This is a genomic window from Actinopolyspora biskrensis (genome assembly GCF_013408175.1).
Lineage (GTDB): Bacteria > Actinomycetota > Actinomycetes > Mycobacteriales > Pseudonocardiaceae > Actinopolyspora > Actinopolyspora biskrensis.
In genome coordinates, this window is record NZ_JACBYW010000005.1 from 171,205 (window position 1) to 228,224 (window position 57,020).

The 57,020-nt window shown below is 69.8% G+C and carries 51 protein-coding genes, 1 tRNA gene and 1 riboswitch (2 of these 53 only partly in view); of the genes, 29 read left to right on the forward strand and 23 right to left on the reverse strand.

The window, feature by feature from the left end; genetic code table 11:
- Positions 1 to 1,359, reverse strand: the 5' portion of a protein-coding gene (locus tag FHR84_RS14230; protein WP_179536008.1) for a coiled-coil domain-containing protein. The gene continues 285 nt to the left of window position 1, outside the view; 1,359 of the gene's 1,644 nt are visible here — the first part of the coding sequence; its start codon is at positions 1,357 to 1,359; the stop codon falls past the left edge of the window.
- Positions 1,360 to 1,532: 173 nt separating this feature from the next.
- Between FHR84_RS14230 and FHR84_RS14235 the strand changes: the two genes are divergently transcribed.
- Both FHR84_RS14235 and FHR84_RS14240 read left to right on the forward strand, forming a co-directional pair.
- A complete protein-coding gene (locus tag FHR84_RS14235; RefSeq protein WP_179536009.1) occupies positions 1,533 to 1,919 on the forward strand; it encodes an SPW repeat domain-containing protein in 387 nt (128 codons plus the stop codon).
- Positions 1,920 to 2,139: 220 nt separating this feature from the next.
- A complete protein-coding gene (locus FHR84_RS14240) occupies positions 2,140 to 2,754 on the forward strand; it encodes a TetR/AcrR family transcriptional regulator (protein ID WP_179536010.1) in 615 nt (204 codons plus the stop codon).
- A gap of 212 nt (positions 2,755 to 2,966) precedes the next feature.
- Here FHR84_RS14240 and mce read toward each other — a convergent pair whose 3' ends face one another.
- On the reverse strand, positions 2,967 to 3,407 hold the full coding sequence (mce, locus tag FHR84_RS14245; RefSeq protein ID WP_179536011.1) for a methylmalonyl-CoA epimerase: 441 nt from the start codon (positions 3,405 to 3,407) through the stop codon (positions 2,967 to 2,969).
- A 178-nt stretch (positions 3,408 to 3,585) separates the two neighbouring features.
- On the opposite strand from mce, the gene FHR84_RS14250 reads away from it, so the two are divergent.
- Together FHR84_RS14250 and FHR84_RS14255 are read left to right on the forward strand one after the other, a co-directional pair.
- Positions 3,586 to 4,782: an acetyl-CoA C-acyltransferase gene (locus FHR84_RS14250; protein ID WP_179536012.1), complete on the forward strand. Its 1,197-nt coding sequence runs from the start codon at positions 3,586 to 3,588 to the stop codon at positions 4,780 to 4,782.
- A gap of 159 nt (positions 4,783 to 4,941) precedes the next feature.
- Positions 4,942 to 5,766, forward strand: coding sequence for a hypothetical protein (locus FHR84_RS14255; RefSeq protein WP_179536013.1), 825 nt, complete (start codon positions 4,942 to 4,944; stop codon positions 5,764 to 5,766).
- Positions 5,767 to 6,088: 322 nt separating this feature from the next.
- Here FHR84_RS14255 and FHR84_RS14260 read toward each other — a convergent pair whose 3' ends face one another.
- Entirely contained in the window at positions 6,089 to 7,522 is a 1,434-nt protein-coding gene (locus tag FHR84_RS14260; RefSeq protein WP_179536014.1) for a DNA polymerase IV, read from the reverse strand.
- Between the two features lie 114 nt (positions 7,523 to 7,636).
- On the opposite strand from FHR84_RS14260, the gene FHR84_RS14265 reads away from it, so the two are divergent.
- Entirely contained in the window at positions 7,637 to 7,996 is a 360-nt protein-coding gene (locus tag FHR84_RS14265) for a DUF3817 domain-containing protein (RefSeq protein WP_179536015.1), read from the forward strand.
- A 359-nt stretch (positions 7,997 to 8,355) separates the two neighbouring features.
- On the opposite strand, the gene FHR84_RS14270 is transcribed toward FHR84_RS14265, so the two are convergent.
- Complete coding sequence (locus FHR84_RS14270; protein WP_179536016.1) at positions 8,356 to 8,856, reverse strand: MarR family winged helix-turn-helix transcriptional regulator; 501 nt, start codon at positions 8,854 to 8,856, stop codon at positions 8,356 to 8,358.
- A 168-nt stretch (positions 8,857 to 9,024) separates the two neighbouring features.
- On the opposite strand from FHR84_RS14270, the gene FHR84_RS14275 reads away from it, so the two are divergent.
- Positions 9,025 to 9,327, forward strand: coding sequence for an MTH1187 family thiamine-binding protein (locus FHR84_RS14275; protein ID WP_179536017.1), 303 nt, complete (start codon positions 9,025 to 9,027; stop codon positions 9,325 to 9,327).
- A gap of 111 nt (positions 9,328 to 9,438) precedes the next feature.
- Here FHR84_RS14275 and FHR84_RS14280 read toward each other — a convergent pair whose 3' ends face one another.
- Complete coding sequence (locus FHR84_RS14280; protein ID WP_343075280.1) at positions 9,439 to 9,696, reverse strand: hypothetical protein; 258 nt, start codon at positions 9,694 to 9,696, stop codon at positions 9,439 to 9,441.
- A 312-nt stretch (positions 9,697 to 10,008) separates the two neighbouring features.
- On the opposite strand from FHR84_RS14280, the gene FHR84_RS14285 reads away from it, so the two are divergent.
- Positions 10,009 to 10,977, forward strand: a complete 969-nt coding sequence (locus FHR84_RS14285) for a tetratricopeptide repeat protein (protein WP_425489912.1) — start codon at positions 10,009 to 10,011, stop codon at positions 10,975 to 10,977.
- A 225-nt stretch (positions 10,978 to 11,202) separates the two neighbouring features.
- Here the strand turns inward: FHR84_RS14285 and FHR84_RS14290 are convergent, their stop codons facing one another.
- Entirely contained in the window at positions 11,203 to 12,663 is a 1,461-nt protein-coding gene (locus FHR84_RS14290; protein ID WP_179536018.1) for a neutral zinc metallopeptidase, read from the reverse strand.
- 284 nt (positions 12,664 to 12,947) lie between these two features.
- A complete protein-coding gene (locus FHR84_RS14295; RefSeq protein WP_179536019.1) occupies positions 12,948 to 14,270 on the reverse strand; it encodes a neutral zinc metallopeptidase in 1,323 nt (440 codons plus the stop codon).
- Between the two features lie 73 nt (positions 14,271 to 14,343).
- Here FHR84_RS14295 and glgP point away from each other — a divergent pair, with 73 nt between their 5' ends.
- Positions 14,344 to 16,896 carry an alpha-glucan family phosphorylase gene (glgP, locus tag FHR84_RS14300; protein WP_179536020.1) on the forward strand — a complete coding sequence of 851 codons (2,553 nt, stop codon included), beginning with the start codon at positions 14,344 to 14,346 and terminating at the stop codon, positions 16,894 to 16,896.
- Positions 16,897 to 17,091: 195 nt separating this feature from the next.
- Here glgP and FHR84_RS14305 read toward each other — a convergent pair whose 3' ends face one another.
- Positions 17,092 to 18,252, reverse strand: a complete 1,161-nt coding sequence (locus FHR84_RS14305; protein WP_343075281.1) for a hypothetical protein — start codon at positions 18,250 to 18,252, stop codon at positions 17,092 to 17,094.
- A gap of 233 nt (positions 18,253 to 18,485) precedes the next feature.
- Here FHR84_RS14305 and FHR84_RS14310 point away from each other — a divergent pair, with 233 nt between their 5' ends.
- The 4 genes from FHR84_RS14310 (at position 18,486) to hrpA (ending at position 25,570) form a co-directional block, all read left to right on the forward strand.
- Complete coding sequence (locus FHR84_RS14310; RefSeq protein WP_179536248.1) at positions 18,486 to 19,253, forward strand: ABC transporter ATP-binding protein; 768 nt, start codon at positions 18,486 to 18,488, stop codon at positions 19,251 to 19,253.
- A gap of 118 nt (positions 19,254 to 19,371) precedes the next feature.
- The gene (locus FHR84_RS14315) at positions 19,372 to 20,154 is read left to right on the forward strand and encodes an enoyl-CoA hydratase-related protein (protein WP_179536021.1); all 783 of its coding nucleotides are present in this window, start codon (positions 19,372 to 19,374) and stop codon (positions 20,152 to 20,154) included.
- 15 nt (positions 20,155 to 20,169) lie between these two features.
- Positions 20,170 to 21,351, forward strand: coding sequence for a THUMP-like domain-containing protein (locus tag FHR84_RS14320; RefSeq protein WP_179536022.1), 1,182 nt, complete (start codon positions 20,170 to 20,172; stop codon positions 21,349 to 21,351).
- Positions 21,352 to 21,625: 274 nt separating this feature from the next.
- On the forward strand, positions 21,626 to 25,570 hold the full coding sequence (hrpA, locus tag FHR84_RS14325; RefSeq protein WP_179536023.1) for an ATP-dependent RNA helicase HrpA: 3,945 nt from the start codon (positions 21,626 to 21,628) through the stop codon (positions 25,568 to 25,570).
- A gap of 204 nt (positions 25,571 to 25,774) precedes the next feature.
- On the opposite strand, the gene FHR84_RS14330 is transcribed toward hrpA, so the two are convergent.
- Positions 25,775 to 26,617, reverse strand: coding sequence for a DegV family protein (locus FHR84_RS14330; protein ID WP_179536024.1), 843 nt, complete (start codon positions 26,615 to 26,617; stop codon positions 25,775 to 25,777).
- 289 nt (positions 26,618 to 26,906) lie between these two features.
- On the opposite strand from FHR84_RS14330, the gene FHR84_RS14335 reads away from it, so the two are divergent.
- From FHR84_RS14335 to mnmA, 7 genes are all read left to right on the forward strand, one after another.
- Positions 26,907 to 27,689, forward strand: a complete 783-nt coding sequence (locus FHR84_RS14335) for an electron transfer flavoprotein subunit beta/FixA family protein (protein WP_179536025.1) — start codon at positions 26,907 to 26,909, stop codon at positions 27,687 to 27,689.
- 68 nt (positions 27,690 to 27,757) lie between these two features.
- Positions 27,758 to 28,717, forward strand: coding sequence for an electron transfer flavoprotein subunit alpha/FixB family protein (locus tag FHR84_RS14340; protein ID WP_179536026.1), 960 nt, complete (start codon positions 27,758 to 27,760; stop codon positions 28,715 to 28,717).
- 278 nt (positions 28,718 to 28,995) lie between these two features.
- Positions 28,996 to 29,784, forward strand: a complete 789-nt coding sequence (locus FHR84_RS14345; RefSeq protein WP_179536027.1) for a GNAT family N-acetyltransferase — start codon at positions 28,996 to 28,998, stop codon at positions 29,782 to 29,784.
- Complete coding sequence (locus tag FHR84_RS14350) at positions 29,781 to 30,803, forward strand: lysophospholipid acyltransferase family protein (RefSeq protein ID WP_179536028.1); 1,023 nt, start codon at positions 29,781 to 29,783, stop codon at positions 30,801 to 30,803. The genes FHR84_RS14345 and FHR84_RS14350 overlap by 4 nt, the downstream gene beginning before the upstream one ends.
- A complete protein-coding gene (locus FHR84_RS14355; RefSeq protein ID WP_343075282.1) occupies positions 30,718 to 32,121 on the forward strand; it encodes an MFS transporter in 1,404 nt (467 codons plus the stop codon). Before FHR84_RS14350 ends, FHR84_RS14355 begins: the two co-directional genes overlap by 86 nt.
- A complete protein-coding gene (locus FHR84_RS14360; protein WP_179536030.1) occupies positions 32,118 to 33,341 on the forward strand; it encodes a cysteine desulfurase family protein in 1,224 nt (407 codons plus the stop codon). The genes FHR84_RS14355 and FHR84_RS14360 overlap by 4 nt, the downstream gene beginning before the upstream one ends.
- 1 nt (position 33,342) lies before the next feature.
- Entirely contained in the window at positions 33,343 to 34,431 is a 1,089-nt protein-coding gene (gene mnmA / locus FHR84_RS14365) for a tRNA 2-thiouridine(34) synthase MnmA (protein WP_179536031.1), read from the forward strand.
- An 82-nt stretch (positions 34,432 to 34,513) separates the two neighbouring features.
- On the opposite strand, the gene FHR84_RS14370 is transcribed toward mnmA, so the two are convergent.
- Entirely contained in the window at positions 34,514 to 34,924 is a 411-nt protein-coding gene (locus FHR84_RS14370; RefSeq protein ID WP_179536032.1) for an NUDIX hydrolase, read from the reverse strand.
- 242 nt (positions 34,925 to 35,166) lie between these two features.
- Here FHR84_RS14370 and FHR84_RS14375 point away from each other — a divergent pair, with 242 nt between their 5' ends.
- Entirely contained in the window at positions 35,167 to 36,201 is a 1,035-nt protein-coding gene (locus FHR84_RS14375; RefSeq protein WP_179536033.1) for a uroporphyrinogen decarboxylase/cobalamine-independent methonine synthase family protein, read from the forward strand.
- Positions 36,202 to 36,460: 259 nt separating this feature from the next.
- Here the strand turns inward: FHR84_RS14375 and FHR84_RS14380 are convergent.
- The 3 genes from FHR84_RS14380 to FHR84_RS14390 all read right to left on the reverse strand — a co-directional run bounded on the left by FHR84_RS14380 (position 36,461) and on the right by FHR84_RS14390 (position 39,068).
- Positions 36,461 to 36,533, reverse strand: a tRNA-His gene (locus FHR84_RS14380).
- Between the two features lie 132 nt (positions 36,534 to 36,665).
- Complete coding sequence (gene orn, locus FHR84_RS14385) at positions 36,666 to 37,313, reverse strand: oligoribonuclease (RefSeq protein WP_179536034.1); 648 nt, start codon at positions 37,311 to 37,313, stop codon at positions 36,666 to 36,668.
- Between the two features lie 63 nt (positions 37,314 to 37,376).
- The gene (locus FHR84_RS14390; RefSeq protein ID WP_179536035.1) at positions 37,377 to 39,068 is read right to left on the reverse strand and encodes an AMP-binding protein; all 1,692 of its coding nucleotides are present in this window, start codon (positions 39,066 to 39,068) and stop codon (positions 37,377 to 37,379) included.
- Between the two features lie 218 nt (positions 39,069 to 39,286).
- On the opposite strand from FHR84_RS14390, the gene FHR84_RS14395 reads away from it, so the two are divergent.
- Entirely contained in the window at positions 39,287 to 39,691 is a 405-nt protein-coding gene (locus tag FHR84_RS14395) for a hypothetical protein (protein WP_179536036.1), read from the forward strand.
- Positions 39,692 to 39,830: 139 nt separating this feature from the next.
- Here FHR84_RS14395 and FHR84_RS14400 read toward each other — a convergent pair whose 3' ends face one another.
- Entirely contained in the window at positions 39,831 to 40,565 is a 735-nt protein-coding gene (locus FHR84_RS14400; protein ID WP_179536037.1) for a hypothetical protein, read from the reverse strand.
- Positions 40,566 to 40,871: 306 nt separating this feature from the next.
- Here FHR84_RS14400 and FHR84_RS14405 point away from each other — a divergent pair, with 306 nt between their 5' ends.
- The 3 genes from FHR84_RS14405 to tenA all read left to right on the forward strand — a co-directional run bounded on the left by FHR84_RS14405 (position 40,872) and on the right by tenA (position 43,276).
- A complete protein-coding gene (locus tag FHR84_RS14405; RefSeq protein ID WP_179536038.1) occupies positions 40,872 to 41,114 on the forward strand; it encodes a biotin/lipoyl-containing protein in 243 nt (80 codons plus the stop codon).
- Positions 41,115 to 41,386: 272 nt separating this feature from the next.
- A riboswitch (TPP riboswitch) is annotated at positions 41,387 to 41,485 on the forward strand.
- Between the two features lie 130 nt (positions 41,486 to 41,615).
- A complete protein-coding gene (gene thiD, locus FHR84_RS14410) occupies positions 41,616 to 42,416 on the forward strand; it encodes a bifunctional hydroxymethylpyrimidine kinase/phosphomethylpyrimidine kinase (RefSeq protein WP_179536039.1) in 801 nt (266 codons plus the stop codon).
- A 125-nt stretch (positions 42,417 to 42,541) separates the two neighbouring features.
- The gene (gene tenA, locus FHR84_RS14415) at positions 42,542 to 43,276 is read left to right on the forward strand and encodes a thiaminase II (RefSeq protein ID WP_179536040.1); all 735 of its coding nucleotides are present in this window, start codon (positions 42,542 to 42,544) and stop codon (positions 43,274 to 43,276) included.
- Positions 43,277 to 43,389: 113 nt separating this feature from the next.
- Here tenA and FHR84_RS14420 read toward each other — a convergent pair whose 3' ends face one another.
- The 5 genes from FHR84_RS14420 to FHR84_RS14440 all read right to left on the reverse strand — a co-directional run bounded on the left by FHR84_RS14420 (position 43,390) and on the right by FHR84_RS14440 (position 48,052).
- Complete coding sequence (locus FHR84_RS14420) at positions 43,390 to 44,517, reverse strand: polysaccharide pyruvyl transferase family protein (protein ID WP_179536041.1); 1,128 nt, start codon at positions 44,515 to 44,517, stop codon at positions 43,390 to 43,392.
- 73 nt (positions 44,518 to 44,590) lie between these two features.
- Entirely contained in the window at positions 44,591 to 45,064 is a 474-nt protein-coding gene (locus FHR84_RS14425; protein ID WP_179536042.1) for a hypothetical protein, read from the reverse strand.
- A 20-nt stretch (positions 45,065 to 45,084) separates the two neighbouring features.
- Entirely contained in the window at positions 45,085 to 46,188 is a 1,104-nt protein-coding gene (locus tag FHR84_RS14430) for a coiled-coil domain-containing protein (protein WP_179536043.1), read from the reverse strand.
- A 162-nt stretch (positions 46,189 to 46,350) separates the two neighbouring features.
- Positions 46,351 to 47,040, reverse strand: coding sequence for a hypothetical protein (locus FHR84_RS14435; RefSeq protein WP_179536044.1), 690 nt, complete (start codon positions 47,038 to 47,040; stop codon positions 46,351 to 46,353).
- A gap of 4 nt (positions 47,041 to 47,044) precedes the next feature.
- The gene (locus FHR84_RS14440; RefSeq protein ID WP_179536045.1) at positions 47,045 to 48,052 is read right to left on the reverse strand and encodes a hypothetical protein; all 1,008 of its coding nucleotides are present in this window, start codon (positions 48,050 to 48,052) and stop codon (positions 47,045 to 47,047) included.
- Between the two features lie 360 nt (positions 48,053 to 48,412).
- Here FHR84_RS14440 and FHR84_RS14445 point away from each other — a divergent pair, with 360 nt between their 5' ends.
- From FHR84_RS14445 to FHR84_RS14455, 3 genes are all read left to right on the forward strand, one after another.
- Positions 48,413 to 49,516 carry an LLM class flavin-dependent oxidoreductase gene (locus tag FHR84_RS14445; protein WP_179536046.1) on the forward strand — a complete coding sequence of 368 codons (1,104 nt, stop codon included), beginning with the start codon at positions 48,413 to 48,415 and terminating at the stop codon, positions 49,514 to 49,516.
- A gap of 253 nt (positions 49,517 to 49,769) precedes the next feature.
- Positions 49,770 to 50,153, forward strand: a complete 384-nt coding sequence (locus FHR84_RS14450) for a DUF3817 domain-containing protein (protein ID WP_179536047.1) — start codon at positions 49,770 to 49,772, stop codon at positions 50,151 to 50,153.
- Complete coding sequence (locus FHR84_RS14455) at positions 50,150 to 51,085, forward strand: heme o synthase (RefSeq protein ID WP_179536048.1); 936 nt, start codon at positions 50,150 to 50,152, stop codon at positions 51,083 to 51,085. Before FHR84_RS14450 ends, FHR84_RS14455 begins: the two co-directional genes overlap by 4 nt.
- A 139-nt stretch (positions 51,086 to 51,224) precedes the next feature.
- On the opposite strand, the gene FHR84_RS14460 is transcribed toward FHR84_RS14455, so the two are convergent.
- On the reverse strand, positions 51,225 to 52,553 hold the full coding sequence (locus tag FHR84_RS14460; RefSeq protein WP_179536049.1) for an MFS transporter: 1,329 nt from the start codon (positions 52,551 to 52,553) through the stop codon (positions 51,225 to 51,227).
- A 284-nt stretch (positions 52,554 to 52,837) separates the two neighbouring features.
- Between FHR84_RS14460 and FHR84_RS14465 the strand changes: the two genes are divergently transcribed.
- A complete protein-coding gene (locus tag FHR84_RS14465; RefSeq protein ID WP_179536050.1) occupies positions 52,838 to 53,413 on the forward strand; it encodes a snapalysin family zinc-dependent metalloprotease in 576 nt (191 codons plus the stop codon).
- Positions 53,414 to 53,671: 258 nt separating this feature from the next.
- The gene (locus tag FHR84_RS14470) at positions 53,672 to 54,667 is read left to right on the forward strand and encodes an Acg family FMN-binding oxidoreductase (RefSeq protein ID WP_218862899.1); all 996 of its coding nucleotides are present in this window, start codon (positions 53,672 to 53,674) and stop codon (positions 54,665 to 54,667) included.
- Positions 54,668 to 54,769: 102 nt separating this feature from the next.
- Here the strand turns inward: FHR84_RS14470 and FHR84_RS14475 are convergent, their stop codons facing one another.
- The 3 genes from FHR84_RS14475 to FHR84_RS14485 all read right to left on the reverse strand — a co-directional run.
- Positions 54,770 to 55,615 (reverse strand): SAM-dependent methyltransferase, encoded by an 846-nt coding sequence (locus FHR84_RS14475; RefSeq protein ID WP_179536051.1) that lies wholly within the window; start codon positions 55,613 to 55,615, stop codon positions 54,770 to 54,772.
- Between the two features lie 223 nt (positions 55,616 to 55,838).
- A complete protein-coding gene (locus FHR84_RS22485; RefSeq protein ID WP_179536052.1) occupies positions 55,839 to 56,468 on the reverse strand; it encodes a GmrSD restriction endonuclease domain-containing protein in 630 nt (209 codons plus the stop codon).
- A gap of 238 nt (positions 56,469 to 56,706) precedes the next feature.
- Positions 56,707 to 57,020 carry the end of an MBL fold metallo-hydrolase gene (locus tag FHR84_RS14485; protein ID WP_218862900.1) on the reverse strand. It continues 445 nt past the right edge of the window, so the window shows 314 of its 759 coding nt (coding positions 446-759); the start codon falls outside the window, past its right edge — the gene reads right to left on this strand; the stop codon is at positions 56,707 to 56,709.

The window sequence follows — 57,020 nt, forward strand, 5'->3', positions numbered from 1 at the left end:
GGGGTCGAACCGGAGCGTTTCCGTGCTGCCCGCGGCGTCGCCGGCCACGCCGCTCCCGGAGTCGTCCCCCGCGGAGTCCCGTCGTTCGGTGTCCTCTCGTCCGGCGTGGTCAGCTCCGGAGGCGTCCGTGCTCGCGGCGCCGGTCTCCGTTCCGGTCTCCGGGGAGTCCAGAGCCGTTTCCACCTGCCGCAGGGCTTGTTCGCGTGCCTCGGCAGCGGAATCGCGGAGTCCGCGCTCCTCCTCGTCGTCGTCGGTGAGCCGCTCCAGGATGGGGGTGGTCTGCCCCATCATCTCGGCGGCGTCCCGGAGCTTCGCCGCGACGTTGTCCCGCAGCTCGGTGAGCGTGTTGACCTGTTCGTCGACCTTGGCCAACCGCCGCTCGCATTCGGCGGTCGTCGCCGCGATGCGCCGTTCGGCGTCGGCACGGGCCTCACCGCGCAGCCGTTCGCTCTCGGAGGTGGCCTCCTCGAGCAACCGGGTGGCTTCCTCCGTGGCCTCGGAGACCGTCGTCCGTGCTTTCTCGCGGGCCTCGGTGACCAGCCGTTCGGCCTCCTGCTTGCTCTCCAGCTCGCGCTTCTCCGCGGCCTCGGTGCTCTCGCGGGTGAGCCGTTCGGCCTCGTCGGTGGCTTCCTGGACGCGCCGGTACGCCTCGTTGGTGCCCTCGCGCAGCCTGCGGTCGGCCTCCTCCGTGGCCTCCGAGACGCGTCGTTCGGCCTCGGCCTTGCTGTTGGCCTCCTGGTCGGCCAGGGTGCGCATGGACTCGCTGCGCCGGGCCGCCATGGCTATCTCGAAGTCCTCCTCGATCTGGGCCCGCCTGGCCTCGGACTCCTCGTCGGCGCGTTTGCGGTTCTCCTCCGCCTCGGTGGTGATCCGCTCGGCCTCCGCCCTGGCGCTCTCCAGCACCGAGCTGTGCTCGGCCTCCATCTCCTTGCGCCGCGAGTCCAGCTCGGCGATCAGCTTCTCGTAGTGGCTGCGCAGGTTGCTCGCTTCCTGCTCGGCCTGTCTGCGCGTTTCGGCGGCGTCGTCCTCCGCCTTGGTGCGGATCTCGCCCGCTTCGTCCTGGGCCAGCCGCAGCATGCGTTGCAGTCGCTCGCTGAGCCCCTCCATCGTGGTCGGCGGCTGACCCAGACGTTCGACCTGCGCGCGCAGGCTCTCGATCTCGGAACGAGCGGATTCGAGCTGCTTGGACAACTCTCCCGCCTGGGAGACGGCGGCATCGCGGTCCGATGTGACCAGGCGCAGATCCGCGTCGACGCGTTCCAGATGCTCGTCGACCTGAGCTCTGTCGTAACCGCCCTTCCGGACGATGTCGAAGCCCGATCCCAGCGGTAGCAGATCACGATCGTCGGCAAGACCCATGGCACAACGCTACCTCCGAAGCTCCGACGATGTTGTCCGGTGCGCGATCGAATCCCGAAACACGTGCGGAGATCACAGTGGGAGCGTGCCCGACCCAGGTATTGACCGGCTGGCCAACCAAGGAGCATTCTCGGTCGAGAGGGGACGAAAACGAAAAAACGGAGGTGATCGACATGGCCCGTGGTTCGGGTGAGTCGAGCGTGCGCCCGTGGACACGCTGGCAGGACTGGGGTGCCGTCGTACTCGGTGTCTACCTGATCCTCGCGACACTGTGGACGACCACGGGACCCGCGGCCCTGACGGCCATGATCGTGCTCGGTGCCCTGCTCGGGATCTCCGGCGTGTGGTCGCTGGCGATTCCGGGGTCGATCACCAGCGAGTACGCGCACGTGGTGCTCGGCATCCTGCTGGTGGTCTCCCCGTGGGTCCTCGGGTACACGGCTTCCGTCGGAGCCGCCTGGACCACCTGGGTGGTCGGCGTGCTCGCCGTGGTCGTCGGGATCGCCGCCCTGCCGGAGGCGAGCTCCGCGCATCGTTCCGGCATGGCGCGGCAGCATTGAACGGCTCTCCGGTAGTCCCGAGAAGCGTGGTCCGCGCCGTCCGGGACGCGGATGTCGTCATCGAGTGTGATTCCACTCACCGGTAGGCTTCACCGGGCGGGATCGAGTCTCCGGGGCGGCCCGATCCGGTCGCCCCGGACCTCCTCCGGTGCCCGTCGGCCTCGCCGACGGGAGCGGTGCGAGGATTCCGGCGACGTGGAGGCCACGGGAGGGCGTGATCATGACGACCGAAGCCGAAACCGAGCCCGCGCGGGACCGGGGGGACTCGAGCGCGGGGTTGGCCAGGGAACGCATCCTGGAGGCGGCGGGCGAGCTGTTCGCCGAATACGGTTACGACGCCACCCCGACCTCGCGGATAGCGGAGAACGCCCGGGTGCCCAAGGGGCTGATCCACTACTACTTCAAGCGCAAGGAGGACATCCTGGTCGCTCTGGTCGAGCGACTCCCGGAGCAGCGGGTCCGCTGCGAGGAGGTGGTGGTGCGCGGTGACCTGATCGGCAGTTTGCGTGCCCTGGTCGGTGAGCTTGACCGCAGGCTGCGTTCCTCGCTCCCGCTCAGCCACCTGCTCTGGCGCGAGGCGGACACGCACGAGGCGGTCCGCAGCGCGCTGACACAGCGTTTCCAGCTGATCGTGGAACAGACGCGACGCGTGATCGAGGGCGCCCTGCCCGGAGGTTCCCCCGGGGACATCGACACCGCCTCGGTGCTGCTCGCCAGGGCGATCAACCACGACCACTCGACGGCCCGACTGCGCGCCACCGGCGTGGAGCTGGACCGCGAGATCCGGCTGATCGCCCGTGCGCTGGGCGCGGGCAGGACTGCCGAGGAGCAGTAAGGGTCGACGGTTCAGGGTTCGGCGGCTCGGTTCGTGCGGCGGTGCGGATGGCGGAACCTCGATCGGAGCCCGGCTGCGGGAGCGCCCCCATCGAGTAGCCACCCACGCCACGGGCGCCGTTCCCCGGTGTCGGGGCGCCCGCGGTGAGAGCCCGCGAGAGGGTCCGCCAAGCGACCACCCGAAACCGGCGCCGCCGCCCCTCAAGAGCAGCTCTACTCCGCGGGTTGGACCAGTTCGACCAGGACTCCTCCCGCGTCCTTCGGGTGGACGAAGTTCACCCTGCTGTCGGCCGTCCCCCGGCGAGGCGTCTCGAACAGCAGCCGTGCTCCCCGTTCCCGGAGGCGGTCGCACGCGGCCTCGATGTCGGTCACCCGGAAGGCCAGCTGTTGCAGACCGGGACCGTTCCGGTCCAGGAACTTGGTTATGGTCGAGTCCTCGCGCGCGGGGGCGAGCAGTTGGACCCGTGTGGCCTCCGGGCCTTCGCCCGGGGCGGAGAGCATCGCCTCGCGCACCCCCTGGTCCTCGTTGACCTCCTGGTGCGTGGGCACCAGCCCGAAGGTTCTCCTGTGGAACTCCACCGCTTCGTCGAGGTCGGCAACGGCGATGCCCACGTGGTCGATGGCGCTTACCAGCCCGCCGAGTTCCTCCCGCATGAGGAGAAGCCTAACGCCGGGGCGCCGCACCGCGGAACTCGTGTTCCGCTGTGCGGCGGATCACAACTCGGCGGGGTGCTCCTCGCGGGTATGGTCCCGGCGATCGGGACGGGTCATCATGGTGGCCGTCCGGGGTGGCGCCCTCGTCACACCCAGCGCGTTCGCAAGGGAGGCAGTCGTGGAAAGTTCCGTGATCGTGGCCGGGGCCCGCACGCCCATGGGGCGGCTGCTCGGCTCTCTGAAGGATTTCTCCGGGGCACAGCTCGGTGGGGTGGCCATCAAGGCGGCCCTGCGCAGGGCGGGAGTGGAGCCGGGCCAGGTCGATTACACGATCATGGGGCAGGTGCTCACGGCGGGTGCGGGCCAGATCCCCGCGCGGCAGGCGGCCGTGGAGGCGGGCATCGGGATGGACGTCCCGGCTCTGACGGTGAACAAGGTCTGCCTTTCCGGGCTGGACGCCGTAGCGCTCGCCGATCAGCAGATCAGGGCCGGCGAGTTCGACGTCGTCGTGGCCGGTGGTCAGGAATCCATGACGCAGGCCCCGCATCTGCTCGGCAAGTCGCGCGAGGGCTTCAAGTACGGCGATGTGCGGATGCTCGACCACATGGCCAACGACGGGCTGTTCTGCGCTTTCGACCAGATGGCCATGGGGGCTTCCACCGAGAAGTACAACCACCACTACGGATTGACCCGCGAAGAGCAGGACGAGTTCGCCGCCCGCTCGCACCAGCGGGCCGGAGCCGCGGCGGACCGCGGAGCGTTCACCGAGGAGATCGAACCGGTCACCGTCCCCCGGCGCAAGGGGGAGGCGCTGCTGGTCGACGCGGACGAGGGGATCCGCGCGGACACCACGGCGGAAGGGCTGGGCAAGTTGCGCCCCGCCTTCGACGCGGAGGGAACGATCACGGCCGGAACCGCATCGCAGATCTCGGACGGGGCCGCCGCCGTCGTCGTGATGCGCAAGTCGCGGGCCGAGCAGTTGGGGCTGAGCTGGCTCGCCGAGATCGGCAAGCACGGTGTCGTGGCCGGTCCGGACGCGAGTCTGCACGAGCAACCGTCCAACGCGATCAGGAGGGCGTGCGCGCGTTCCGGACGGGAAGCCTCCGAACTGGACCTGGTGGAGATAAACGAGGCCTTCGCCGCCGTCGGCATCGCTTCGACCCGCGCGCTCGGTCTGGACGAGGGAAGGGTCAACGTCAACGGCGGGGCGATCGCGCTGGGACACCCGATCGGGATGTCCGGTGCCCGCTTGGCGCTGCATCTCGTTCTCGAGCTGAACCGCCGTGGTGGTGGGGACGGCGCCGCCGCGCTGTGCGGCGGTGGCGGCCAGGGGGACGCGCTGCTGCTGCACGTTCCCCGCGACGAGAAGAAGTGAGGATTCTTCGTGGAGTGACCGCTCGGGTGGTCGGGCGGGTCGTCCTCGCGAGGGCGGACCGGCCGACCCCTGGGGGTTTCCCCCATTTTCGTTCCGTACGCCCCGGAAATCGCTCTCACCGTACGGTTCGGTCACGCACAGCGGGGATATTCTGTCCCCATGAAGTGGCTACCCGGTGGATGGCAACGCGCCGATCGTGGGAACACGGAGGGAAGTACGGCCCCGTACCGTACTCTCGCGCAGCAGGAGACCGTGGTCGAGCGCCGCAACGTTCCTCCGGGAAACAACGCGGAACCGCCGCGGACGAGGAGGAACGACCGCGGGAAGGACCCGTCCGCGACGCGCGCGGAACCGATGAACGAGCAGCGTCCCGGCCCGCAGACGAGGGACGCTCCGCTGCTCGGGGCCAACGCCCGTGACATCGACGTCAGCGCGGCGGCCTTTCGCAACCTCCTCGTCGGCGGGGGCATCAGCGGGTTCCTGACCGTGTTGTGCGCGGCAGCCCTCGCGGGATCGGGGAGCGGTTTCTGGCTGTGGTTCTGGCAGATCGTGTTCGGGGTGTGCTTCGTCTGGTTCATCGCCGCTGCCAGGGGGTCGTTGAGCGGGCGGGGATTCCTGCTGGACAGCAGGGGGTTGTACCCCCGCACGAACGGAGAGGTCTTCGCGGTGCCGTGGGAGGAGATCACCGCTGCCGGTGTCGGTTCGTTGCGCCCCGTAGAGAACCGCAGGCTCGTGCACCCGGAGCGGCGGCGTGCGCTGGAACTGTTCCCGGCTGATCCGGCCTTTCCCGAGCGGCACCCCGAACTGGAGCGCTGGAGGGTGGAGGAGTCTCCTCCCATGCAGGGGCTGCCCGGGGTGCGCTACCGGTTCCACCTTCCCGCGCTGAGCAGGCTGCCCAAACAGCTGGAGAAAGGGGTGCAGGCCGCGGCGCCCCGGGCCTGGGTCGGTCAGTACCGGCGTCGGCTCCCGGTTCCGCAAACCTGACAGGGCCTTTCCGCGCTCCCCCCGTCGCAGGTGGTCACCGGGTCGAACCTCTCGCGGTCTCGTGAGCGAGTGCCCCGGCACCGGGTAAGCCACCTGCACGACGTCGGGGCTTCCTGGCGGGAGCACCACGGAAGAACCCGCGGCGGTGCCGACCGCTCGGTGGTGCGCTCCGGCGCTGCCTGCGCCGGAAGAAGGCACCGAGTCGACCAGCGACTCGACCGGAAAACACCGGTGAACCCCCCGGCGCCCACTCGGCGGCTCGTGCCGGTGGGCGAGTTCCCGGGCACGGCGCTCCGACGGCTCGTTCGGCGCGGGCGGCGAATCACTCCGTCGGCGTCCCCTGGTCGAGAGGTGTTCCGCGGGGGGAGCGACCCGGCGGCTCCGCGTTCTCCTCGAACTCGAGCAGCCTGGGGGTGTGCTCACCGAGACTGTCCAGCGGGTCCGCGGAGGTCAGCTCGGGGGTCCCGGAGGGAAAGGTCCACACCCGTCCCGGGCCGGTGCGGGCGGTCTCGAACCGCACCGTCACCCTGCCGTGACCGCAGCCCTGCACCCAGCCGTGCCCCCAGGCCGGGTGGTGAACATCGTCCCCCTGGGTCAAGGCCTCCCGAGGGGGCTCCCGCGGGGTGGGTGACGGTGCCGCCGGATTCGGCGCGGGCGCTGTCACAGCGCCGTCGCTCCGGCCGGTTGTCTCCTCGGGGGTGGGGAACAGCGCCGCCTGCTCCGCCGTGGCCAGTCCGGAGTAGGAGACCCCGACCAGCCGGACCGGGACACCGGGGCGCACCGCGACGGAGGTCAGTCTCCTGGCGGCCGCGGCCAGCTCCTCGCGGTCGGCCGTCGCCGAAGCGAAGGTCTCGGAACGGCTGATCGTGCTGAAATCGGCGTCCCGGACCTTCAGCGTGACCGTTCTGGCGGCTCGCTCGGAGGCGATCAACCTGCGGTGCGCCGCTTCCGCCATCTCGGCTATCTCCTCCGCCAGCTCACCGTGGTCGGTCCGATCGGTGTCGAAGGTCGTCTCGGCGCCGACCTGTTTGGCCTCGGCCCGCTCGGTCACCGGACGTTCGTCGATGCCGTGGGCCAACCGGTGCAGTTCGGTACCGTGGGCCTGACCGAGCAGCGCGGTCACGTCACCGAGTTTGAGCGCGGCCAGCTCCCCGATCGTGTGCACCCCTATGCGGTGCAGCTTCGATTCTCCGATCGGGCCTATGCCCCAGAGTTTCCGCACCGGGAGCCCGGCGAGCAGTCCCCCCTCCTCCTCGGCGGGAACGATCATCGAACCGTCCGGCTTGGCCATTCCCGAGGCGATCTTGGCGAGCTGCTTTCCCGAGCCCGCGCCTATGGAGGCGTTCACCCCGACCTCCTCGCGCACCCTGGTTCTGAGGTTCTCCGCGAACTCCGCCACCGTCCGCCGACTCGCTCCGGCGAGTTCGCAGGGCTCCAGGAAGGCCTCGTCGATCGAAACCTGCTCGAACCGCCCCGCGACTTCGCGGACGATGGTGAAGGCCCGGCCGCTCACCGTCCGGTAAAGCCGGAACCGGGGTGGAAGTACCACGGCCGTCCGGCACCGCCGCCGGGCTTCCCACATCGGCATGGCCGAGTGCACCCCGTGCTCCCGTGCCGGATAGCTCACCCCGGCCACGGTGCCGCGCGGCCCGGTCCCGCCGACGAGCAGGGGACGTCCGCGAAGCGTGGGACGGGTGAACTGTTCCACGGACGCGTAGAAGGCGTCCATGTCCAGGTGCAGCACCCAGCGGTTCATACCGCCATTGAACGAGAAATCCCCGACAGTGGCCAGCGGTCCGGCGGGACCGCGCGGCGCTTCCCGGGGCACGCCGCTCGGAGAGTGCCGCGCGTCACGAGATACGGTGATCCCGTGTTCAGGACTTGTGTCGGTTGGTTCCGGCTGACCGCGATCGCCGAAGCGATCTCGTGGGCGGGACTGCTCATCGCGATGGTCTTCAAGTACGGGTTCGGGTACCCCGAGGCCGTGACCGTCATGGGGTGGGTGCACGGTCTGGTCTTCACCGCCTACGTGCTGGTGAGCCTGATCGTGTACGGGCCGCTGCGGTGGAGTTTCCGTGTTCTGGTTCTCGCGCTGGTGGCCTCGATCCCGCCCTTCGCGTCGGTGGTGTTCGAGCGCTGGGCTCTGCGGCGCGGAGTTCTGAGGACGCCCGAGGAAATGGGGCCGACCTCGTGGTCCCGTCTGGTCGGGGCTCTGCGCGCTTTGAACTAGACCCCGCAGCGGTGCTTTGCGTGGGTGCTCGGTTAGCCGTCGCGTGAGTCGGAGCCTCGGGAGCGTCGGAGGGTACCTCGAGTAGCGGCCTACGCCACGTGCTCTGCCGCCCCGCGATGCATCCGACTCACGCACCGGGGACCCACGCTCCGCGTGGGCTGAAGCCCCCGAGCCGAACGAAGCCTTCTGCCGGAAGTTCTCGGTGGTGCTTTCCAGTCGAGTTTTGGTTGGTTCGAGGGCTTTCTTCGGCGCGGCAGCGCCGAAACGCGCAACCCCGGCAGTCGGCGCCGCCGCGAGAGGTTCCGCCAAGTGAGCACCTGGTCAACCTGAACGGAGGACTTCCACGCGCGGAGGCGCGTTCAGAAATCACCCGCGGATTGCCGTACCTTGCCCAGAAGTTCGGTGAGCTGCCGTGTCTGTCGTTCGGTTATCCCGGAGAGTCCGAAGTCCACGGCGGTCACCGATTCGGTGGCCTCGTCCGTCAGTTCGCGTCCGCTGTCGGTGACTTCCACGAGCGTGGTGCGCCGGTCGGTCGGATGCGGGATCCGACGGACGAGTTCGTCGGCCTCCAGCCGGTCGACGATGTTTGTGACACTGGTCGGGTGCAGTTGCAGCCGGTCGCCCATGACGCGCATCGGGAGGCTGCCCTGGCGGGAGAAGGTCAGCAGGACGAGGGCCTCGTAGCGGGCGAACGTCAGGTTGTGCGGTCGGAGCGCCGCGTCGACCTCCGACTGCAGAATCTGTTGGACTCGCATGATGCTGGTTACCGCGGCCATCGTCGAGGACGGGCCGACGCGTTGGGACCAGATCTCGGCCGCGCGGGCTATGGGATCGAAGGGCAGCGGTTGACGGGGGCTCATGGCATTCGACGCTAGCAGCGGGCACTTGCACGAACGGGCGACACGGGGAGTTCGAGGTTGTCGGGGCGGCGCGTACGGAATGCCTCCGTGCCGGAACGTCGATAGGTTCCCGTGGCGCAGGTTACGAAGTCACGACGGGTGAGCGACCCGTAGTCAGGAGATGTGGAGATGTTGGTCGCGTTCAGCGTGGCGCCCTCGGGAGCGGGGGACTCGGACAGCGTCAGCGCCGCTGTCGCCGAGGCCGTGCGGATCGTCCGTGAGTCCGGGCTGCCGCACGAGACGAACGCCATGTTCACCACGATCGAAGGAGAGTGGGAGGAAGTGATGGACGTGGTCCGGCGCGCGACCGACGCCGTGTCAGCGCGGGCACCGCGTACGAGTCTCGTCATCAAGGCGGATATCCGCCCGGGACACACGAACCAGCTCCGGGAGAAGGTGGAGCGGGTCGAGCAGCAGCTCGATGAGGAATGATCCCCCTTCTCCCGGAGAGGCCGTCCGAGTGCTGCCTCGGCGGTGACCGTCCCTCGGAGGCGGTGTCGAGAGGTCCCCGGCACCGCCTCACGGGAAGACTCGCCGGTTAGCTCACTTGGCCATCGGGTGGTCGACGACCGGCGCGTTGACGCACTTGGAGGACTCCGGCGACAGGAGCTCCACGATCACACCGATAGCGGCGCCGATGTCGTTTCCGCAGGCCTGGATCGGCACGGCGCTGATGTTGTTGTCGTCGACCGCGTTGATGCCGTCGTTGTCGGCGGTGTCGGCGAACGCGGCCGGCCCCAGGGTCATCATGCCCATGGCGGCGACACCGGCTGCACCGGCAACACGGGTTGCAATACGCACTATTGGTACCTCTCGTCGTACTTGCGGGTAGGGAGTTTTCCCGATCGAGTCCCTACTGAGTGGCGGTCAGAGCGCTGAACGCGTGCTCTCCGCACCGCGGACTCGCTGGAGGAATTCGGCGCCACACCCGCTGAAGATGAGGGGAATTCCGGCAAAGCCACCTGGACGGGTGATCAGTTTTCCCTTGATCGTGTGGGTATCCGGTTTCTGCTGCGCGTTGCGTGAACAGCTTTTCCGTTGACCGGGCAACGGTGGTGAAACCGAATCGGGGTGGAGTGGGACGACGGGTGCGCGACGTGTCACGATGGTGGTGTGACAAGGCCTGATCCACGGCAAAACCCTGATGCACAGCAGAGCGCGGCGGCTTCCTCCTCGATGGCGGGGGCGGTGGACCTCTCGGCGCTGAAGAACCGGGCCGAGTCGAGCGCGGAGACGCAGCGGTCGACAGGCTCCGGCGCGGGCTCGGAGGGCGGCGACTCCGCGATCGTCGAGGTCACCGAATCCAATTTCCAGGCCGAAGTGGTCGACCGTTCCATGCAGGTCCCCGTTGTCGTGGACCTGTGGGCGAGTTGGTGCCAGCCGTGCAAGCAGCTCTCCCCGGTGCTGGAGAAGTTGGCCCGCGAGGGCGGGGGAACCTGGGTGCTCGCCACGATCGACGTGGACGCCAACCAGCGCATCGCGCAGCTGTTCGGAGCTCAGTCCATCCCGACGGTGATCGCGATAGCGGGCGGCCAGCCCGTCGAGGCCTTCGCAGGCGCGCAACCCGAGGAGCAGATCAGGCAGTGGATCAACTCGATCCTCGACGCGCAACGTGATCAGCTTCCGGGAATCCGCGCCGCCGAGGAGGCGACCGGCGAGGAGGCCGAGCAGGAGGACTCCCGCTTCACCGCCGCGGAGGAGGCCTTGGAGCGGGGCGAGTACGCCGCCGCCGAACAGGCCTACCAGCGGATTCTGGATTCCGAGCCGGACAACGAGCAGGCCAAGGCGGCGCTGGCGCAGGTCCGGTTCACGGCCAGGGCGGAGAACGCCGATCCCGCGGCCGTCGAACGTGCCGAGGGGAGCCCGGACGACGTGGACGCCCAGCTCGCCGCCGCGGACGCCGAACTGGCGCAGCAACGGGTCGAGGACGCGTTCAACAGGCTGATCGAAGCGGTCAGGCGTACTTCGGGTGGCGATCGCGACCGTGTTCGCGAGGAGCTGCTGGAGATGTTCGGGCTCTTCCCCGAAGGGGACCAGCGGGTCGCCAACGCGCGCCGGTCCCTGGCGAACGCCCTGTTCTGACTGCCGTCTCCCCGCCGCGGTCGACGACCGGCGTGGTGCTTCGGCGCAAGCCGCGCCGAAGCGCCCACGTTGCCCACCGGTGCCGCCGCGGCTTCTCGGACGAGTGCCCGGCGAGGACGGCCCCGGCGTCGTGCAGGTGGCTACCCGGTGCCGGGGTCCGGCGCGGCCGGGCGCCGCCCGAGGTTCCGCCGAGCGACCACCCACGCGAACCGAGCCGATACGTCATCAGTCGTCGTATTCGGAGGCGCAGGGGGCCGTCCCCTGCCGGAAACCAACGCGGAACGCCTCCACCCGCGCGAATCCCGCCGGTACCTGCTCGCCCTCCGCGTCCGCGGCTATGAGTCCGTTGTCGCTGAGCAGGGAGGCGATTCCCTCGTCGAGGTCACCCGGTGCGATCCGCAGTTCGCCCACCGGGTTCCGCCTGCCGATCGGGTCCTCCACGATCAGCCCGCTCCACGCGCCGACCAGGCAGGCGGTGCGCAGCCCGGCGGTGTCGCCGGTGAGCGTCAGCCCGGCTGCCTCCTGCACGGCCAGCGCGTACCGCGAGGCGAGCTGCGCGTAGGCGGCGAAGTCCCCGTAACCCGACTCCCGGTCACCGTTGCCGGGAGGGGTCGCGGCGGTGCGCAGTTCGGACAGGTTCAGCGAGATCGTGTTGGTCTCCGCGCAGTAGGAGGCCGGTTCCGTGGTTTCCGTGCCCGGGCAGGGCCGCTGTTCGGTGGTGATCTCCGGAGGCGCCACACCCGTGTCGACGAAGACCTCACGCAGGCTTCGCTCGACCTGCTCGACGCTCTCCCCGTCGATCGGGAGGTCTGTTTCCTGGGCTTCCTTCCAGAACCGGAACTGGGTGGTCCGCTCGGTCACGGACTCCTCGGTCATCTCGGTGCAGCGCTTCGGACCGTCGCTGAAGCCGTACTGGAACGCCGAGACGCGGTCGAAAGCGCTCCCGTGGGCCCGCGCATCGGAGAAGCCGGTTCTGCCGGGCTCGTCCCTGATGTAGCCGAGCACCCCCAGGACCTTGTTCAGCCCGCTTCCGGTGGAGACGCGGACGTGTTCCGCGGAGCCCTCCGCGACGTGCCGGAAGAACGCTCCGGTGAAGCAGTCCGCCTGCTGCTCGGAAACCAGCGTCGGGGTCCGCTCGTCGACGAGACCGGCCCGGTACTGCACGGCGTGGCCGGTCTCGTGGGCCAGCACGGTGACCGGGGCCATCGCGCCGAACGTGTTCCGCAGGCCGGGGAGCAGCTCGCCCCTGTCCCAGGCGATCGTGTCCTCGGCGGGGCAGTAGAAGGCGTTCACGAGCCCGGAGGTGTCCTGCCCGCAGACACGCCTGCCCCCGCCGCCGGAGTCGTAGGAGACCAGTCGCTCGATCGGTCGGAAGTCGCCTCCTCCGAAGGTCTCCGGGTAGGCGCTCCGCCAGTACCGTTGGACGTCGGCGACCGCGTTGGTGGCCAGCGTGTCCACCTTCCCGTCCGTTCCGCCCTCCACGGGAAGCCCTGCGTCCTGGGCCCCGGGTTTGAGACCGCTGGGACCGTCGCTGGCCGGTAGCCCGGCCACGGTGTCCGCGGAGGTGCTTCCGCTCGTGGTGGGGGTTCCGTTGATCGTCCTGGAGCAGCCGGTCACTCCGAGACAGAGCGCCAGCGCCGCGGACGACGCGGCGATCAGCAGTCGTGTTGTCGAGCTTCGTGCCACTGACGCGCCCCGTCCTCGAAATCGTGCGGTCGTACTCACCCGCCCCGTCGTTCGGAGGGGAGCACTCGGATCCTTCCGGAAGCGGTCCGCACGGCCGGCCGGGCACCGAGCGCCGGGGCACACCGTTGCCGTGCGGGTCCCGGCGAAGCCTAACGAACGCGACCCGTTCGATCCGTTGTGGATCCGGACCGGGCGCTCGTCCGATGCGTCCCGCGACGCCGCCGGTGCGCCGCGTCACGTGCGGGCGGCCGACTCGACCGGGCGCGCAGTACCGCGAGCGCGTTTCAGCTCGAACACGCTCGCACGCCGTCGCGCACCCCCGTCCGGAAAGCGCGCAGTGCTTCGAAGCCGCTGATGGTCTCTCCCGCGAACAGGGAATTCCCCGCGAGCACGGAACGAACCGCCTCGTCGAGATCGGCGGCCGAGCCGTTGCCGGGCCCGCGCACCCGTTCCGCGGTGTGCGCCCCGCTGAGGCAGGTGGCGGCTCGCTCTAGCCCCCGGGCGTCGGAGTCCTCTCCGGACCGCCGGAGCGCGTCCGTGGCGAGAGCGGCCACCAGGGGGATCTCGGCAGCCTGGTCACCGAGCTCGTAGGTGAGCCGGTCCAGGGCGGCGCGGTCGACGACGACGTCACCGCGGCACTCGTACACCGCCGCCTCGGCGGCGCACCCGGAGGTGTTCGAGTCCCGCGCGGCGCGCACGGCGGGTGGTGTCCACGCCCACCCGCCGTGGACGGCCAGTTCGCGGAAGTAGTCCCTGATGGCCGGGATCCGTTCGTTCAGCAGTTCCGGGAACTCGCGATCGCCCGCGCGCCGCCCGTCTCCGGTCCAGTCGCCGCTGAGCCGTCGATCGGCCGCGGTCATTCCGGCGCACGCGGTGGGACCGCCGGTGTAACCGTCCTGGAAGGCGCTCGCCCTGTCGTAGGCCGTTCCGTGCTCGTCGGTGACCCCCTGCCCGACCGGGTCGGCGAAGTTGGTCAGCGCGTGCAGCGCGTCGTCGAGTTCCGCGGTGCTCATCCCGAGTCGTGCTGAGTCGCCAGTGACCACTCGGTGGACGTAGGCGCCCGCGAAGCAGTCCGCCGTGGCCTCGACGATCACCGGGCGCCTCTTCCGCGCGGGTGTTTCACCGGAGCGGAGGCGGTGTGCCACCGCGTGGCCCATCTCGTGCGCGAGCACGACGACCACGGCCGACTGGCCGTAGTTCGTACGCAGCACCGGCAGGAGCGCGGCCCGGTCCCAGGCGATCGCGTCCACGGTGGCGCAGTAGTACGCGTTCCCCGCGAGTTCGCTCACCTGGGCGGTGCAGGGAGGCGGCTCGGACGCGGTGTCGGTGGTGTCCACGGAGAAGAAACCACCGTCGAGATCGTGCCAGGGCTGCCCGAAAGCGCGCGGCAGCGTCCGCCTCCAGTAGTCCTGCGCGTCGGTCACGACCGTGGCGGCCAGTTCGTCGACCGGGGAGGAGTCCGTGCCGAAGACGAAGGACGGATCCACACCGTGCCGCACCACCGAATCCCCCACCACGGGGTGCCCCCGGACGGTCGAACATCCCGCAGCGGTCACGAGCAGCAGCAGTCCCAGTGCCAGGGCCGAGATCCTCCGCGGCGAGTCCACCGCACCAGGTTCGCACGTCGTCGTCCTCGTGGGCTGTGCGGAACTCGTTCGGGGCGAGATACCCTCACCCGTCGTGAGAGCCGTCCGCCGCTTCACCGTCAGCGCGCACCTGCCCGATTCGTTGCAAGCGCTCGGCCGCTTGGCCATAAACCTGCGCTGGAGCTGGCACCCGCCGACGCAGGACCTGTTCGCCTCCGTAGCACCGGACGTGTGGTCGGAGGTCGGAGGGGATCCGCTGCGCCTGCTGGCCGAGGTGCCCGCGGAGCGCTTGGACCGCCTCGCCGCGGACGAGGACTTCCTGGCGCGGACCAGGGCCGTCGACGACGATCTGCGCCGTTACCTCACGGTTCCGCGCTGGTACCAGCAGCGCCGGGACGAGGGAACCCCGCTGCCCTCCTCGATCGCCTACTTCTCCATGGAGTTCGGGTTGACCGAGGCGCTGCCCAACTACTCGGGCGGCCTGGGGGTGCTGGCCGGGGATCACCTCAAGTCGGCTTCCGACCTCGGGGTCCCGCTCGTGGGCGTGGGGCTGTTCTACCGCTCGGGCTACTTCCGCCAGTCGCTGTCCGGTGAGGGCTGGCAGGTGGAGCAGTACCCGGTGCTCGATCCGCGTGGACTGCCGCTGGAGCTGGTGACCCGTCCTTCGGGGGACCCGGTGCTGGTCCACGTCGCGATGCCCGAGGGGAGGACCCTGCGGGCGAGGATCTGGAAGGCCCAGGTCGGCCGGGTTCCGCTGTTGCTGATGGACAGCGACCTCGAGGACAACGACGAGGACCTGCGCGGGGTGACCGACCGGCTCTACGGAGGTGACTCGAGCCACCGGATCCGGCAGGAGATCCTCGCCGGCATCGGTGGGGTGCGGGCCGTCCGGGCCTACTGCGAGCTGACCGGGATGGCCTCCCCCGAGGTGTTCCACATGAACGAGGGGCACGCGGGTTTCCTGGGGCTGGAACGCATCCGCGAGCTGCTGGCCGGCCCCGGACTGCAGTTCGACGAGGCCGTGGCGGCCGTGCGGGCGGGGACCGTTTTCACCACCCACACCCCGGTTCCCGCCGGTCTGGACCGGTTCCCCACGCACCTGGTTCGGCACTACTTCGGCGACGGCTCCGCGCAGTCCCTGCTGCCGGGAGTTCCGACCGACGAGATCCTGGAGCTCGGCGTGGAGAACAAGCCGGGCACCTTCAACATGGCCAACATGGGGTTGCGGCTGGCGCAGCGGGCCAACGGTGTTTCCGAGCTGCACGGCGACGTCAGCCGCAAGATGTTCAGCGGGCTGTGGCCCGGCTTCGACACCGCGGAGATCCCCGTCTCCTCGGTCACCAACGGAGTGCACGGCCCCACCTGGTCGGCGCGGGAGCTCGGCAAACTGCTCGGCGAGTCCGAGATGGACCAGGGAGCGGGGCTGCGCGGCATCGAACCCGTCAGTGACTCGTTGCTGTGGGAGCTGCGCAGCTCGTTGCGGCAGCGGCTCGTCGAGGAGGTGCGTCGCAGGCTGCGGTACGCCTGGCTGCAGCGCGGGGCCTCGGACCTGGAGCTGGGCTGGTGCGACTCGGTATTCGACCCGGACGTGCTCACGATCGGTTTCGCGCGGAGGGTGCCGACCTACAAGCGCCTGACGCTGATGCTGCGCGACCCCGAGCGGTTGCGGGCCCTGCTGCTCGACCCGGACCACCCGGTGCAGGTGGTGGTGGCGGGCAAGTCGCACCCCGCCGACGAGGGCGGCAAGGCGATGATCCAGCACATCGCGCGTTTCGCCGACGACCCCGAGGTGCGCCACCGCATCGTCTTCCTGCCCGACTACGACATGTCGCTGGCCCGCTACCTCTACGCCGGTTGCGACGTCTGGTTGAACAACCCGGTGCGCCCGTTGGAGGCCTGCGGGACCTCGGGCATGAAGTCCGCGCTGAACGGCGGGCTGAACCTGTCGGTCCGGGACGGCTGGTGGGACGAGATGTACGACGGCCACAACGGGTGGGCGATCCCCAACGCGAACGGGGTGAGCGATCCGGAACGCAGGGACGACCTCGAAGCGGGCGCGCTCTACGAACTGATCGGCGAGCACGTGGCGCCGATGTTCTACGAGCGGAACAGCGAAGGGGTTCCCGGGCGGTGGATGTCGATGGTGCGGCACACCCTGGCGACCCTGGGGCCGCGGGTGCAGTCCTCCAGGATGGTCCGCGAGTACGTCGACAACTTCTACTCGCCCGCGATCCGTTCCGTGCAGGCCGCCTCGGCGGACCGCTATCGGGGCGCCAAGGAGATAGCGGCCTACAGGGAGCGGCTCGAACAGGCGTGGAGCGAGGTGCGGATAACCGACACGTACATGTCCGTCGAGGACGGTTCGACCCCGCTGCTGGGGGGCAAGGTCACCGTGCGCGCCCTGGTCGAGCTGGCCGGGCTGGACGACTCCGACGTGAAGGTGGAGGTCGTCGTCGGCAGAGTGGACGATTCGGACGAGTTGCGCGACTTCGTCACCACGTCGATGAGTTGCGTCGCCGACGGCGGGTACCAGGCCACGGTGACCCTGCCGCACACCGGCCCCGCCGGCTACACCGTTCGTGTGCTGCCGCAGCACCGGCTGCTGTCCAGCCCGGCCGAACTCGGCAAGGTCGTCCTCGCTGGGTAGTGGCTCGGCGGTTTTAGGGTTCGGCGGCTCGGTTTGCGTGGCGGTGCGGGTGGCGGAACCTCGGTCGGCGCCCGGCTGCGGGAGCGCGCCCATCGAGTAGCCACGGTCGCACCCGATGTCGGGGCACTCGCAGCGAGAGCCCGCGAGAGGTTCCGCCACGCAACCACCTACGGCAACCGAGCCGCCGAAAGTCACTCAGCGGATCGTCAGTCGCTCTCGGGTGGAGCGCACGCGCGGCCACCACGCCGCGAGACCTTCCGCTTCGGCGAGCGCGGCGCGGGCACTCGCGTTGTCGCCCCGCGCCATGTGCGCGCGGGCCAGTGTGGCCAGGTTGTCCGCCCGGGTGGTCCCGGAAGTGGCGTGCCGCGCGCCGAGCTCGGCGAGGTGCGTGGCACGGTCGGTCTCGCCGTTGGCCAGCGCGAGCAGTCCGAAGGTCCCGCTCAGCTCGAAGCCGGGGAAGCCGAGCTTGACCGAGTCGTGCAGCGCCTGCTCGGCCGTGGGGATGAGATCCTCGGAAGGCAGCTGCCCCGCCTCCGCGGCCGCGAGCGCCAGTCCGGCGAGTCCGGCCAGCAGGTAGGACATCTCCCGCGCTTCCGGGGAGTGCGTGGACAGCGTGTGCAGCAACAGCATCGTGGCCTCGTCGAACTCGCCACGGGCCTCGTGCACGGTCGCCCGGCAGGAGGCGGTGGTCCGCGCGTTCGGAGCGATCTCGGCGAGTTCGTCCACAACGGCCTCCGCCGCGTCGATCCTGCCGTCCTGCAGCAGCGCGTGCGCCTCGGCGGCGCGGGCCCCGGCGCGGAACTCCAGGCGGCGCGGTTCGCTCATGCGCGGGAGACCGAAGAGCAACCACCCGGTGGAGGTGCCCAGCGGTGCCCTGCGCGGTACCAGCGCGTGGATCATCGAGGCCGTTGTGGCCAGGAAGAGGCCGCGCCCGAAGGAGGAGTCCGCGGCGAGCAGGCAGGCGCCGACGACGAGGAGCCCGGCCAGCGCCGAGGTCACCGCCGCGAGGACGGAACGCGTCACGACCGGCTCCCTGCGGGGGCCGATGTCGGCGCTGAGCACTACGGGGAGGGCGCGCACGGTCACGAGCACCCCGCCCAGCCGGAAGGTCGCCACCCGCCGCATCGCCCCGATCACGATGTTGTGCACCCGCAGGCCGAACAGGAAGGACCCGAGCAGCAGCCCCGCCCGGACCCCGGCGGGCAGCACGATCGCCCCGAGCAGCGCTCCCGCGGCCGCGAGCGCGACCCCGCCGAACCCGTTGTCCAGGACGACCTCGAGCACGGTCAGCACCACCGGACCGGCCAGCGCCGTCGCGCACCACGGTTCACGGAGCGGTTTCCACAACGCACGCACGGGAAGTGGATGCTACCCGCGTGAGGCGGGTGGTGTGGTGCGGTCGTGGAATCGTCCTATGGTGGCCGCGGCGGCGTGGTCCCGGGCGCACGTCCGTTCCGGGGTACCGGGAGAATGAAGGAAGTGGATCGGAGTGATCCCACGATCCACGCGGATACGACCGCGTGCCGACCGGCACGCGAACTACGGCCGGTCGCGGCTGGGAGGTAGACGTGGACGACCTGGTCATCCGAATGGATGGCGTCAGTGTCCGGCGGGCGGAGAGCACGCTCGTGACCGACGTGAACTGGTCGGTGGAGCTCGACGAGCGCTGGGTGGTGCTCGGGCCGAACGGCGCGGGGAAGACCACCGTGCTCAAACTCGCCGGAGCCGAGCTGTACCCGACGACCGGCACGGTCGACGTGCTCGGTGAGCGGCTGGGCAGCACCAACGTTTTCGAGCTGCGTCCGCGCATCGGTTTCTGCTCGGCGGCCACGGCCGCCAGGATGCCGGAGGACGAGCTCGTGCGGGACGCCGTCGTCAGCGCCGGTTACGCCGTTGTCGGCCGGTGGCGCGAGGAATACGAAAGCATGGACACCGAACGGGCCGACGAGCTGCTCGAGGACATGGGAGTGGCCGAGCTGTCGGGACGCGCGTTCGGGACGCTGTCCGAGGGGGAGCGCAAGCGGGTACTGCTGGCGCGGGCGCTGATGACCGATCCCGAGATGCTGCTGCTGGACGAGCCCGCGGCAGGGCTGGATCTCGGTGGGCGCGAGGACCTGGTGGCCAGGTTGTCGAAGCTCGCCCTCGACCCCGACGCTCCCGCGATGACCCTGGTGACCCATCACGTCGAGGAGATACCTCCCGGCTTCACGCACGCTTTGCTGCTGCGCGAGGGAGGTGTGGTTGCCGAGGGGATGCTCGACGACGTGCTCACCGAGGACAACCTGTCCAAGACCTTCGATCAGGATCTCGAGCTGCGGCGCAACGGCGACCGCTACTTCGCGCAGCGCAGGCGATGATCCCGCTTGGTCCGGCCGTCGTCGTCCGGTGACGGTGGAGAGCAACGACACAGATTCCGGTGCCGTCCGCGCGCGGTAGTCTGCGGCACCGTTCACGATTCGACGAGGAGGTTGCGCCGTGGGTGAGTTCGTCAGGCTGGAGGTCGACGGCGGCATCGGGACGATCAGGTTGGATCGTCCCAAGATGAACGCGCTCAACAGTCAGGTCGAGCAGGAGATCCGTGCCGTCGCCGAGGAGGCGGCCGAGCGCTCCGACGTTCGGGCCGTGATCGTCTACGGCGGTGAGAAGGTCTTCGCGGCAGGGGCGGACATCAAGGAGATGTCCGAGAAGTCCGCGCCCGAGATGGCGGAGAAGGAGCGCCGTGGCCTCTCGGACGCGTTGAGCGCGGTGGCCGGGATCCCGAAACCCACGGTGGCGGCTCTCACCGGTTACGCGCTCGGCGGTGGCTTCGAGCTGGCCCTCACCTGTGATCGGCGTGTCGCCGCCGAGGGGCTGAAGGTCGGTCAGCCGGAGATCCTGCTCGGTGTCATCCCCGGTGCGGGCGGCACGCAGCGGCTGGCGCGGCTGGTCGGCCCGAGCAAGGCCAAGGACGTGGTCTTCAGCGGCCGCTTCGTGGATTCCGACGAGGCGCTCTCCTCGGGGATGGTGGACGAGGTCGTGCCCGCGGAAGAGGTGTACGCCACCGCGCGCCGGTGGGCGGAGCAGTTCGTCAACGGGCCCGCGCACGCCCTGGCCGCCGCCAAGCGGGCGATCGACGAGGGACTCGAGACGGACCTGAACACCGGACTGCGGATCGAGACCCATCTGTTCACCTCGCTGTTCGCGACCGAGGACCAGAAGATCGGCATGCGCTCGTTCATCGAGAACGGCCCGGGCAAGGCCGAGTTCACCGGCGAATGATCCGGCTGGTCGGGCGTGGCTTACACCTTTGACGTCGACGACGTCGCCTTCCTGCGATCCCCCGAGGGGGAGCGGGCGCTGACCGAGGTCGCCGGGCTGCCCCTGACGTCCTCCTCCCGGTTGGCCGACACGGCCACCGCACGTGAGGTCGCGGGCAGGCGGTTCGCCCCCGCCGTGCTGGAGACCGTGGCGCTGCGCCGACGTGCCGCGGCCAAGCTGAGCGGGGCGGACGAGTGGTTGTTCACGGATCCGGCGTTGCAGCAGGCCACGGCGACTCCGGTGGCCCGGCTCCGCGCCGCTCGGCTGGCCGGGAGGGACGTGCACGACGTCACCTGCTCGATCGGGGCCGATCTCGCGGAGATCGCCCCGGTCGCCCGGCGCTGCGTCGGCTCCGACCTCGACGAGGTCCGGTTGGCGATGGCGCGGGGCAACCTGGCCGCCCGTGGGGTGCGGGCGGGGCTGGTGCGGGCCGACGCGTTGCGGCCGGTCACCACGGGAACCACTGTGCTCGCCGATCCGGGCAGGCGGGACGGCACCGGGCGCAGGAGGTGGAAGCCGGACGACCTGGAACCCCCGCTCCGTGAACTGCTCGCCGCCCACCACGGGCGGGATCTGGTGGTCAAGTGCGCCCCCGGCCTGGACTTCGACCTGGTTCCGGGGGACGCCGAGGTCGAGTTGATCTCGTTGGGCGGTCAGGTGCGGGAGGCCTCGGTCTGGCTGGGCGATCCGGCCGAGCCGGGAGCGCACCGGACCGCGACCGTGCTGCGCGGCGACGGTGGTGTCGCCCTGCGGATCACCGATGCCGAGCCCGACGACTGCCCGGTGCGTGACACGGGGAGGTGGTTGGTCGAGCCCGACGGTGCGGTCATCCGCGCCGGGCTGGTCCGCCAGTACGCCGCGCGCCACGGCCTGGGGCAGCTCGACCACCGGATCGCCTATCTCACCGGGGACACCCCTCCTCCGGGGGTGCGTGCGTTCCGCGTGCTCGAACAGGGCAAATACAGTGAGAAGTCCTTGCGCGCGCTGCTGCGGCGCCACGGGGTCGGACGGCTGGAGATCCTGGTGCGCGGCTTGGACGTGGATCCGGACGCGCTGCGCCGGAGGATGAAGCTCTCCGGTGACGCGGCGGCCACCGTGGTGCTCACCCGCGTAGGTGACACTCCCACAGCCGTGCTCTGCGAAGCGGAGCTGACCTGAGCGCGTCCGCACCGCGGTGCGGGGACCCGAGCCGGATGCTCCCGGGGAGCCACTTCGGGCCGGGGCCCCGCCGCGGAGGCGCGTCCGGGCTGGAATCCCAGCCGACGTCGTGACGTTCCGGGGAACGGTTGGCTCGTCCCGCGGGTCTTTCGCGCCGACAGGTGTTCGGCTGCCGGGACCGCCGTCCCGCCCCGCGGATCGGTCGAGCACGTGATGTGAGTCCGCCGAAATGCGGCGGCACGACAGGAGACGGGATCTCTATCCTGGGGAGGCTATGGCCACTGCACCCGTTTCGCCCTCGCTGTCCGAACTGCGTGAGAGCCTGTCCGAGCTGATGACACAGGATCAGCGTCGGCTGCGTCGTCGTATCGACGGAGCCCGCAAGATCCGGGAGGAACAGGCGCTGCGCTCGGTGGTCGAGGAGATCTCCGCGGACCTCGCGACGGCACGGGAACGCGTCACGCGGCGCCGTGAGCGGGTTCCCGAGCTCAACTACCCACCGGAACTCCCCGTCACGCAGCGGCGCGAGGACCTGCTGGCAGCCATCAGGGACAACCAGGTGGTCGTCGTCGCGGGCGAGACCGGCTCGGGCAAGACCACGCAGCTTCCGAAGATGTGCCTGGAGCTCGGGCGCGGGGTGCTCGGGTCCATCGGCCACACCCAGCCGCGCAGGCTCGCGGCCAGGACCGTGGCGGAACGACTCGCCGCCGAGCTGGACACCGAGGTCGGCGCTCCGGTCGGGTACCAGGTCCGCTTCACCGAACGGGCGAACGAGGACACGTTGGTCAAGCAGATGACCGACGGCATCCTGCTCGCCGAGATCCAGCGCGACGCGCTGCTGCGGCGCTACGACACGCTGATCATCGACGAGGCGCACGAGCGCAGCCTCAACATCGACTTCATCCTCGGCTACCTCAAGCGGATCCTGCCCAAGCGCCCCGACCTGAAGGTGATCATCACCTCGGCCACCATCGATCCCGAACGGTTCTCCGAGCACTTCGGCGGAGCCCCGATCGTCGAGGTGTCGGGGCGCACCTACCCGGTGGAGGTGCGCTACCGGCCCCTGGTGGACGACTCCGACGAACTGGAGGACGTCGAGCGCGACCAGACCACGGCCATCGGGGACGCGGTGGACGAGCTGTGCGCGGAGGGCCCCGGCGACGTCCTCGTCTTCCTCAGCGGCGAACGGGAGATCAGGGACACCGCCGAGGCCCTGGAACAGCGCAAGCCCCCGCGCACCGAGGTGCTTCCGCTCTACGCGCGACTGTCCTCGGCCGAGCAGCAGCGCGTGTTCCAGAGGCACTCCCACCGGCGCGTGGTGCTGGCCACGAACGTGGCCGAGACCTCGTTGACCGTGCCGGGGATCAAGTACGTCGTCGACCCGGGCACGGCCCGCATCTCGCGGTACAGCTATCGCACCAGGGTGCAGCGGCTCCCCATCGAACCCGTCTCGCAGGCCTCGGCCAACCAGCGCAAGGGGCGGTGTGGCCGCGAGTCCGAGGGAATCTGCATCCGGCTGTACTCCGAGCAGGACTTCCTGGCGCGCCAGGAGTTCACCGACCCGGAGATCCTGCGCACGAACCTGGCCTCGGTGATCCTGCGGATGACCTCGTTGGGGCTCGGCGACGTCGCCTCGTTCCCCTTCGTGCAGCCGCCGGACAAGCGCCAGATCACCGACGGTGTCAACCTGCTGCACGAGCTCGGTGCCCTGGACCGGCCCAGCAAGCAGGGCGATCAACGGCTGACGAGGATCGGTGGCAAGCTCGCCCAGCTCCCCATCGATCCGCGGCTGGCGCGGATGATCGTCGAGGCCGAGAACAACGGTTGCGTGCACGAGACGATGGTCATCGCGGCTGCTCTGTCCATCCAGGACCCCCGGGAGCGCCCGGCCGAGCACCAGCAGGCCGCCGACCAGCAGCACGCGCGGTTCACCGCCAAGCACTCCGATTTCCTGGGTTACCTGAACCTGTGGCAGTACCTGCGGGAGCAGCGGGACGAGCTCTCCTCGAACCAGTTCCGCAAGACGTGCCGGAGCGAGTACCTGAACTACCTCCGCATCCGGGAGTGGCAGGACCTCTACGGCCAGCTGCGCCAGGTGGTCAACTCGCTGGACGTCTCCGTCAACGAGCAGGCCGCGGACGAGGACCGCGTCCACCAGTCGTTGCTGGCCGGTCTGCTCTCGCACATCGGCCTCAAGGACACCGAACGCAAGTCCGACTCCGGTAAGCGCGGGCAGAGCGAGTACCTCGGTGCGCGCGGCGCGAAGTTCGCGATCTTCCCCGGCTCGGCGCTGTTCAAGAAGCAGCCCCAGTGGGTGATGGCCGCCGAACTGGTGGAGACCTCGAAGCTGTTCGCGCGGACCGTCGCCCGCGTCGAGCCCGCCTGGATCGAGCGCCTCGCGGGCCACCTGGTCAAACGTCACTACAGCGAACCGCACTGGGAGAAGGACAAGGGCGCGGTCATGGCCTACGAGCGGGTGACGCTGTACGGCGTGCCGCTGGTGGCAGGCCGCAAGGTCAACTACGGGCGCATCGAGCCCGAGCTGTGTCGCGAGCTGTTCATCCGCCACGCCCTCGTGGAGGGCGAGTGGGACACCCGGCACGAGTTCTTCCACACCAACCGCAGGTTGCTCGCCGAAGTGGAGGAGCTGGAGCAACGGGCACGGCGCAGGGACATCGTCGTCGACGACGACACGCTCCACGAGTTCTACGACCAGCGGATCGGCTCCGAGGTGGTCTCGGCACGCCACTTCGACACCTGGTGGAAGAAGGTCCGCGGGGACCAACCGGACCTGCTGACCTTCCCGAGATCGCTGCTGTTCAACGAGACCTCCGCCGCGGTCACCGACAGCGACTACCCGGACTTCTGGCAGCAGGGCAGGCACAGCCTCGCGCTGAGCTACCAGTTCGAGCCGGGGGCCGATGCCGACGGAGTGACCGTGCACGTCCCCGTCTCCGTGCTCAACCAGCTCAGTCCGGCCGGGTTCGACTGGCAGATCCCCGGTCTGCGCGAGGAGCTGGTGATCGCGCTGCTGAAGACGCTGCCCAAACAGCTGCGGCGCGAGTTCGTGCCCGTTCCCGACCACGCCAAGGCGACGCTGGCCCGGGTGACCCCGCACGAGAAGCCGCTGCTGGAGGCGCTCTCGGAGGAACTGCGCCGGATGACCGGGGTGCGGGTTCCGCTCGACGCGTGGGATCCGCAGCGGGTGCCCGACCACCTGAGGATGACGTTCCGCGTGGTGGAGGGACAGTCCTCCGGAGGGGGCGAACGAGTCCTCGGCGAGAGCAAGGACCTCTCCGAACTGGCCGACCGGCTGCGTCCCCAGCTGCGGGCCGAGATCTCGGCCGCTGCCGAGACGATCGAGCGGCACGGCCTGCGGGACTGGAGCTTCGGAGAACTTCCGGCGACGTTCGAGCAGCAGCGCAACGGCCAGGTCGTCAAGGCCTATCCCGCGCTGGTGGACGAGGGCGACAGCGTGGGGATCCGCGCGTTCGACTCGGCCGAGGAACAGCGTCAGGCCCAGTGGCGCGGCATCAGGCGACTGGTGCTGCTCAAGGTGCCCTCGCCGGTCAAGTACCTGCAGCGGCAGTTGAGCAATTCGTCCAAGCTGGTCTTCGGCCGCAGCCCGCACGGCGACCAGGCGACCCTGTTCGAGGACTGCATCGCCTGCGCGGTGGACGCTCTGATCGAGCAGTTCGGCGGTCCTCCGAACGGGGAGGAAGGGTTCGCCCGGCTGGTGGAACGGGTGCGTGCCGGGTTGAACGAGACCGCCGCGCACGCGGTGTCGCGGGTGGAGCGGATCCTGGCCGAGCAGCAACGTGTGGAAGCCGAACTGGACGGGGCCCGGGGACTTTCCGCGGACGCGGCCGAGGACATCCGCACCCAGTTGACCAATCTGGTCCACCCCGGCTTCGTCACGGAGACCGGTTTGCGGAGGTTGGGCGATGTTCAGCGGTACTTGCAAGCGATCTCCTACCGGCTCCGCAAGGTCGCGCACCATCCGCGGCGCGACCGGGAACTGATGGACCGCGTGGGCGAGGTCGAACAGCGCTACCAGGAAATGCTGGATTCGCTCGGCCCCGGGAAGCCGGCGGGACAGCAGCTCCGATCCATCGGGTGGATGATCGAGGAGCTCCGCGTGAGCTACTTCGCCCAGGAACTGGGGACGCCGCACTCGATCTCGGAGAAGCGGATCCACCGGGCCATGGACAAGATCTGAGGGGCCTCGTGGAGTGGCTTGCTCGGGTGCCGCCAGGCGGCTGCGCCGCTTGGGCTGATTCCCGGGGGGCGACTACGCGGCGAGCGTCCCCGGATTTTGTACGGTTTCGCGCGAAACGCTCCCAGCGGGCGGGGAGGGGAGCCGCGAGGTGCGTTCCCCGCGAAGCGCTCCCCGAAGCACCCGCCGCGGTGCCGAACGGGCTGATCAGGCCGGCGTCACGGACAGCACCATCGAACCGGGACCGGTGTGCGCTCCGATGACCGCGCTGCTTTCCGCGAGGATGGGTTCGTTCGCGGGTTCCACGCGCCGCCGCAGCTCCTCGAGGGCGGCGCTGGCCCGCTGCTCGGCCATGAAGTGCTCGGCCGCGATGTTGACCCGCCGGGACCCCGCGGTTCTCGCCGCGTGGTCGACGGCTTTCCGCACGGCCCGCTCGGTGCCGACCGCCTGCCCCACCTGGGTGAGGACGCCTTCGCGCAGTCCCAGCACCGGTTTCAGGGACAGGGCCGTGCCCAGGCTCGCCCGGGCCGGTCCGATCCGCCCGCCGCGGCGCAGGTACTCGAGGGTGTCCACGTACACCGTTTCGCTGCTTCCGCTCAGCCGGTGGTTCAGCACGTCCAGCACGGTTCGCACGTCGGCTCCCGCGGCGGCCGTCTCCGCGGCGGCTATGACGGCGTAGCCGAGTCCGAGGCAACAGGTGCTCGAGTCCACCACGTGGATGGGGGTGTCGAACTCGGCGGCCGCCGTGCGTGCCGCGGCGCAGGTCTGGGACAGGCCGGCGGAGATGTGCACCGAGACCACCGCCTCGACACCCGTGCTGACCGCGTCCGAGTAGTTCCAGAAGAAGGCCGGGGGCGGGGGTGCTGCCGTGGTCACTTCCTGACCGGAGCGCAGTGCCTCGGCGAGCTGGGCGTGCGGGATGCGTCGCTCGTCGTTGCTCTCCTCGCCGACGGTCAGTTCCAGCTGCACGACCGAGATGCCGAGTCGTTCGACGAGGTGCGCGGGGACCGATGCGGTGGAATCGGTGACGATGGCGACGCGCTGGTTCATGCTTTCAGGTTAGCCATGACCAGCCTTTCGTGTGGTCACCCGTCGAGAGTGACCTGCGTCGCTGACAGGCGGAAATTCGGCAGGGGTGTCCCAACTTCGGGGGTGAAGTGAGTACCGTCACTCCTATACCCTGGTTACGCTGGGGCTACCGGTCGGTAACATCCTTGGTGGTTGGTGTCACTGTGCTTTCTACGGGCCACGTGGCAAGGTCAACCTTCCCGGGGACGTGCCGCGCCGGTAGGACCAGCCGGGAAGCCGTCAACAGTCCGCAGGAGGTCGGAGAGGACCCATGAATATTGCCGTCCTGGTGAAGCAGGTGCCCGACACGTGGTCCGAGCGCAAGCTGTCCGACTCGGACCACACGCTGGATCGGGCGTCCGCGGACGCGGTGCTGGATGAGATCAACGAGCGGGCCGTTGAGGAGGCGTTGCTGGCCAAGGAGGCCCACGGTGGCGAGGTGACCGTGGTCTGCATGGGCCCCGAGCGCGCGACCGAGGCGATCCGCAAGGCGCTGTCGATGGGTGCGGACAAGGCGGTGCACCTGGCCGACGAGGCGCTGCACGGAACGGATGCGGTGTCCACGGCCAAGGCCCTGTCCAAGGTGATCGGCACCCTGGAGTCGGTCGACATGGTGGTCGCGGGCAACGAGTCCACCGACGGTCGCAGCGGCGCGGTCCCCGCGATGCTGGCCGAGCTGCTCGGCTGGCCGCAGCTGACCTACGCGCGCTCGCTCTCCGTCGACGGGTCGAACGTGTCCATCGAGCGCGAGACCGACGCGGGAGTGACCAGCGTGCGGGCGGAACTGCCCGTGGTGGTTTCCGTGACGGAGAAGATCAACGAGCCGAGGTACCCCTCGTTCAAGGGGATCATGGCCGCCAAGAAGAAGCCCGTTTCCACGCTGACCCTGGCCGACGCCGGTATCGAACCGAACGAGGTCGGGCTGTCCGGTGCGGCGACCCAGGTGGTCTCGTCGGCTCCCGCGCCGCCGAAGGAAGCAGGCCAGCAGGTCACCGACGAGGGCGAGGGCGGTACGCAGATCGTCGATTTCCTGGCGGGCAAGAACCTCGTCTGAGTCGTTCCGGGTGCTGTGTCACCCCCACCCGGCTTCGTTCGGGTCGCGTTTGAGAAGGGGCTTAATCCATGTCTGAGGTGTTGGTCCTCGTCGACCACGCGGGTGGCGAGGTCAAGAAGGTCACGTACGAGATGCTCACCGCGGCGCGCAGGTTGGGCGAACCCGCCGCGGTGGTTACCGGTGGGCCCGGTTCCACCGACAAGGTGGCCGAGGAACTGGCTTCCTCGGGAGCCGCGAAGATCTACACGGCCGAATCGGCCGACATAGACAACTACCTGGTCACACCGCAGGTGGACGTGCTGGCGAGCCTGGTCGAGCGGGGCTCGCCCGCGGCCGTGCTGACCTCGGCCAGCGTGGACGGCAAGGAGATCGCGGGCAGGCTGGCCGTGCGCACCGGTGCCGGGCTGCTCTCCGAGGCGGTGGACGTGAACTCCGACGGGGTGGCGAGCCATTCGCTGTTCGGTGGTTCCTACCAGGCCGACGCGAAGTCGGTCTCCGGTATGCCCGTGATCTCGATGCTGCCGGGAAGCGTGGAGCCGGAAAGCGGTCAGGGCTCGGCCGCCACCGAGTCGGTCGAGGTGCCAGGAGTCGACGCGGCCAAGGCCGGCGCCGTCACCGGCAGGCAGCCGGCCGAGTCCGGGGACCGGCCGGAACTGACCGAGGCCAACGTCGTGGTTTCCGGCGGACGCGGTGTCGGCAGCTCCGAGAGCTTCGAGGTGATCGAGAAGCTGGCGGACTCGCTCGGCGCGGCGGTCGGTGCCTCGCGTGCCGCGGTCGACTCCGGCTACTACCCGGCCCAGTTCCAGGTGGGACAGACCGGTAAGACCGTGTCCCCGCAGCTGTACCTGGCGCTGGGGATCTCCGGCGCCATCCAGCACCGTGCCGGTATGCAGACCTCCAAGACCATCGTGGCGGTCAACAAGGACGCCGAGGCCCCGATCTTCGAGATCGCCGACTTCGGTGTCGTCGGTGACCTGTTCAAGGTCGCCCCGCAGCTGACCGAGGAGGTCGGCAAGCGCAAGGGCTGACCAAGGGAGTCGGCAGCTCGGTTTGGCTCGGGTGGTTGCGCGGCGGTGCCGTGGACGAGCGTGGATAAAAGCGGCTGGTGCCGCCTTGCCCGACGACCGGTCCAGCCGAGCGAGCACTCATCCGAACCGCGGACTCTCCTGAAAGGTGCAACGGGGCGGGTCCACTTCGGGCCCGCCCCGGACGCTGTCCGCGATGCACCGCGCATTCACCGAGATTTCCCGTCCCGGCTCCCCGGCGCGCCTACCGGCCGTAGCGCGCACGCGGCTACATCTCGGGTATGGCAGAAACAGGGCGATCCGGCTCGACGGTGCTGGCTTCGACCGGCGGATCGAACCGGGACGGGACCAACCGCTATTCACTGCACCTGACGGGGAAGGCCTCCGACGTCCGCGCCGCGCAGCGGTTGCGCCACCGGGTGTTCGCCGGGGAGATGGGGGCCACCGTCCAGGGGGACGCCCCCGGGCGGGAGAGCGACGACTTCGACGAGTTCTGCGACCACCTGGTCGTCCGGGACGACGGCTCCGGCGAGCTGGTCGGTACCTACCGGATGCTGCCACCGCACCGCGCGTCGGCCGCCGGACGGCTCTACTCCGACGCCGAGTTCGACCTGGCGCGACTGGATCCGATACGTCCCGACACGGTCGAGACGGGACGTTCCTGCGTGCATCCGCGCCACCGGAACGGAGCGGTGGTCGGCCTGATGTGGGCGGGCATCGCGCGCTACATGCTGCTGCACGGTCACCGCTGGTTGGCCGGCTGCGCCTCGGTGCCGCTGCGCGACGGCGGCGGTACGGCCGCAGGGGTCTGGAACGTGGTCAGCCGGCGCTACTACGCCCCGGAGACCCGGCGGGTCCGTCCCTACACGCCGTGGCGGGTTGACTCCCGGGAGCAACCGGAGCGGGGTGGAACCCCTCCGCTGCTGCGCGGGTACCTGCGACTGGGAGCGCGGGTCTGCGGTCCACCCGCGCACGACCGCGAGTTCGAGGTGGCCGACTTCTTCGTGCTGTTGGACACCGAGGCGATGGACCGCCGGTACCTCGAACGTTTCCTGGGGGCGGCGGGATGAGCCCGCCCCGGGGCTGGTTCCCCGAGTCCCCGTGCGGGCGGCACTGCCTCCCGCGCAGCGGATCCCTTCCCCGGGCCGGGCCGGTAGGCAGGATTCGGCGCCTGCTCGTCGTGGCGGTGCTGCTGTGCTGCGGGATCCCGCTCGGCTGCGTGTCCCCGCTGCTGCCGACAGGGCTCCGGCGCCGTGCGGCGCGCTTCTGGTTCGGGAGTGTGCTGGCAGGCTTCGGTGCGGAGCTGCGGGTGCACGGGGACACGTCGTTTCCCGGCGGAGGGGTGGGGACGCTGGTCGTGGCCAACCACGTCTCCTGGCTGGACGTCCTGGCGTTGCAGGCGGTATGCCCGATGAGGATGCTCGCCAAGTCGGAACTGCGGAGCTGGCCCCTGCTGGGAACGTTCGCGGTCCGCTCGGGCACCCTGTTCATCGAGCGGGGCAGGCTGCGCCGACTGCCCGCCGCGGTGGGCGGGATCGCGGAGGCGCTGAGAACGGGCTCCGTCGTCGGGGTGTTCCCGGAGGGGACCACGCGGTGCGGGCGGGTCTCCGGGGAGTACCGTCCCGCTGTTTTCCAGGCCGCCCTGGACGCGAACGCCCAGGTCCGTCCCGCCGTGCTGCGTTACCGCATCGGCGGGGAGGCGACGACCGCCGCCGCCTTCGTGGGGGACGACACGTTGCTGCGCTCCGTGGTGAACGTGGTGGGAGCGCGCGGTCTCGTGGTCGAGTTGGAGCTGTTGCCGCCGTTCCCCGCACGGGCGCACGCACCCGCCCCGCGGGAAACGCGGGGCGCGACCACGGGGCGGGGAATTTCCGGCGGCGCTGACCGGTGTGCGCGTCGTGAACTGGCGCTGCGCTGCGCGCGCGCCGCGGGGTCGGCCGCGCCGGACCGGTCCGTGCCGACGAGCTGGACTTCCAGCAGGGTCGAAGGTGCAGGATTTCCGGGTGAGCGCTTCGACCGACCCGAGAACCACCCGCAAGGCGACGCGTCAGTGCAAGAAGAGTTCACTGTGGACTCCGCCGTACCGTAGCTTCACGATCGGCCTGCTGCTCGTCGTCACGCTGGTCGCGTTCGAGGCGATGGGGGTGGCCACGGCCCTGCCGACCATAGCCTCCGAATTGGACGGACAGCGCTGGTATTCCTGGTCCTTCACACTGTTCATGGCCGCGAGCGCGGTCGGAACCGTCCTGGCGGGGCGGCTCGCCGACCACCGCGGCCCCGCGCTGCCCCTGCTGCTGGCACTGCCCCTGTTCGCGGCCGGGCTGGTGCTGGCCGGTGCGGCTCCGAACATGCCGGTACTGCTGGTGGCCAGAGCGCTGCAGGGAATGGGCGGGGGCAGCGTGGCCGTCCCGCTCTACGTGCTGATCGCCAGGGTCTACCCGGAGCGGGACCGTCCCGAGGCGTTCGGGGTGATGTCGGCCGCGTGGGTGGTTCCCTCGCTGCTCGGCCCGGCCGTCTCGGGGGTGGTCACCGAATACCTGCACTGGAGGTGGGTCTTCCTCGGACTGGCTCCGCTCGTGCTGCTCGGGGCGGTTTTCCTCGCCTCTACCGTGCTGCGCTCGGGAAGCGAGCGGGAAGGCGCCGCGAGGGAGCGGCGCGGACTCGTTCCCGCCGCGTTGGGCGCCGGGGCTGGCACGATCGGGATCAACTGGGCCGCCCAGCACCCCGGAGCGGTTTCGGCGGTGTTCGGTGCGCTGGCCGCCGTGCTGCTGTGGCGGTGCTTTCTCGTGCTGCTGCCCGCGGGAACACTGCGGGCGCGCCCCGGTGTGCCGATGCTGGTGCTGGCTCGTGGACTGCTGGCGGGGGTCTTCTTCACCGCCGAGGCGTTCGTCCCCCTGGTGCTGACCGTGGTGCACGGTTACTCACCGGCGTTGGCGGGGATTCCGCTCACGCTGGCCTCGCTCGGGTGGACCCTGGGGGCCTTCCTGCAGAGCCGGTGGGAACGGATCAGCAGAGAGGGCATGATCGCACGGGGTTTCCTGCTGGTCGTGGCGGCGGTGGCCGGAGTGGGCGCCATCGCCCCCTCGTGGGGGCCTGCCTGGGTGGTTCTGCTGTCCTGGTCGCTCGGCGGGGCGGGGATGGGAATCGCCATAACGAGCACAGCGGTGGGGGTGCTCGGCCGTTCGGAGGAGTCCGAACGCGGATTCAACTCAGCCGCGCTGCAGATCTCGGACATGCTCGGCCAGGCACTGCTGATAGGGCTGGGAGGCGTGCTGGTCAACCTGCTCTCCAGCACCGGTGAGCCCACGGTGGGGGTGCTCGTGCTGACCGCGACGTTGATCGTCATCGGTCTGACGGGTGCGCGCCTGGTCATCCGTTCCGGAAGGACTATCCTGGACGGGCGATGACGTACCTGGACCATGCGGCAACCACTCCCATGAGGGCCCGCGCGATCGCCGTGATGAGCGATGCGTTGAGCACGCTCGGCAACGCCTCCTCACTGCACACCTCCGGCCGACGAGCGCGTCGTGCCGTGGAGGAGTCGCGGGAGGACATCGCGGACGCCCTCGGTGCGCGCCCGTCCGAGGTGCTGTTCACGGCAGGCGGCACCGAGAGCGACAACCTGGCGGTCAAGGGCATCTTCTGGGCCCGCCGCGCGGTCGACGAGCGGCGGCGCCGGGTGCTGGCCTCCGCCGTGGAGCACCACGCCGTGCTCGACACGGTGGAGTGGTTGGCCGAGCACGAGGGTGCGGAGGTCACCTGGCTGGAGGCCGACTCCTGGGGGAGGGTGGCTCCCGAGACGTTCGAGCGGGCCGTGCGGGAGGCCCCGGACGAGGTGGCGCTGGCCACCGTGATGTGGGCCAACAACGAGGTCGGCACGATCAACCCGGTCCCGGAGATCGCCGAGATCGCCGAGCGCTACGGTGTTCCGCTGCACACGGACGCGGTCCAGGCCGTGGAGACGCTTCCGGTGGACTTCGGGAGCAGCGGTGTGTCCGCGTTGACCATGACCGGGCACAAGATCGGTGGCCCCTACGGGGTGGGGGTGCTGGTGCTGTCCAGGGAGGTCGCCTGCACGCCGCTGCTGCACGGCGGTGGCCAGGAGCGCGAGGTGCGCTCGGGGACTCTCGACACCCCGGCCGTGCTGGCTCTGGCCAGCGCGTTGCGGGAGGCGGTTGACGTTCGGGACCGGCACGCCGACGAGCTCACGCGCCTGCGGGACCGGCTGATCACGGGAGTTCGCGAGGCGGTGCCCGACGCGGTGCTCAACGGAGACCCGGGTACCGTCGAGGGTGGGCGCCTGCCCGGAAACGCGCACTTCACGTTCCCCGGATGCGAGGGTGACAGCCTCCTGATGCTGCTGGACGCGAAGGGGATCGAGTGCTCCACGGGATCCGCCTGCACCGCCGGCGTCGCCGAGCCCAGCCACGTGCTGCTGGCGATGGGGGCGGATGTGCGGGTCGCGCGTGGTTCGCTGCGGCTGACACTCGGGCACGATTCGACGGCCGAGGACGTGCGGACGTTTCTGGAGGCGCTCGAACCGGCCGTGCGGCGTGCCCGCAGCGCCGGCCTTTCCGGTTTGAGCAAGACTTCGGTGGGATCGGCCACCGCCCCTACGGAGGTGTGAGGTGCGAGTACTCGCGGCGATGAGCGGCGGGGTGGATTCAGCGGTGGCCGCAGCGCGAGCGGTCGACGCGGGCCACGACGTGACCGGGGTCCACCTGGCGCTGTCCGCCAAGCCCGGGACGTTGCGCGAGGGAGCGCGTGGCTGCTGCACGGTGGAGGACTCGCGGGACGCCCGGCGCGCCGCGGACATCCTCGGCATCCCGTTCTACGTCTGGGACTTCGCGGAAAGGTTCAGCGAGGAGGTCATCGAGACCTTCGTCGGGGAGTACGCGGCAGGGCGCACGCCGAACCCCTGCATGACCTGCAACGAGAAGATCAAGTTCGAGGCCCTGCTGGAAAAGGCCATGGCGTTGGGCTTCGACGCGGTTTCCACGGGTCACTACGCGCGGCTGTCCAACGAGTCCGGCGTTCCGGAGCTGCGGCGCAGCAGGGACGAGGGCAAGGACCAGTCCTACGTGCTGGCCTCGCTGACCCCGCAGCAGCTGCGGCACGCGATGTTCCCGCTGGGGCACTCGTTGAAGTCCGAGGTGCGCGCGGAGGCCGAGCAGCGGGACCTCGCCGTGGCGCAGAAGCCGGACAGCCACGACATCTGCTTCATCCCGGACGGGGACACCAAGAAGTTCCTGGAGTCCAAGCTGGGGGAGCGGCCCGGTGACATGGTCGACGCCGACTCCGGGGAGGTGCTCACCCAGCACTCCGGTGTGCACGGTTTCACCGTGGGACAGCGCAAGGGGCTGGGGGTCGACAAGCCCGCACCGGACGGGCGGCCGCGTTACGTGCTGTCCCTGGAGCCGGTTTCCGGGACGGTGAAGGTGGGCTCGGCGGACAAGCTGGGGGTCACCGAGATCGACGCGACCCGGCCGGTGTGGCCTTCGGAGAGCGCGTTGGACGGTCCGACCGAGTGCGTGGCTCAGATCCGGGCTCACGGGGAGACGGGTGAAGCCGTGGCCGAGATGACCGGTGAGGGCCTCCGGGTGCGGTTGAGCGAGCCGATGCGCGGTGTGGCTCCCGGGCAGTCGGTGGTGCTCTACCGCCCGGATCCGGCCGGGGACCTGGTGCTGGGCAGCGCGAAGATCTCCGAGACGCGGTGAGGCGGCTCCTCCGGGTGAGGTGCGCCAATTTTGCCTATGACTGTGAGCCCCGCGCGAGTGGTGTAGCTGCCCGCGCGTCCGGTCACCCGGGATAGGTACGCACCGCTGGGGTGTCCCGCAGTGCGTCGGTCACCCGCGCGGCGCGGGACTCGGTCATCAGCGCCAGCGCGTCGGCGAGCTCGAACCAGTCGGCGGCGGAGCTTTCCTCGGTCGCCCGGGGAGAGCCCCCGAGGGCGTGACAGCGGAAGACCAGGGTGACCACTCCGCGCGCGAGGTGCTTGTAGGCCCCGGTAAGCCGGTCCACGCCGACGGAGACCTCCGTCTCCTCCAGGATCTCGCGCCGCACCCCGTGCTCGAAGGACTCCTCCGGCTCGAGGACGCCTCCTGGCGGTTCCCAGCGGCCGTTGTCCCTGCGTCGGGCCAGCAGGATCCGCCCCCGGCTGTCGAGGACCACACCGGCCACGCTGACCGAGTGCTTCGGCAGGTCGGGCAAGGGGGCCTCCAAGCGTGCCGTGTGGGGCCGACCATCTCCGATTCTGCCCGTAACGGCGCTTCGTGTGCCCTTTTTGACCCGTTCGTGGACATGATGTCCCCAGCGGCGGTGGAGGGCTGCTCGTCACCTCGCGGCGGGACGGGCCTCCGGGGTCCCGCAGCGGCCCGCGCCCGGCCGGGAGCCACGGGACCACCGCGGCCCGTGCGGCGTGTGCCGTGCCTTCCGGCTGCGAGAATCGCCGTGTGACGCAACAGCCTTGGAAACCCGGTACTGCCACCGCGATCGGCTCCATGCCGGGAACCGATTCCTCGGAGGCCGCCCGGATCGTCGCGGGCGAGCTGCCCGAGCTGACCCCGGTGCCGGAACTGCCCGCCAGGGGGGTGGGCGGCGACCTGATCGGACACGCCGCGGGGATGCTGCGCGATCTGGCTGTGGAGGTGGTGCCCTCCGGGTACCGCGTGGCACGCGTCGAGGGACGCGACCACCGGCGCGCGTTGGACCTGCTGCGGTGGGACCTGGACGCCATGGAAGCGGCCACGGCCGGAGACACCGAACCACGGTTGATCAAGCTGCAGGTGGCCGGGCCGTGGAGTCTGGCCGCGGGGATCGAGCTGGAGCGCGGCCACCGCGTGATGACCGACCACGGTGCGCTGCGCGACTTCTCCGAAGCCCTGGTGGAAGGAGTCCGGGAGTACGTCGGGCAGCTGGTGGCGCGCACCGGAGGGCGAGTGCTCCTCCAACTCGACGAACCGACCCTGCCCGCCGTCCTCGCCGGAGAGCTGCCCACCCCCTCCGACTACGGAACGGTGCCCGCTGTTCCCGCGCCCGAGGCGGAGCGGGTGCTCGCCGATGTGATCAGCCGACTCGGCGAGGCAGCCGCGGGCCCCGTGATGGTGCACTGCTGCGCGCAGCGCCCACCGGTACGGCTGCTGCACCGGGCCGGGGCCGGAGTGATCGGTCTGGACACCGCCGTGCTCGGTTCCCCCGAGGGGGAGCTGGCCGAGGAGATCGGCGATGCCTGGGACAAGGGGATCACACTGATGCTCGGCATGGTGCCCGCATCACAACCGGCGCGGGAGCCGGGGCTGCGTGAGCTCGCGGAGCCGGCGCGGAGGTTCGTGAACGACCTCGGATTCCCCGAGAGGGTGTTGGCCGAGCAGGTGCTGCCCACCCCGGTTTGCGGCCTGGCCGGGGCTTCCCCGCGCTGGGCCCACCGCGCGTTGGGACTGAGCCGCGAGCTCGGAAAGATGCTGCGGGAGGACACCGCGCAGAACTGATCCGGGGGAACTCGACCGGCTCGGGTTCGTGCGGGTAGGTCGCTCGGCGGCCCCCCTCGCGGGCTCGTGAGCGGGCGCCCCGGCGTCGGGTGGTGGTTCTGCACGACGTCGGGGCGGACCTCGCGGGGCACCGCGGGAGCTCCCGCGGTCACTCGCCCCGGCGGGGTGGAGCACTTCGGTGCCGCCGCGCCGGAGGAGAGGACCGATGAAAACGGCGGCCCCGATCTCGACCAAGCGAGATCGGGGCCGCCGTCGGCCGGGTGAGTGACGGGATTCGAACCCGCGACTCCTGGGACCACAACCCAGTGCTCTACCGCCTGAGCTACACCCACCGTGCTTGCCCGGGATCACGCCCGAACAACGGACTCCATCCTAGCGTGGCCGATCCACGCTTTTGCAACGGGATCCCCTTTCGCGGTTCACCAGGAAGAAATCGCTGCGCAGGCCCGGACAGCTTCCGGGATTCAGCTTTCGTCCAGTTGTCGCCTCGCCTGTTCGGTGCCCCCCACCTCTTCCTCGGACAGCAGCTCCGTGGCGACCCGCTGGGCCTCCTCGCTCGACGGGCCCGGATCCGGGACGAAAGCGGTCCGTCGGTAGTAGGCGAGTTCGCGGATCGACTCCCGCACGTCGGCCAGGGCCCGGTGCGCCAGCCCCTTCTCCGGCTGCGCGTAGTAGATGCGCGGGTACCACCTGCGGCAGAGCTCCTTGACGGAGGAGACGTCCACCATTCGGTAGTGCAGGTACTGATCGAGTTCGGGCATGTCCCTGGCGATGAACCCGCGGTCCGTCGCGATCGAATTGCCGGCCAGCGGGGCGGAACGCCCGTCCGGGACGTGCTGGCGCAGGTAGTCCAGGACCTGCTGTTCGGCCTGGGCGAGCGTGACGGGGGAACGGCGAACCTCTTCGGTCAGTCCCGAGCGGTCGTGCATCTCCCGCACGACCTCGGGCATCCCCCCGAGGGTCTCCTCGTCGGCGTGGATGACCACATCCACGCCCTCCCCGAGAATGTTCAGGTCGGCATCGGTGACAAGAGCGGCTATCTCGATCAACGCGTCCTTGCCGAGCTCCAGCCCGGTCATTTCGCAGTCGATCCACACGAGACGGTCATTCACCGTGGTGAGCCTAACGTGCCACGGGGCGTGCACGCGAAACCGTCGGTGCGTCGTCGGGACCGGTCACCGGCTTTGTTCCGGGGTCACCGCGGGCAACCCGCCCGGTACCACCTTGCCGGTGGCGTTCCTGGGCAGCGCGTCCAGAAAGACCACGTCGCGTGGGCGTGCGAAGTTCGACAACCGCTCCCGGGTGCGTTCGCGCACGGTGTCCGCGTCCAGTGTCGCGCCCTCGTGCAGCACCACGAAAGCGGCCAGCCGCTGTCCGTACTTCGGATCCTCGACCCCGGTCACCACCGCTTCGCTCACCTCGGGGAATCCGGAGATGAGGTCCTCGGTTTCCTTGGGGTAGACGTTCTCCCCGCCCGAGACGATCATGTCGTCGGCGCGGCCGACCACGAACAGGCTTCCGCTCTCGTCGAGGTAGCCGAGGTCTCCGGTGGGCATGAGACCGTCGTGCTGCTCCGAACTCCTGCCGTTGGTGTAGCCCTCGAAGAGCATGTCGTTGCGGACGTGGATGTTGCCCGTCTCGCCCCGCCTCACGGAAGCGCCGGTGTCGTCCAGGATGCTCAGCGTGGTGCCACGGGGCGGCCGTCCTGCGGTGTCCGGGTTCGCGCGCAGGTCCCCCGGAGTCGCGATGCTCACCCAGGAGGCTTCCGTCGAGCCGTAGAAGTTGTACAGCACGGAGCCGAAGACGCGCTGGAAGTCCTTCGCGAGCTCTCCGGGCAGCGCGGACCCGCTGCAGGCCACGATGCGCAGTCCGCGGTGGTCGTAGGACCTTCGCTGTTCGGGAGGCAGTTCGAGCAGGCGTTGCAGCATCACGGGGACGGCGAACATCGAAGTGCAGCGGTGGCGTTGCAGGGCCGCCATGGTCTGCTGCGGGTCGAATCTGCGGTGCAGCACCAGCGTGGCACCGAGCACGGTTCCGAGCTGGAAACCGGCCAACCCCCAGGTGTGGAACAGGGGAGCGCACACCATCATGCGTTCACCGCTGCGCAGCGGAACCCTGGACATGATCGTGGTGGCCGGGCTCAGGCTCGCCGGGTCGGGACGGCGAGCTCCCTTCGGGGTGCCGGTGGTCCCCGAGGTGAGTACGATCATCCGGCCGTGTCGTGGCCGTTTCGGCAGGGCGTCCGTCCCGGAGCGGCCGATCAGCTGTTCCACCGTGGTGTGGCTCGTCGTGCCCTCGGTCCAGCTGACCACCAGTTCCACGCCTTCCGGCGGGGAGACGTGCCCCGTGAACTCGGAGTCGGCGATCACCAGCCGCACTCCCTGCTCGGCGAGCACGGCCGAGACCTGCTCTCCGCTCATACCGGTGTTGACCAGCACCGAGTCCGCGCCCAGCTTGCTGGCGGCCAGCACCGCCTCGACGAAGCCGTGGTGGTTGCGGCACAGGATCGCGACTCTGGAGCCGGACTCGACCCCGTGCTCCCGGAGAGCGTTGGCCAGGCGGGTGGTGCGCTGGTCCACCTCGGCGAAGCTCAGCGCCCCTCGCTCGTCGATCACGGCGGGTCGATCGGGGTGGCGTATCGCGCCCACCGCGTACCCGAGCGGGATCGCGATTCCCCAGCGGCGGTAGGCGAACGCCGTGCGCAGCAGTTTGTCCGGACGCATCGGACGGACGACTCCCTGCTTGACCAGGGTCAGCGCGTCGAGCGCTGCCGGGACGCGCCGTTCCGCCCAGCGCGTGATCCTCGCGGCGGTGTCCGCGGCCCACCTGGGTCGACGCCGTGCCTTCGCAATCCGCTCACTGGTCACGCAGCACCTCGCAAATCTACCTACTGGTGAGTAGATAATGCCTTGAGCGCCGCCGTGAGGAAAGAGGTACCGAGCGACGAATATCCACGGATGTGAACCGGCTGACAGACTGAAACGCGCGTGCTCTCCGCAGCGTGCGGTGCGCGCCCGGCCGCTGTCCCGGCACGTGCGGCGACGCCGAGATGTCCGAACCGGTACCGAGGGGAGAGCCCGGAGAAGTGAGCGACTACGACGTGCGACTGTGGCGGGCGGTGCACAGGGTGCTGCTCGTGCTGGCCCTCGGGACGGTGGTCCTGTTGATCGGCCTGGGGCGGGGGGCGCAGCGCGCCGACTCGCTGTTCGGCGTGCTGATCCTGGCCCTGGCGGTGGCGCCCGCCGCGTTGGCCGTGCGGGGGATGCCGCCGCACGCGCGGGCCAAACTCCCGGAACTGCCGAAGCGCCGCCTGCTGTTGACGATCACGGCAGCGCTGCTGGCCTGCTCGGCGGTGTTCCTCGCCCTCTGGGTACTGGTGAACCTGGTCGCCCCGGGGGTGCTGGCCCCGTTGTCCCTGGCGGTCCCCGTGCTCGCCGGGGCCGGGTTGACGGCTCTGGCCGGTCGTCTGACCCGGACCCGGCGGCGTTGAGGTCTTGCGGCCGGACCGTCGGTGGGGTATCGGGTTCTTCTCCGGCGCGGCAGCGCCTGAACACCACTTACGCGGTCGGCGCCGCCGCGAGGGGCTCCGCCGAGTGGCCACCTGCGGCAACCGGGACGGGAAAGCTCTGTCAGACCGAGTGGACGACCAGGCCGTCCTGCTCGCAGCTGAAATCCAGCGATCCCTCGAACTCGGCGACCGGCATCTCGTCCCTGATCAGCCGGTGCGCCCCTCCGTGCGTCTCCACGCTCAGCCGTTCGGCCTCGAAGCGCTGCTCGGCGTAGTCGGGGCCCTGCAGCCGGATGTCCATCCGCCCCTCGTGCAGGGTGATGGTCACCTGGCCACCGGGAATGGAGAGCGTTTCGCCGTCCCTGGTCAGGGTGATGCTGCTTTCGTCGGTGGTCTCCGGCAGCACCACGACCCGCGTCAGCGCGGCGTCCCTGCTGGAGTCCTGACGTGTCATTCCGATGACGTCCCGGCGCGCGCTCTCCCCCGGTTCGCTCTCCTCGGGGGAGGGGGCCAACAGCGCCGCCCGCTTCTTCGCGGCCAGGCGGTAGGGCTGCCAGGATCCGGTGCCGACGAGGTTGACCACCGAATTGACCTCGGTCCCGGTCAGCAGTTCCTCGCTGTCCGGGGCCGGGGTGATCTCCACGGCGTTCGCACCGCGTTCGTTGAGCAGCTGTCGCAGTGCCCGGGCGCGTTCGCGTGCCTTGCGGTCGAACCCGCGGTTGATGGCCACCGTCGTGGAGTCGCTCGCGGTTCGCGCTGCCGCATCGGCGAGGCTGGTCAGCGGACCCCATACTGCGGCGGGGTCCTGGTCGGCCTGCCGAGAGCGCGTGCTGAGTCCCTCGGTAGTGCTATTCATTACCCCAACTCTAGTCCGGGGGTGCGTACCGATTCACGGGTGCTGTTCGGCTGTGTGGTGTGATTTACCGCAGTTGTGACGTAATTCGCCGTGAGTGGCGATCACACGGCCGATGCGGCCGACGGGTGAATCGGCTAGTGCACGTCCGCGGTGGCTGCCTACCCGGGAGGGACCGGGTAGGCACGGTCTTGTCCCGGCGACGCCGTGTTGTACAGGCTCCGTTCGCGGGGAAGCCGGTACCGCTCGTCCACGTCGAAAGCGGTCGAGGCGGGCACGGTACGTGAATCGGATGGTCGGAGACGATCGATGACGGAGTTGCTGTACTGCGCCGAACGCCCCGACGCCGGGGGTTTCGGAACCGCTCGTGCCGTGCTGGTCCGGTGGCTGGTCGCCGAGGGGAGTCCCGTGCGCTCGGGGCAACCGCTGGCGGAGATACGCACCGGGCAGCACCACACCCGCATGCACGCGCTGGCGACCGGAACACTGCGCCAGCAGGTCAGGGCGGGAGAGCCGGTGCTTCCCGGATTTCCGGTGGGGTTGATCGAGTAGCCCCCGGTGTTGAGAGGGCCCGCGGAGCGGTTTGCTCGGCGGTGCGGGTGGTGGAACCTCCCGCGGCGGCGCGAGCTGCTCGGGTGGCCACAAGCCGACTGCCCGGGTGGCGGTAAGCGGCTGCGTCTCTTGCCCAGCGGCCGATCAGTCCGGGCGGGTGCTCGCCCGAGCCGCGCTGGCACCGAGCGGGCGGAAAGGCCGTGGCCCGGTGCGCTGTTGACCTCCGCTGCTATGTTTGTTCCACCGAATCGGGGAAGGCTCCCACGATTCCGGTGAGTGACGCGGGGTGCCCGGACTTCGGACCGGGCTGAGAAAGACCCGTCGAACCTGAACTAGTTCGTACTAGCGGAGGGACGTCGCAGTGCTGCCGGTACTCCTGTGCTGTCGTCACGCTCGCCGCTCGCGGCCCGAGTCGCCCGGTGTGGAGCCGGTGCACCGGGAACGGCCGCGTGCGGGCGGCGGTGTGACCCGCGTGCGCGTCCCCCTCGGAAAGGGGCGCCAGTGATTCGGAACGTCCTGACCATCGCGGGGACCGATCCCAGCGGGGGAGCGGGCGTCCAAGCCGACCTGAAGGCGTTCTCGGCTCACGAGACCTACGGGATGTCGGTGACCACGGCGCTGGTCGCCCAGACCACGACAGGGGTTTCCTCGGTGCACGAGGTGCCAGCCGGGTTCGTCACCGAGCAGTTACGCACCCTGCTGGACGACGTGCGGGTGGACGCGGTCAAGATCGGCATGCTTTCGGACGCCGCGATCATCGGTGCGGTCGCCGCGGAACTGGAGCGGTACTCCCCGCCGAACGTCGTGCTCGATCCCGTCATGGTCGCCAAGAGCGGGGACAGGCTGCTGGCGGGGGAAGCCGTGCTGGCCCTGCGCGATGAGCTGCTCCCCCGCGTGGACCTGATAACGCCGAACCTGCCGGAAGCCGCCGACCTGCTGGGCGCGGAGGAGATCACCGACGTCGGGGAGATGCCCGAACAGGCGGCCCGTCTGAGGGAGCTCGGTGCCGCACGGGTGCTGCTGAAGGGCGGACACCTCGGCGGGAGCTCCAGTGTCGACGTGCTGGACGCGGACGGTGCGGTCGAGTCCCTGCGCGGGGAGCGGGTGGACACGAGGAACGACCACGGAACCGGCTGTACCCTTTCCGCTTCGATAGCCGCCCTGCGCGCACGACGCCCCGACTGGTCGACGGCGGTCCGGGAGGCGAAGGAGTACCTGAGCGGAGCCCTGCGTGCCGCCGACCAGCTCGAAGTGGGAAACGGGCACGGGCCGGTGCACCACTTCTACGCCTGGTGGGGTTGATGCCCCCCGCGGGCCGCTCCGCGTAGCGGTCCGGTGCGGGAAACCCCGGACCTCTGCGGGAGCCGGGACGCGGAGAGCAACCAACCGGAACGCCCCGGCCCACACGTCGAGGCGGGAGGAGAACCATGACTCGTCGACTGCCCGAGCCCGATCCGGACGGTTTCTGCGCCGCCGCATGGGCGCACACCGCCGAGCTGCAGGACGCGATCGTGCGCCATCCGTTCAACCTGGCGCTCGCCGACGGAACGCTGCAGCGCGACCGCTTCGCGTTCTACATCGTTCAGGACGCGCGCTACCTGTTCGGATTCGCCCGGGCTCTGGCCGCGACGGCGGCACGAGCCGAGGACCCGGCGGACTCCGCTTTCCTCGCGGGCAGCGCGCACGGGGCCCTGGCCGAGGAACGCAGGCTGCACGCGGGCTACGTCGAGCAGCTCGGTCTCACCGGGGAGGAGATGTCCGGTATCGAGACCTCGCCGACCTGCTTGGCCTACACCTCGTACCTGCGGGCGAGCGCGCAGAGCGAGCCCTACCCGGTGGCGGTCGCCGCGCTGCTGCCGTGCTTCTGGGTGTACCAGCACGTGGGCAGCACGATTCTGGAGAAGACGGGGGACACGTCCGAACACCCCTACGGCAGGTGGATCGAGACCTACGCCGACGAGGAGTTCGCCGCAACGGTGCTCGGCGCCAGGGAGCTGGCCGACAGGTTGGCCGCCGCTGCCGACGAGCGAACCCGTGAGCGGATGCTCACTGCTTTCGTCCGGTGCAGCGAGTACGAGTGGCTCTTCTGGAACAGCGCGTGGGAGAAGCAGGAGTGGCCGACCGCGCGCTGGCTTCCCCGGCGGGGGGACCACGTGGAGTGACCGCTCGTGCGGTCCCGCTCCTGGCGCCGGGGGACCGTTCGAGCTCGGGCGCCCGGAGCGAGAACCGGCGGGGCCGACCGGCGAACCCCGCCGGGCCGAACGCGGGACCTCGCTCAGTAGATCCGGCGCGCGAGCGAGACCTTGGAGGCGCGCAGTTTGCGCAGCGTCCCCGAGTCGAAGCCACCCGTCGGTGGCTGGGACATGCTCAGGTCCGTGTTCAGCGACCACCCCGAGCCGCGTTCGACCAGCGAACGGTGCTTGTTGGTGTAGTAGTTCGTGTCGATCACGATCGCCGTACCGCAGGCGCCGGCCGCGGCCGCCATCAGATGCATGTGGAAGCGGGTGGACAACCAGCGTTGCCCCGCTGTGGCGGGCAGACCGTTGTCCATGATCTCGGAGAAGGGGTAGAAACGCGCCCCCGGCAGCTCGTGTTCGACCAGGGCGAATATCTCCCGGTCCACCCGGGGGATCCCCTCCACGAAGCCGACCTGCTCGGAAGGAACTCCCCACTGGCGCAGCGTGTCCAGCACGTGTCCTGCGAGCGCGGGAGCGCTCAGCGTGAGCAGATCCGACTGGATGCAGACCATGACCTCGGGAACCTGATCGTCCCGGTAGAGCCCGGCTCCGGTGTCGAAGAAGAGATCGTCCCCCGTGGAGGTGACTCCCGGAACGTCGGCCAGTACCTCGGACGACGGTTCGTCCCGGACGTCGACGACGTCGAAGTGCCGTGCCAGCTCCCGCACCAGCGGGCGAGCGTCGGCCGCCACGGGTGTGAGGCCCTGTCCGGTCATGGCCAGCCGCCCCCCGGAGTGCTCGCTGCTGGCCACAGCTGCGGCCAGCAGTCCGATGTGGTGCGGCCAGATGCCGTTGATGTAGCCGCCTCCGATGACGTGGAACACATCGGCGCGAGCGGCCACCCTGATTCCGGCCACCCAGCGGGGGGCCATTCCGGGGTTGTCGATCGCCTGCTTGACGAAGGAGGCCACTTGCCAGGGCTCGCTGGACGAGGCCTGCCAGCACAACCGCCAGAAGGTGTCGGTGAAGCGCACGTTCGGGTGCAGTTCCCCCAGCAGCACCTCGCTGGGCCCCGGATTCGGGCAGTCCAACCACACCGTGGATTCCGGTGCGTGATGGGCGAGGTACTTCAACCAGGTGGCGGCGATGAGTTCGTCACCGTAGTTGGGGTTGCCCGTGGTTCCCACGAGATAGAAGGTGCTGTGCCCCGGGGGCGAGTTGCTCACTACGTGCTCCTTGACCGGTCTCGGAGGGCGCTGCGTCTCGAGCGTCCCCTGAGAACGGTCGTCGCGGAGTGAGTCACTCGATACCGAGCTCCCTGGTGACGCTCAACAGGCGCGCTCTGGCCCGACCGAATCGTACCGCGCAGTCGGAAGTGCAGAGATCAACCCGCTTTTCCCACCTGCTCGTGGTGGTGCCGAACGAGCGTTCCGCGTCCTCCCAGGTGGGGGTTGCCTGTGGGGATTCCGTGTCGGGCAGGGTGTCCTCCCCGCCCTCTCCCCCCTCCTGCCGTGCCGTCGGGGATTCCCACCCGGGCCTCTCCGGGGAGGACGTCGACTCGGGGCTCCGCCGTTTCGTGGAGACCCGCTCCGCGGCGGGGGAGGCGCCGGGACGGGTCCGGCCGGACCGCCCCGAGCGCGCTGCCCTCTTGCCGCCCCTGCGGTGCTCGCGGCGCAACAGCGGCACGAACACCGCGGCGGCGAGTCCGAAACCGACGAGGAAGGTAAGCACCAGCATGTCGATGGCGGGGAAGGTGGACTGCGCCAATGGCATGATGTCTCTCCACACGTCGTTCAGTTACGAGCCGCCGGACCGGTGGTGTCCGTTCCGCGGAGCTCCCGCCCGGAATCGGACTCCTCGTCCTGACGAAGGGACTGCGCCGTGGCGTCCGCCGTGAACTCCCGGGAGTTCTCGTCGCCGGGGGGTCCGCTCGGATCGCGGTAGACGGATTCGGGGGACTCGAAGTAGGTGACTTCCGCGTTCGTCGGATCCCCCCACTGGACGGGCAGCCACATCTGCCCGTCCGGGACCTCGCCCTCCACCGGAGTTCCCGCCGGGGGCTCCTTCGAGGACTGCTCCGGAATCGACCGGCTCGCCGGCCGCTCGTCCGAGCCCACGTTCTCGACGGTGCTCCGCTGCAGCGAGGTCACCGAGGACCCGATCCTGTCGGTGGCCGTGTCCAGGGCGGTCAGCACTTGGGTGCGGAGCGTTTCCAGCTCCGAGCGGTTGTGCTCGATCTCCTCGAGAACACGTTGCCGGTAGTCCTCGGTCTCGGTCTCGCGGCGTGCGCACTCCTGCCGCGTCCGCTCGTCGAGTTCCTCGGCTTGCTGCTCGGCCGCGCTCATCAGGGACTTGTAGGCGTCCCGAATCGAACGGCGCATCCGCTGTTCCCGCTCACGGAGCTCTTTCAGCTGATGTGTCCGTTCCCGGTTCAGCTGATCGCGCCGTCTCTCTATCTCGGCCAGTACCTGCTCGCACTGCTCGTGCAGTTCTCCGGCAGTTCCTTCGGCCTGCTCGATCAGCCGGTCGGCCTCGGTCTCGGCGGCCCCACGAATGATCTCGGCTTCGTGTCTGGCCTGCTCGCGCAGTGTCTGCAGCTCCTCCTCGGCCATGTTCAGCATTTCCTGCACACGCTGGGAGGCCACGGGCAATCCGGTGTCGGAGGTCTCCAGGTGACGCAGCCGCTGCTGGGTCGCGTTGAGCTCCTCGCGGGTCCGGTCGTAGAGCGCCCGCAGATCCGAGTTGAGCCGGGCGGCCTCGTTGCGGTCGATGGTGACCAGCTCCAGCTGGTTCTCCAGCACTTCGAGGTGTTCGAGGACCTGGTCCCGATGAAAACCGCGGAACGTGACGTCGAACCCCGGCCGGAGTGGCACCACGGCGTCGGCGGCGTCTTCCATGTCGAATCCTCCTGTCCGCCACTGCCCCTGCGAAGTCGGTTCGATGTTCGAAAAGAGTGGATGTGTCGTCGGAGCGCCGCCCGGCGAACGGGGGAGGAACCGTGAAGCGGGAACGGTCTCCCCCGTTCGCGGGGCTGGTTTCGGTTCTTCGCACCGACTCGGTCAGTTCTCCGGCCGGTGTCCGTTGGTCGAGGGCTCCGCTTCGCCCGTGCGCAGTTCTCCGCTCAGCCTGCTGCGGAGCTGATCCAATCGGTTCTTGCTGTCGTCCAGCGCCTCCATGTATTCGCGGCGGAACCGTTCGGCGATTTCCTGACTGCCGAAGTCCAGGTTCTCCGTGGAGGTGTGCTGTGTCCTGTTCTGTTCCTGGTTCCTTTCCCGCGGGGGTTCGTTGTTCGGTTCCCGCGGGGGTTCGTTCGGATGACCGTTCCCGGTCGTTGTTTCCGTTCGCGTGGTGTCGTCCCGGTCGGGCATCTCGTTCCGTGCGGTCGGTCGGGGTTGGTCGGGCACCGTCTCGGGGTCGGGGAACACGCCGGGGGAGGGTGGCCGGGGCGTTTCGGAGGAGGAACTCGTGTGGGAGGTGGCCGGGGCGGTCTCGGTTCTCCCCGCGGGCCCCTCCTCCGGGTCCCCCGTGCCGACCCTGCGTGGTTGACCGTTTCGACCCGTGCCGGTGAGCAGGGCCGTGGAAGTGGTCAGCCTGGCCAGTTGGCTGCGCAAACGTGCTTGGCGGTGCCGTGCTCGGACCAGCAGTATCGTGGCCGGGATCGCGGTGACCAGCGCCCCGCACAGCACCGCCAGCCCCAGCTGGAGAGCTCGCTCTCCGGCCGGGCCCCATGACGTCAGTTCAGCAAGCATCGAATCAGTGTCCGTATTCGACTGAATAGGGTTGGTTTCCGCCGTCCGCTCCCCGCGTTCCCGTGCGGTTCAGTACGGGGACCTCCTCGTGCACCGGGTCGTCCTCGGTGACCGGATCGAGCGGAATCGGACGGTTGAGCGCGTCCGACGCCCCATGACCCGGTTGAGCGGGTATCCCGCCGTCCGCCGGTTCCGCGGCCGAACGCGCGACGTTGTGCTGCGGAGCGGAAGCGGGGCGGCCGTCGTCCACCGCGGAGTGGGCGTCCGCACCGGAGGATCCGGTGGTCGACTCGGACGCCTGGTCGACGACCAGCAGTGGTTTCAGCTGCTCGTCGAGCACCGTGCGCTGCTGGCCGATGAAGTTCGCGGCCGCGTCCACGTTCTGCAACAGCCTGCTCCGCATCTCCTCCAGCTGCTCCGCCCTGGAGCGCAGGTCGGACATGAGCTCGGAATGCTTGCGGAGGGTGCCCTCCTCGAGCTCCGCGCACTGCTCCCTGGTGTTCTGGAGCAGTTCGTCGGCCTCCTTGCGTGCAGCGTTCAACGCTTCCTCGTAGGTGTTGTTGTAAACGTGCTGCAGCTGGTCAGCCTTGGCGTCGAGGTCGGCCGAGCGCGCCGCGTGCTCCTCGTCCATGTGCTGGCGGCGCCGTTCGAGGTCGTCGACGAGCTCGGCGCACTCCTTGCGGAGCTCGGCAGCCCGGTTCTCCGCCTCACTCCTGATCTGCTCGGCGTCGTTCTCGGCGACCCCGCGGACCGTTTCGGCCTCCCGGTTGGCGTGCTCGCGGATGGCCGCGGCTTCCTCCTCGGCCATGTTGAGCATGTGATGCATCCGCGCCGTGGCGTACGGTTGTCCCGTCTCGGCGTTCTGGAGTCGTTTGAGTTCTCCGGTGGTCTCCTCCATCTGCCTGCGGGTCTCGTCGGTGATACGCCGCTGGTCCTCGTTCAGTCGAATGGCCTCGTCGCGGTCGGTGACGAGGATTCGGATCTGGTCCTCGAGCAGTTCGATATGTTCCAAAACCTGTTTTCGGTTGAATCCGCGGAACTCGTTATCGAACCCCGGCCTGAGGGGAACGATGGCCTCGTCTTCCATAGTCCACCGCATTTCCGATCGAAACTGTGCTGATCTGTATCCTAGGCGGGTTCGGGTCCCTGGTTGTTCAAGCTTGCTGTGCACGTCTGCGTTCTCACTCGAACGAGCGACGTGCGATAAACATGAATGTTTTGTCCCTATTTCGTGAAAAATTCCTCCGAAAGTCTCTTTCCGGTCAGAGTTCCGGCGCCGGGGTCCGCTCCCTCCCGGAGTCCGGCAGCGCGCCCGCTCGGCCACCAACCCCGGGCGGGAACAATCGTCGGGGGCGAAGGGTTGCACCGGGCGATGGATTCCGTCGCCAACCCGGACCGCACCTCGCTGGGCGGCACCCCGGACGGGGAGACCCCGGCGAGGATCGCGGGAGTCGCCCGCGGCCGGTCGCCCGTTCCGCTCTCGGTGCTCGACCTCGCCCCGGTGGCGGTGGACACCGACGCCTCCGAGGCGTTGCTCACCTCCACGGAACTGGCGAAGGCCACCGAGCGGTGGGGGTTCCACCGTTACTGGGTCGCCGAACACCACGGGATGCCCGGCATCGCCAGCTCCTCACCCGCCGTGCTGCTCGCCCACCTGGCGGCGGCGACCAGCTCGCTGCGACTCGGCTCCGGCGGCGTGATGCTGCCCAACCACGCGCCGCTGGTCGTGGCCGAGCAGTTCGGGATGCTCGAAGCGCTGCACCCGGGGAGGTTCGACCTCGGGCTCGGACGGGCCCCCGGGACCGACCAGGGAACCGCGCGGGCGCTGCGCCGGACCAGCGGTCCCCCCTCCGCGGACGAGTTCCCCCGGCAGCTGGGGGAACTGCTGGGGCTTCTCCAGGACGAGCTCCCCATCGATCACCCCCACGTGGATGTGCACGCGGTCCCGCGGGAGACCCAGCCCGTCGTCTGGCTGCTCGGCTCCAGCGACTACAGCGCCGGGCTCGCGGCCTCGCTCGGACTGCCGTTCTCGTTCGCGCACCACTTCGCGTCCTCGAACACGGTCCCGGCGCTGGGGCTCTACCGGGACTCCTTCCAGCCGTCGGGCGTGCTCGACCGTCCGTACGCGATGGTCGGCGCCCAGGTCATCGCGGCGGACACGCACGAACGGGCGCTGCACCTGGCTCGTCCGATCGCGTTGAGCATGCTGCGGCTCCGCTCCGGAAACCCCGGAAGGCTGCCGACCCCCGAGGAGGCGGCGTCCCACGAGTTCACCGAGCGCGAGCAGGCGTTCATCGACAACTGGCTGGCCGATGCCATCTACGGCACCCCCGGAACCGTGCGGGAGGAGCTGGACGCGCTCGGGGAGCGAACCGGGGCGGACGAAATCATGATCACGGCGAACATCGCCGACCGGGAGGCGAAGCTGCGTTCCTACGAGCTGATCGCCGAGGCCTACCGCCTGCCGGGGACGTAGCGACACGGCGAGGGCGTCCAGCGGCCGGGTGATCTCCGTCGGGCGCATGGTGTGACGTGGGCGGCGCCACTCTCGGCGTCAGGTAGTCGCGAGCGGCGCGAAGGCGTGGCGTACGGTTTCCAACGATGGGCAGCCACGGTGTCCCGCCTCATCCGTCGGGCTGCGGTCGGCGGCCGAGCCTTCGTCCTGGAGCGGGACGAACATCGCTGCCGCGGTCCTGGTGGAGGCACGAGGCGGGATTGAGGGAGTTGTCGTGAAGCCGAGTGTTCTGCTGGCCGGTTACCGGGTGATGGCGTACGTGACGGCCGTGCTGCTGATCGCGTTGTGCGTGGCCATGGTGGGTAAGTACGGCTGGCCGAGCGGTACCGACGTCCAGCACGCCGGTGAGGCAGCCACTACCACGATCGGTATCGCCCACGGGTGGTTGTACATGGTCTATCTGGTGCTGGCCCTGCTGATCACCCGGTTGCTGCGGGTTCCGGTCGGTCCGATGTTGTTGGTCCTGCTGGCCGGGACGATCCCCTTCGGCGCGTTCTTCGCCGAGCGCAGGGTGGTCCAGTGGTTCCGCACGTGGAACGCAGCGAAGTCCGGTCCCGGTGCAGGGGCCGCCGAGCAGACCGGGTCGGCACACTCATGACAACCACGAAGCGATCCGTCAGCGGCGAGGCGACGTCGGGCAGAGCGGGAGTCCGCGGACTGCTCGGTGCCTACCTCTCCTTGACCAAACCACGTGTCATCGAGCAGCTGCTGGTGACCACGATTCCGGCCATGTTCCTCGCCGAGCGAGGAATCCCCTCGCTCTGGCTGGTGCTGATCACCCTGATCGGCGGGACCATGGCGGCGGGCAGCGCCAACGCCCTGAACTGCGTGGTCGATTCCGACATCGACGCGGTCATGGATCGGACCAAGTCGCGCCCCCTGGTCAGCTACCGCATCTCGCGTGGGCACGCGCTCGTGTTCAGCATCGCTCTCAGCGTGCTGTCCTTCGCCGTGCTCTGGGCGGGAGCCAACGTGCTGGCGGCGGCTCTGGCGTTGTCGGCCACGCTGTTCTACGTCTTCGTGTACACCCTGCTGCTCAAGCGCCGCACCGCCCAGAACATCGTCTGGGGCGGTGCTGCCGGGTGCATGCCGGTGCTGGTCGGCTGGGCCGCCGTGGCCGACACGGTGGAGTGGCCCGCTCTGGTGATGTTCGCGGTGGTCTTCCTGTGGACCCCGCCGCACTTCTGGTCCCTGGCCATGAAGTACCGCGAGGACTACGAACGCGCCGCCGTGCCGATGCTGCCCGTCGTGGCCACCCCTCGTCAGGTGTCCGTGCGGATCCTCGCCTATTCGTGGGCGACGGTGGCCAGCACGCTGTTACTGATCCCGGTGACCAGCTGGATCTACGTCGCCTGGGCGGTGATCGTCGGAGTCACCTTCCTGGTCATGGCCCACCGGCTGCACAGCGGAATAAGCCGGGGCCACGAGGTCAATCCGATGAAGCTGTTCCACCTGTCGAACAGCTACCTCACCGGGCTGTTCCTGGCCATCGCTGTCGACGCCGCGGTGGGGCTGCCGGTGCTGGCCTGACCGGGCTTCTCCGGCGCCGCCGCAGGGTCCCGTCGCTCGGCGGGACCTCCCGCGGGCTCCCGCTCCGGGGAGGTCCGACGTCGAGCGGGCACCGCGGCCCACCCGGGGCCCGGGGGCGTGCCGGGTGGACGCCCGGGGGTCAGCCGGAGGCGGTGGGTTCGCTGTCGGCCTCCCGCGGCGGGCTCGGTTCGGCGAGATCACGCTTGTACGTCTCGGTCAGCAGATACGCGGATCCGCACGAGATCACGGCCAGTACCGCCATGTATCCGGCGATCGCCACGGGGGAACCGGTCGCCGTGTACAGCCCCGTGCAGATCATCGGGGCGATGCCCCCGCCGAGGATCGAGGCCAGCTGGTAGCTGATGGAGATACCGCTGTAGCGCAGTCGCGTGGAGAACAGTTCGGAGTAGTAGGCCGACTGCGGCCCGTACACCGATGTCCGGCACAGCTGCAGCACCATGCCGCCGAGCAGGTACAGCACGATGGATCCGCTGTCCACCAGCAGCATGTAGGGAAGGGCGAACAGCGCCATGACCGCCATGCCGCTGATCATCATGCGGCGCCTGCCCAGGTAGTCCGAGAGCAGCCCGAAGGCGAGCATGAACGGTATGTCGACGAAGCTCAGCAGCGAGTTGGCGTTGAGCACGGTGGTCCGTTCGAACAGCCCCTCCTCTGTGGTGTAGAAGACCAGCCAGGTGCTCGTTATGTAGAAGGTGGCGTGGGTTCCGAGGAAGGTCCCCGTGGCGAGCACGATCGTCCTCGGGTGCGAGCGCAGCGCTTCGAGGACGGGGACGCGGGACTTCTCCTTGGTGCGCATCACACGTTCGAACACCGGGCTTTCGCTGATCTTGAGCCGGATGAACAGCCCGAGCACGATGAGCGCCGCGCTCATCAGGAACGGAATCCGCCAGCCCCAGGTCATGAACTGCTCGTCGGTCACATTGGCCGACACCAGCGAGAACGTCGTGTTGCCCAGCAGCAGACCGGCGGGAACGCCGACCTGCGGCCAGGCCCCGTAGAAGCCCCGTCGCCTGTCGGGGGCGTGTTCGACGGCCATCAGCGCCGCCCCGCCCCACTCCCCTCCGACGCCGAGCCCCTGGGCGAATCGCAGCAGCACCAGCAGCACGGGAGCCCACACCCCGATGGAGTCGTAGGCGGGCAGCGTGCCGATCAGCAGCGTGGCCACGCCCATCAGCATCAGGGACCAGATCAGCATCGGTTTGCGCCCCAGCCGGTCCCCGAAGTGCGAGAAGACGACTCCGCCCAGGGGGCGGGCCAGGAACCCGATGGCGAACGAGGCGAAGGCGGCCAGGGCGCCGACCAGCGGGTCGAAGGCGGGGAAGAAGAGTTCGTTGAACACCAGCGAGGCGGCGGTGCCGTAGATGAAGAAGTCGTACCACTCGATCGTCGTACCGATCAGACTGGCCAGGGCCACTCTCCCGGACTGCGTGGTCGTCGAACCGGCCATCGCTACGCACCCTTCGTGTCGGTGTAACTCTCGGGTGTGTCCTGAATAACTAACGCTGTAAGTTTTTCGGTACCGTAGCGGCGGCCCCGGCTCAGGACAAGAGCGTCGGAAAAGTCGGTTCCGCTCCGTCGGGGCCGCCGGCGCTCGAGAGGCGCCGAAGGGGGTGCTCGCAGGCGCCGGGGGTCGTGGGTCGAACGACGGTGCCGCCCTGCGACTTCCGCCGGTGGTCCGGGCCCGGAACGCGCTCTAGGTTGCGACCGGTCACCCGAGATCGAGGAGTAGTCATGCAGCCACGCGCGATCAGATTCGTGCTCCCGGTGCTCGCCCTCGCGTTGTTCACGTTGGTCGGTTTCTCGCCGGGGAGCGGGACAGCTCTGGCCGCCGACGGCGGACCGGCGCGTTCGCAGGCGACGACCGTGGTCACCTACGACGCGGGAGGGGCGGCCGAGTTCGGCGATGTGGTGCGTCGAGCGACCGGCATCTGGAACGAACATTTGTCCAATGTGGAATTCGAAGCGGTCGACGGCTCCGCCGACGTCGTGATCCTCGCCGACGACGGATGGCCGCGGGCCCGCCCCACCGGGCTGGGAACCGGCACCGTGTGGATGGGCCGTCAGGCCGTGGAGGAGGGGCACGACCCGACGCGCATAGCCGCGCACGAGCTCGGTCACATCCTCGGCCTGCCCGACAGGCGCACCGGAGTCTGCGAGGAGCTGATGTCCGGACACAGCGCCGGGACCGACTGCACCAGTGCCACCCCGAACGCGGCCGAGGTCGCCGAGGTCGAGCGCAACTTCTCCGCGGACGTGTTCCTCCCGCTGGGAACCCACGTCTACGGTGAGCCGACCCCGGCTCCTTGAGCCGACCCCGGCGGCGGAGGCCACGTCCTCCGCCGCCGGACCACCTCGGGGACACTCCCCCGCGGCAGCACGCCTCCGCCGGGGAGCGCGCCCGCCCAACGGCTCCCGAAGTGCGACGCGCGGGTGACGGGGGGATAGTGATGCCCGGGCGCACGGACGGTGTCCAGCGATGTTGTCGTGCCACCCGGTGAAAGACCCCAGCCGGGACAAGCCGATCGGCACAGTCGGGTTCGTGAACCGCGCCGGAGGTGGTCGATCATGAGTCCGCGAAGATCGCACCGACGAGGAGCAGGTACGGCCTCCGAGAAGCAGGAGTGGCCTCCCGAGGACATCCGGAGCATGGAGCAGTCCGTGGGACGGGCACCATCGGTGCACAACACGCAACCGTGGTCACTCGTCATCAGGGACCGCACGGCGAGCCTGTACGAGCGGTCGGAGGTCTCCCTGGAGCAGCACGACCCCGCGGGAAGGGACCGCCGGGTCTCCTGCGGGGCAGCCCTGACGAACCTGTTCCTCGCCGTGCGCGGGACAGGGTGGGAGGCCGCGCTGCGCCGCGGACCGAGCGCGGAGGAACCGGAGCTCGTGGGGGCGGTCACCGGAGCAGGCCGTCGGGAGCCCTCCGTGCTGGAGGGGCAGCGGTTCAGGGCCATCGCACGGCGCAGCAGCCACCGGCGCCCCTTCCACGAACAGGGACTCGCGCACGTCGCCAGGGAGGCTCTGCTCGCGGCGGGCGGCTCCTCCGGCGTACGCGCCCGCTGGATCACGGGCTCGGCGGAGGCGCGGCACGTGGCGGAGCTGCTCGGGTACGCGGCACGGGTGCACAAGAAGGACCGCCACTACCAGCGCGAGCTGGCGATGTGGATGCTCGACAGGTCCGGTCGAGCGGGGGACCCCGGAAGTGGCTTCGACGGGGACGACCTGGCCGGGGAGGGGGTTCCCGGCGTCGGGCTGACCACATCGGGAACCCGACTGCCCGACGAGGGCAAGCTCGCCGAGTGGATAGCGGCCGAATCGGTCATGGTGCTCTGCACCGACTCCGACGAGCGGTCCGACCACTTCCGAACCGGGGAGGCACTGCAACTGGCCTGGTTGACGGCAACCAGCCTCGGACTGGTCTCCTCGGTCATCACCCAGCCGCTGCACCTGGCCGAGGTTCGGCGGGGGCTGCGCGAACGCCTCGGGCTCGCGGGGGAGCCGCACGTGCTGGCCAGGTTCGGCTACCCCGCCCCCGTGCCCGGCCAACGTCGAGGTTGACCGCCGCGGGCGCGGGGCGGCCCCGACGACTGCCCCGGGGAGTGCGGGAGGGACGGGACGCCTCGCCCGCGCGGTCCTTCCGCGAAGCGACGCGCTCGGGGATCACCCATCGAGACGGCCGACAGCCCCGTAGGCGTTGGCGATGTTCACCTCGTCCTCCGTCACCGTGGAGTCGGGCCGCCACAGCGGGAGGGGAACCAGGCCGGGGTCCACCGGAGAGAACCCCTCCAGGAGCTCCTCGATCTCGTGCGGAGCTCGCCATCTGACCGGGGTGGGGGTGCGGGCCATGACCTCTTCGGCCGCGGCCACCTGCTGAGGAGTCGCGGACAGGGCGGAAATGTGGGACAGCACGAGATGGCTTCCGGGCGCGCAGACCCCGCGGTACGTCGCCAGCACCTCGCGCGCCTCGTCCTGGTCGGGGACGAAGGGCAGCACCGCGACGGCCAGCAGGCCGACGGGGCGGCTGAAGTCCAGCAGCTCCGCCACGCCGGGTGCGGACAGCACCGCCTCCGGATCGCGGATGTCGGCGAGCGTCATCGTGACTCCGGACAGGTCGTTCAGCAGGCGCTGGGCGTGCGCCACGGCGACCGGTTCGTGGTCGACGTAGGCCACCCTGGCCCGCTGGTTGAACTGCCCGGCCACCTCGTGGACGTTGCCGACGGTCGGGATGCCCGATCCGAGATCGATGAACTGGTCGATGCCGTTCCCGGCGAGGAAGGTGACCGCCCGCTGCAGGAACGCGCGGTTCGCCCGCGCGTACTCGCGTGCGTGCGGCATCGCCGCGGAACCGGCTTCGGCCGCCTCCCGGTCCGCCGCGAAGTTGGTGGAACCCCCGAGGTAGTAGTCGTACATCCGCGCGGCGTTCGGCAGGTCGGTTCGGACCTCCTCGCGGGGCGGGGGAGCTGAACCGAAAAGCGTCTCTTCGTCGCGATTCTCGTGCTGGTTCATTCCGGGGCACCTCCGAGTCGCTCGCGGCCGGAACCGGTCGGCGCTGCGAACCACGATACCGCGCATCCGCTTCTTGCCCGGGACGAGAGCTGTGGGCCGCCGCCCCGGCCGCGCGGAAGCGCTCCGGCCCGGCAGCTCCCCGTCCTGCCCGCGGGCGGCGGGCGGCGGGCGGGAGCGCGCTCGCGTGCCGCCCGCCACCCGTGCGGAGGTGCCTCGGCGTGCCTCAGCAGTCGTCGAGCATGTTCGACAACGCCGTCTTCTCGGCCGAGTCGACGCTCAGCCCCCACTTGTGCTTGACGTTGATCCAACCGCGCGCGTAGATGCAGTGGTAGCCGGTGTTCGACGGTTTCCACTCGGCGGGGTCGGAGTCACTCTTGTCCATGTTGGACGTTCCGGACACCGCGATCAGCTGCTGGCTGTCCAGGTCGTTGGCGAAGTTCTCGCGTTCGGAGTCGCTCCAGTTCGCGGTGCCCGACCTCCAGGACTCCGCCAGCGGGACCATGTGGTCGATGTGCACCTCACTGGGGTCCTGGACCCACTGCTGGTCGTAGACGCTGTACCAGCTTCCCGAGGTCGGGTAGCAGTCGCTTCCGACGCTCACCTCGCTGCCGTCCCTCTTCAGCACGGTCTCGCGGGTGTCGCAGCTGCCGGACCGACTCGACCAGTGGGGGAAGCGGTCCCTGTCGTAGCCGTTCATGGAGCCCTCGGAGCGCACCGTGAGCTCGGCCAGTTGCTGGCTCGCGGTGCTCCGGTCGGGCGGGGTGGGTGGATAGGCTGTGGCCGTTCCCGCCGAAACGGCCAGCAGAGCCACCGCGGAGAGCGCGGTGGTGAGCGTGGTGACGAGCTGTCGCACGACCGTCCTCCTCACGTAGCGGTTGGGGCGACCACCGCAGCGTGACAAGCGCCGGTCAACGCGGGTCAATAGTGCGGTGAAGAGTGGATGGACGTCGTGACACGTTCGGACCAGCCCCCCGGCGGTGCCGGTTGCTCCGGTGGTGGTTCCGGTGCTGCCGGAGCCGAGGGAGTACCCCGGCGGTGAGCGAGCGGCCCCGAGCGGGGAAACCCGCCGATGTCGACGGAGAACCGCACCGTCAGGACAAGGGGATCCGCAGTCCTTCAGTGGCCACCAGGGTATCCCCGGGAAAGACCTCGGCCGCTTCGGCTCGGCTGACCTCTCGGTCGTTGCCCGGCCGGAAGTGCGTGAGCAGCAACCGCTCCGCGTGAGCCCGTGCTGCCAGTGCGGCGGCCTCGCGGGCCGTCAGATCACAACGACGGTCCGAGTCGGACTCGGCTACCCCGGGCCGCTGGTGACGGTCGGTGGCTTCGGCCACGAACAGGTCAGCCTCGCTGGCCAGCTCGACGACCGCGGGGTCCGGACCGGTGTCACCGGTGTAGACGACGGTCG

Bases quoted from the DNA above. Each gene is read 5' to 3' on its own strand.
- FHR84_RS14235 (WP_179536009.1), top strand. From the start codon at position 1,533: ATGGCCCGTGGTTCGGGTGAGTCGAGCGTGCGCCCGTGGACACGCTGG.
- FHR84_RS14240 (WP_179536010.1), top strand. From the start codon at position 2,140: ATGACGACCGAAGCCGAAACCGAGCCCGCGCGGGACCGGGGGGACTCG.
- mce (WP_179536011.1), bottom strand. From the start codon at position 3,407: ATGCGGGAGGAACTCGGCGGGCTGGTAAGCGCCATCGACCACGTGGGC.
- FHR84_RS14255 (WP_179536013.1), top strand. From the start codon at position 4,942: ATGAAGTGGCTACCCGGTGGATGGCAACGCGCCGATCGTGGGAACACG.
- FHR84_RS14260 (WP_179536014.1), bottom strand. From the start codon at position 7,522: ATGAACCGCTGGGTGCTGCACCTGGACATGGACGCCTTCTACGCGTCC.
- FHR84_RS14270 (WP_179536016.1), bottom strand. From the start codon at position 8,856: ATGAGCCCCCGTCAACCGCTGCCCTTCGATCCCATAGCCCGCGCGGCC.
- FHR84_RS14275 (WP_179536017.1), top strand. From the start codon at position 9,025: ATGTTGGTCGCGTTCAGCGTGGCGCCCTCGGGAGCGGGGGACTCGGAC.
- FHR84_RS14310 (WP_179536248.1), top strand. From the start codon at position 18,486: ATGGATGGCGTCAGTGTCCGGCGGGCGGAGAGCACGCTCGTGACCGAC.
- hrpA (WP_179536023.1), top strand. From the start codon at position 21,626: ATGGCCACTGCACCCGTTTCGCCCTCGCTGTCCGAACTGCGTGAGAGC.
- FHR84_RS14330 (WP_179536024.1), bottom strand. From the start codon at position 26,617: ATGAACCAGCGCGTCGCCATCGTCACCGATTCCACCGCATCGGTCCCC.
- FHR84_RS14335 (WP_179536025.1), top strand. From the start codon at position 26,907: ATGAATATTGCCGTCCTGGTGAAGCAGGTGCCCGACACGTGGTCCGAG.
- FHR84_RS14340 (WP_179536026.1), top strand. From the start codon at position 27,758: ATGTCTGAGGTGTTGGTCCTCGTCGACCACGCGGGTGGCGAGGTCAAG.
- FHR84_RS14345 (WP_179536027.1), top strand. From the start codon at position 28,996: ATGGCAGAAACAGGGCGATCCGGCTCGACGGTGCTGGCTTCGACCGGC.
- FHR84_RS14350 (WP_179536028.1), top strand. From the start codon at position 29,781: ATGAGCCCGCCCCGGGGCTGGTTCCCCGAGTCCCCGTGCGGGCGGCAC.
- FHR84_RS14360 (WP_179536030.1), top strand. From the start codon at position 32,118: ATGACGTACCTGGACCATGCGGCAACCACTCCCATGAGGGCCCGCGCG.
- FHR84_RS14400 (WP_179536037.1), bottom strand. From the start codon at position 40,565: ATGAATAGCACTACCGAGGGACTCAGCACGCGCTCTCGGCAGGCCGAC.
- FHR84_RS14405 (WP_179536038.1), top strand. From the start codon at position 40,872: ATGACGGAGTTGCTGTACTGCGCCGAACGCCCCGACGCCGGGGGTTTC.
- tenA (WP_179536040.1), top strand. From the start codon at position 42,542: ATGACTCGTCGACTGCCCGAGCCCGATCCGGACGGTTTCTGCGCCGCC.
- FHR84_RS14425 (WP_179536042.1), bottom strand. From the start codon at position 45,064: ATGCCATTGGCGCAGTCCACCTTCCCCGCCATCGACATGCTGGTGCTT.
- FHR84_RS14430 (WP_179536043.1), bottom strand. From the start codon at position 46,188: ATGGAAGACGCCGCCGACGCCGTGGTGCCACTCCGGCCGGGGTTCGAC.
- FHR84_RS14435 (WP_179536044.1), bottom strand. From the start codon at position 47,040: ATGCTTGCTGAACTGACGTCATGGGGCCCGGCCGGAGAGCGAGCTCTC.
- FHR84_RS14445 (WP_179536046.1), top strand. From the start codon at position 48,413: ATGGATTCCGTCGCCAACCCGGACCGCACCTCGCTGGGCGGCACCCCG.
- FHR84_RS14455 (WP_179536048.1), top strand. From the start codon at position 50,150: ATGACAACCACGAAGCGATCCGTCAGCGGCGAGGCGACGTCGGGCAGA.
- FHR84_RS14460 (WP_179536049.1), bottom strand. From the start codon at position 52,553: ATGGCCGGTTCGACGACCACGCAGTCCGGGAGAGTGGCCCTGGCCAGT.
- FHR84_RS14465 (WP_179536050.1), top strand. From the start codon at position 52,838: ATGCAGCCACGCGCGATCAGATTCGTGCTCCCGGTGCTCGCCCTCGCG.
- FHR84_RS14470 (WP_218862899.1), top strand. From the start codon at position 53,672: ATGAGTCCGCGAAGATCGCACCGACGAGGAGCAGGTACGGCCTCCGAG.
- FHR84_RS14475 (WP_179536051.1), bottom strand. From the start codon at position 55,615: ATGAACCAGCACGAGAATCGCGACGAAGAGACGCTTTTCGGTTCAGCT.